This window comes from Pseudomonas sp. MYb60, from assembly GCF_002979555.1.
In the GTDB taxonomy this organism is placed as follows: domain Bacteria; phylum Pseudomonadota; class Gammaproteobacteria; order Pseudomonadales; family Pseudomonadaceae; genus Aquipseudomonas.
On record NZ_PCOZ01000013.1, the window covers coordinates 57,672 to 115,342 of the forward strand.

At 59.2% G+C, this 57,671-nt stretch carries 51 protein-coding genes and 1 tRNA gene (2 of these 52 cut by a window edge); 11 read left to right on the forward strand and 41 right to left on the reverse strand.

The features are described from left to right. Positions 1-1,525, reverse strand: partial view of an ABC transporter ATP-binding protein gene (locus CQ041_RS20000; RefSeq protein WP_105524183.1) — the 5' portion only. 284 nt of this gene lie to the left of the window's left edge; the window shows 1,525 of its 1,809 coding nt (coding positions 1-1,525); it begins with the start codon at positions 1,523-1,525; the stop codon falls past the left edge of the window. A gap of 163 nt (positions 1,526-1,688) precedes the next feature. Between CQ041_RS20000 and CQ041_RS20005 the strand changes: the two genes are divergently transcribed. Next, a complete protein-coding gene (locus CQ041_RS20005; protein ID WP_105524184.1) occupies positions 1,689-3,281 on the forward strand; it encodes a GGDEF domain-containing protein in 1,593 nt (530 codons plus the stop codon). Here CQ041_RS20005 and CQ041_RS20010 read toward each other — a convergent pair. Next, positions 3,275-4,183 (reverse strand): tetratricopeptide repeat protein, encoded by a 909-nt coding sequence (locus tag CQ041_RS20010; protein WP_105524185.1) that lies wholly within the window; start codon positions 4,181-4,183, stop codon positions 3,275-3,277. The two genes, CQ041_RS20005 and CQ041_RS20010, sit on opposite strands and share 7 nt — an antisense overlap. A 140-nt stretch (positions 4,184-4,323) precedes the next feature. Between CQ041_RS20010 and CQ041_RS20015 the strand changes: the two genes are divergently transcribed. The 4 genes from CQ041_RS20015 (at position 4,324) to CQ041_RS20030 (ending at position 6,706) form a co-directional block, all read left to right on the forward strand. Further along, complete coding sequence (locus CQ041_RS20015; RefSeq protein WP_105524186.1) at positions 4,324-4,728, forward strand: antitoxin Xre-like helix-turn-helix domain-containing protein; 405 nt, start codon at positions 4,324-4,326, stop codon at positions 4,726-4,728. After that, positions 4,722-5,414, forward strand: a complete 693-nt coding sequence (locus tag CQ041_RS20020) for an RES family NAD+ phosphorylase (protein WP_105524187.1) — start codon at positions 4,722-4,724, stop codon at positions 5,412-5,414. The genes CQ041_RS20015 and CQ041_RS20020 overlap by 7 nt, the downstream gene beginning before the upstream one ends. A gap of 422 nt (positions 5,415-5,836) precedes the next feature. Then, positions 5,837-6,220 carry a nuclear transport factor 2 family protein gene (locus CQ041_RS20025; protein ID WP_105524188.1) on the forward strand — a complete coding sequence of 128 codons (384 nt, stop codon included), beginning with the start codon at positions 5,837-5,839 and terminating at the stop codon, positions 6,218-6,220. A 36-nt stretch (positions 6,221-6,256) separates the two neighbouring features. Continuing rightward, positions 6,257-6,706 carry an SRPBCC family protein gene (locus CQ041_RS20030; RefSeq protein WP_105524189.1) on the forward strand — a complete coding sequence of 150 codons (450 nt, stop codon included), beginning with the start codon at positions 6,257-6,259 and terminating at the stop codon, positions 6,704-6,706. A 143-nt stretch (positions 6,707-6,849) separates the two neighbouring features. Here CQ041_RS20030 and CQ041_RS20035 read toward each other — a convergent pair whose 3' ends face one another. The 3 genes from CQ041_RS20035 to CQ041_RS20045 all read right to left on the reverse strand — a co-directional run bounded on the left by CQ041_RS20035 (position 6,850) and on the right by CQ041_RS20045 (position 9,401). After that, positions 6,850-7,593 (reverse strand): SDR family oxidoreductase, encoded by a 744-nt coding sequence (locus CQ041_RS20035; RefSeq protein WP_105524190.1) that lies wholly within the window; start codon positions 7,591-7,593, stop codon positions 6,850-6,852. A gap of 70 nt (positions 7,594-7,663) precedes the next feature. After that, entirely contained in the window at positions 7,664-8,767 is a 1,104-nt protein-coding gene (locus CQ041_RS20040; RefSeq protein WP_105524191.1) for an alkene reductase, read from the reverse strand. A 52-nt stretch (positions 8,768-8,819) separates the two neighbouring features. Next, positions 8,820-9,401 carry a TetR/AcrR family transcriptional regulator gene (locus tag CQ041_RS20045; RefSeq protein ID WP_105524192.1) on the reverse strand — a complete coding sequence of 194 codons (582 nt, stop codon included), beginning with the start codon at positions 9,399-9,401 and terminating at the stop codon, positions 8,820-8,822. 216 nt (positions 9,402-9,617) lie between these two features. Here CQ041_RS20045 and CQ041_RS20050 point away from each other — a divergent pair, with 216 nt between their 5' ends. Next, the gene (locus tag CQ041_RS20050; protein WP_105524193.1) at positions 9,618-10,250 is read left to right on the forward strand and encodes a TetR/AcrR family transcriptional regulator; all 633 of its coding nucleotides are present in this window, start codon (positions 9,618-9,620) and stop codon (positions 10,248-10,250) included. A gap of 149 nt (positions 10,251-10,399) precedes the next feature. Further along, positions 10,400-11,059 carry an NAD(P)-binding oxidoreductase gene (locus tag CQ041_RS20055; protein WP_105524194.1) on the forward strand — a complete coding sequence of 220 codons (660 nt, stop codon included), beginning with the start codon at positions 10,400-10,402 and terminating at the stop codon, positions 11,057-11,059. Between the two features lie 8 nt (positions 11,060-11,067). On the opposite strand, the gene CQ041_RS20060 is transcribed toward CQ041_RS20055, so the two are convergent. After that, on the reverse strand, positions 11,068-11,649 hold the full coding sequence (locus CQ041_RS20060) for a TetR/AcrR family transcriptional regulator (protein WP_163001928.1): 582 nt from the start codon (positions 11,647-11,649) through the stop codon (positions 11,068-11,070). Between the two features lie 155 nt (positions 11,650-11,804). On the opposite strand from CQ041_RS20060, the gene CQ041_RS20065 reads away from it, so the two are divergent. Next, positions 11,805-12,680, forward strand: coding sequence for a LysR family transcriptional regulator (locus CQ041_RS20065; RefSeq protein ID WP_105524195.1), 876 nt, complete (start codon positions 11,805-11,807; stop codon positions 12,678-12,680). A gap of 86 nt (positions 12,681-12,766) precedes the next feature. Here the strand turns inward: CQ041_RS20065 and CQ041_RS20070 are convergent, their stop codons facing one another. Continuing rightward, positions 12,767-13,777, reverse strand: a complete 1,011-nt coding sequence (locus CQ041_RS20070; protein WP_105524196.1) for an NAD(P)-dependent alcohol dehydrogenase — start codon at positions 13,775-13,777, stop codon at positions 12,767-12,769. 180 nt (positions 13,778-13,957) lie between these two features. Here CQ041_RS20070 and CQ041_RS20075 point away from each other — a divergent pair, with 180 nt between their 5' ends. Then, a complete protein-coding gene (locus tag CQ041_RS20075) occupies positions 13,958-14,857 on the forward strand; it encodes a LysR family transcriptional regulator (protein ID WP_105524215.1) in 900 nt (299 codons plus the stop codon). 118 nt (positions 14,858-14,975) lie between these two features. Here the strand turns inward: CQ041_RS20075 and CQ041_RS20080 are convergent, their stop codons facing one another. The 30 genes from CQ041_RS20080 to CQ041_RS20215 form a co-directional block, all read right to left on the reverse strand. Next, on the reverse strand, positions 14,976-16,235 hold the full coding sequence (locus tag CQ041_RS20080) for a cation:dicarboxylate symporter family transporter (protein ID WP_105524197.1): 1,260 nt from the start codon (positions 16,233-16,235) through the stop codon (positions 14,976-14,978). 112 nt (positions 16,236-16,347) lie between these two features. After that, entirely contained in the window at positions 16,348-16,773 is a 426-nt protein-coding gene (locus CQ041_RS20085) for a VOC family protein (protein WP_034105497.1), read from the reverse strand. Between the two features lie 461 nt (positions 16,774-17,234). Then, a complete protein-coding gene (locus tag CQ041_RS20090; RefSeq protein WP_371923028.1) occupies positions 17,235-18,161 on the reverse strand; it encodes an OmpA family protein in 927 nt (308 codons plus the stop codon). Further along, positions 18,095-18,358: a type VI secretion system ImpA family N-terminal domain-containing protein gene (locus CQ041_RS26895; RefSeq protein ID WP_308701340.1), complete on the reverse strand. Its 264-nt coding sequence runs from the start codon at positions 18,356-18,358 to the stop codon at positions 18,095-18,097. Before CQ041_RS26895 ends, CQ041_RS20090 begins: the two co-directional genes overlap by 67 nt. A 23-nt stretch (positions 18,359-18,381) precedes the next feature. Then, positions 18,382-18,822 (reverse strand): type VI secretion system baseplate subunit TssE, encoded by a 441-nt coding sequence (gene tssE / locus CQ041_RS20095; RefSeq protein ID WP_105524198.1) that lies wholly within the window; start codon positions 18,820-18,822, stop codon positions 18,382-18,384. Between the two features lie 3 nt (positions 18,823-18,825). Beyond that, on the reverse strand, positions 18,826-19,350 hold the full coding sequence (tssJ, locus tag CQ041_RS20100) for a type VI secretion system lipoprotein TssJ (protein ID WP_105524199.1): 525 nt from the start codon (positions 19,348-19,350) through the stop codon (positions 18,826-18,828). Further along, positions 19,331-20,428, reverse strand: coding sequence for a type VI secretion system baseplate subunit TssG (gene tssG, locus CQ041_RS20105; RefSeq protein WP_105524200.1), 1,098 nt, complete (start codon positions 20,426-20,428; stop codon positions 19,331-19,333). The genes tssJ and tssG overlap by 20 nt, the downstream gene beginning before the upstream one ends. Further along, positions 20,392-22,161 (reverse strand): type VI secretion system baseplate subunit TssF, encoded by a 1,770-nt coding sequence (tssF, locus tag CQ041_RS20110; protein WP_105524201.1) that lies wholly within the window; start codon positions 22,159-22,161, stop codon positions 20,392-20,394. Before tssF ends, tssG begins: the two co-directional genes overlap by 37 nt. A gap of 24 nt (positions 22,162-22,185) precedes the next feature. Then, positions 22,186-23,763 (reverse strand): type VI secretion system protein TssA, encoded by a 1,578-nt coding sequence (gene tssA, locus CQ041_RS20115; RefSeq protein WP_105524202.1) that lies wholly within the window; start codon positions 23,761-23,763, stop codon positions 22,186-22,188. Next, the gene (locus CQ041_RS20120) at positions 23,760-27,122 is read right to left on the reverse strand and encodes an ImcF-related family protein (RefSeq protein ID WP_371923029.1); all 3,363 of its coding nucleotides are present in this window, start codon (positions 27,120-27,122) and stop codon (positions 23,760-23,762) included. The genes tssA and CQ041_RS20120 overlap by 4 nt, the downstream gene beginning before the upstream one ends. Positions 27,123-27,131: 9 nt before the next feature. Beyond that, positions 27,132-28,364: a hypothetical protein gene (locus CQ041_RS20125; protein WP_231501141.1), complete on the reverse strand. Its 1,233-nt coding sequence runs from the start codon at positions 28,362-28,364 to the stop codon at positions 27,132-27,134. Between the two features lie 3 nt (positions 28,365-28,367). After that, a complete protein-coding gene (locus CQ041_RS20130) occupies positions 28,368-28,631 on the reverse strand; it encodes a PAAR domain-containing protein (RefSeq protein ID WP_105524204.1) in 264 nt (87 codons plus the stop codon). After that, positions 28,628-29,671, reverse strand: a complete 1,044-nt coding sequence (locus CQ041_RS20135; RefSeq protein ID WP_177429406.1) for a type VI secretion protein ImpA — start codon at positions 29,669-29,671, stop codon at positions 28,628-28,630. Before CQ041_RS20135 ends, CQ041_RS20130 begins: the two co-directional genes overlap by 4 nt. Before the next feature lies 1 nt (position 29,672). Then, positions 29,673-31,130, reverse strand: coding sequence for a hypothetical protein (locus tag CQ041_RS20140; protein WP_105524205.1), 1,458 nt, complete (start codon positions 31,128-31,130; stop codon positions 29,673-29,675). Positions 31,131-31,205: 75 nt separating this feature from the next. Next, positions 31,206-31,610 carry a hypothetical protein gene (locus CQ041_RS26245; RefSeq protein WP_146116086.1) on the reverse strand — a complete coding sequence of 135 codons (405 nt, stop codon included), beginning with the start codon at positions 31,608-31,610 and terminating at the stop codon, positions 31,206-31,208. After that, positions 31,607-34,549: a type VI secretion system Vgr family protein gene (locus CQ041_RS20145; protein ID WP_105524206.1), complete on the reverse strand. Its 2,943-nt coding sequence runs from the start codon at positions 34,547-34,549 to the stop codon at positions 31,607-31,609. Before CQ041_RS20145 ends, CQ041_RS26245 begins: the two co-directional genes overlap by 4 nt. Before the next feature lie 2 nt (positions 34,550-34,551). Then, on the reverse strand, positions 34,552-37,221 hold the full coding sequence (gene tssH, locus CQ041_RS20150) for a type VI secretion system ATPase TssH (protein WP_105524207.1): 2,670 nt from the start codon (positions 37,219-37,221) through the stop codon (positions 34,552-34,554). Positions 37,222-37,376: 155 nt separating this feature from the next. Then, positions 37,377-37,868, reverse strand: coding sequence for an Hcp family type VI secretion system effector (locus CQ041_RS20155; RefSeq protein WP_065952232.1), 492 nt, complete (start codon positions 37,866-37,868; stop codon positions 37,377-37,379). 23 nt (positions 37,869-37,891) lie between these two features. Beyond that, positions 37,892-39,610 (reverse strand): OmpA family protein, encoded by a 1,719-nt coding sequence (locus tag CQ041_RS20160; protein WP_105524208.1) that lies wholly within the window; start codon positions 39,608-39,610, stop codon positions 37,892-37,894. Positions 39,611-39,617: 7 nt separating this feature from the next. Continuing rightward, the gene (gene tssL, locus CQ041_RS20165; RefSeq protein WP_105524209.1) at positions 39,618-40,301 is read right to left on the reverse strand and encodes a type VI secretion system protein TssL, short form; all 684 of its coding nucleotides are present in this window, start codon (positions 40,299-40,301) and stop codon (positions 39,618-39,620) included. Continuing rightward, positions 40,298-41,653 (reverse strand): type VI secretion system baseplate subunit TssK, encoded by a 1,356-nt coding sequence (gene tssK / locus CQ041_RS20170; RefSeq protein ID WP_105524210.1) that lies wholly within the window; start codon positions 41,651-41,653, stop codon positions 40,298-40,300. The genes tssL and tssK overlap by 4 nt, the downstream gene beginning before the upstream one ends. A 23-nt stretch (positions 41,654-41,676) precedes the next feature. Continuing rightward, positions 41,677-43,215 (reverse strand): type VI secretion system contractile sheath large subunit, encoded by a 1,539-nt coding sequence (tssC, locus tag CQ041_RS20175; RefSeq protein WP_105524211.1) that lies wholly within the window; start codon positions 43,213-43,215, stop codon positions 41,677-41,679. A 33-nt stretch (positions 43,216-43,248) separates the two neighbouring features. Then, positions 43,249-43,752, reverse strand: a complete 504-nt coding sequence (gene tssB / locus CQ041_RS20180; RefSeq protein ID WP_105524212.1) for a type VI secretion system contractile sheath small subunit — start codon at positions 43,750-43,752, stop codon at positions 43,249-43,251. 367 nt (positions 43,753-44,119) lie between these two features. Next, a complete protein-coding gene (locus CQ041_RS20185) occupies positions 44,120-45,208 on the reverse strand; it encodes an integrase arm-type DNA-binding domain-containing protein (protein ID WP_105524213.1) in 1,089 nt (362 codons plus the stop codon). Positions 45,209-45,438: 230 nt separating this feature from the next. Next, positions 45,439-45,514, reverse strand: a tRNA-Gly gene (locus CQ041_RS20190). A gap of 60 nt (positions 45,515-45,574) precedes the next feature. Then, on the reverse strand, positions 45,575-46,135 hold the full coding sequence (gene pgsA, locus CQ041_RS20195; protein WP_105525209.1) for a CDP-diacylglycerol--glycerol-3-phosphate 3-phosphatidyltransferase: 561 nt from the start codon (positions 46,133-46,135) through the stop codon (positions 45,575-45,577). 32 nt (positions 46,136-46,167) lie between these two features. Beyond that, positions 46,168-47,991, reverse strand: coding sequence for an excinuclease ABC subunit UvrC (gene uvrC / locus CQ041_RS20200; RefSeq protein ID WP_105525208.1), 1,824 nt, complete (start codon positions 47,989-47,991; stop codon positions 46,168-46,170). 1 nt (position 47,992) lies between these two features. Beyond that, positions 47,993-48,634 (reverse strand): UvrY/SirA/GacA family response regulator transcription factor, encoded by a 642-nt coding sequence (uvrY, locus tag CQ041_RS20205; RefSeq protein ID WP_105525207.1) that lies wholly within the window; start codon positions 48,632-48,634, stop codon positions 47,993-47,995. 148 nt (positions 48,635-48,782) lie between these two features. Then, positions 48,783-49,148, reverse strand: coding sequence for a helix-turn-helix domain-containing protein (locus CQ041_RS20210; protein ID WP_105525206.1), 366 nt, complete (start codon positions 49,146-49,148; stop codon positions 48,783-48,785). A 95-nt stretch (positions 49,149-49,243) separates the two neighbouring features. Next, complete coding sequence (locus tag CQ041_RS20215) at positions 49,244-49,684, reverse strand: GNAT family N-acetyltransferase (RefSeq protein WP_105525205.1); 441 nt, start codon at positions 49,682-49,684, stop codon at positions 49,244-49,246. Positions 49,685-50,377: 693 nt separating this feature from the next. Here CQ041_RS20215 and CQ041_RS20220 point away from each other — a divergent pair. Together CQ041_RS20220 and dkgB are read left to right on the forward strand one after the other, a co-directional pair. Then, positions 50,378-51,469 carry a 3-deoxy-7-phosphoheptulonate synthase gene (locus CQ041_RS20220; RefSeq protein WP_105525204.1) on the forward strand — a complete coding sequence of 364 codons (1,092 nt, stop codon included), beginning with the start codon at positions 50,378-50,380 and terminating at the stop codon, positions 51,467-51,469. 157 nt (positions 51,470-51,626) lie between these two features. Then, entirely contained in the window at positions 51,627-52,445 is an 819-nt protein-coding gene (dkgB, locus tag CQ041_RS20225; RefSeq protein ID WP_105525203.1) for a 2,5-didehydrogluconate reductase DkgB, read from the forward strand. Here the strand turns inward: dkgB and CQ041_RS20230 are convergent. The 4 genes from CQ041_RS20230 to mgtA form a co-directional block, all read right to left on the reverse strand. Further along, entirely contained in the window at positions 52,442-52,864 is a 423-nt protein-coding gene (locus CQ041_RS20230) for a chemotaxis protein CheY (protein ID WP_105525202.1), read from the reverse strand. The two genes, dkgB and CQ041_RS20230, sit on opposite strands and share 4 nt — an antisense overlap. A 133-nt stretch (positions 52,865-52,997) precedes the next feature. After that, complete coding sequence (locus CQ041_RS20235) at positions 52,998-56,615, reverse strand: transporter substrate-binding domain-containing protein (RefSeq protein ID WP_105525201.1); 3,618 nt, start codon at positions 56,613-56,615, stop codon at positions 52,998-53,000. 1 nt (position 56,616) lies between these two features. Then, a complete protein-coding gene (locus CQ041_RS20240; RefSeq protein WP_105525200.1) occupies positions 56,617-57,246 on the reverse strand; it encodes a response regulator transcription factor in 630 nt (209 codons plus the stop codon). 361 nt (positions 57,247-57,607) lie between these two features. Beyond that, positions 57,608-57,671 carry the final stretch of a magnesium-translocating P-type ATPase gene (gene mgtA, locus CQ041_RS20245; RefSeq protein WP_105525199.1) on the reverse strand. Its footprint extends 2,642 nt past the window's final position, so the window shows 64 of its 2,706 coding nt (coding positions 2,643-2,706); its start codon lies beyond the right edge, outside the window — the gene reads right to left on this strand; the stop codon is at positions 57,608-57,610.

Below are 57,671 nucleotides of genomic sequence, written 5' to 3' on the forward strand. Positions count from 1 at the left end.
ACAAGGCGACTTTCTGCCACTGCCCGCCGGACAGTTCCTGGCCACCAAACCAGCGTCCCAACTGCGTTGCATACGTGTCGCTCAGCCGCTCGATAAACTCGGCGGCCACCCCTTGCGTCGCGGCGCTGCGCCAGCGGTCCTGGTCGTTCAAGGCGTTGACGTCCCCCACGCCCAGGTTTTCGCCGACGGTCATCTGATAGCGGATGTAATCCTGGAATATCACGCCCACGCGTTGGCGCAAGGCCTGTTCGTCCCAGTCCTGGAGATCGCTGCCATCAAGCAGGATACACCCGGTGTCCGGGGCATACAGGCGGGTCAGCAGCTTGATCAGGCTGGTCTTGCCCGAGCCGTTTTCCCCCACCAGCGCGAGGCTTTGCCCTGGGGCCAGGTGCAGGCTGATGTCGCGCAGTGCGGGCGTGTCAGCGCCGGGATAGGTAAAGCTGACGTGTTCACAGCGCACACCGTCCCCCGGTCGCGCGCCTTGGGTCAGTCGGCCTTGCGCAACCACCACGGGCGTTTCGAGGTACTCATACAAGTCCGAGAGGAACAAGCTGTCGTCATAGAGGCCGGCGATGGCGCTGAGGCTCGCGCTGATTGCGCTTTGGCCTTGCTTGAAGAGCACGATGTACATGGTCATCTGGCCCAGGCTGGTCTGGCCGCGCACCGTGTCGAGCACCACCCAGGCATAGGCCAGGTAAAACGCCGCGGTGCCCAGCAGGCCCAGTGCGAAGCCCCAGGCGTCGCGGCGCACGGTCAGTTGGCGGTCCTCTGCGTACAAGCGTTCGGCATTGTCGCGGTAGCGCTTGAGGAACAACGGCGCCAGTCCAAACAGTTTGACCTCCTTGGCGTGCGCTTCGTGGGACAGCAACGACTCGAGGTAATTCTGCTGGCGGGTCTCCGGCGCGCGCCGGTGGAACAGGCGGAACGCATTCCCGGAAAAATGCGTCTCGGCAAAGAACACCGGCAACGCCCCCACCACCAGGATCAACAGCGCCCACGGCGAAAAATGCACCAGCAACACGGCGAAGCTGACCAGCGAAATAAGGTTCTGCACCAACCCCAGGCCCTTGGTCACCAGGCTCAGGGGGCGGGTCGAGGCGCCCTGGCGCACACGCACCAGCTTGTCGTAGAACTCGGCGTCTTCAAATTGCAGCAGTGAAAGGGTCTGGGCTTTCTCCAGCACCATCAGGTTGACCTTGACCCCCAGCCTCACCCGCAACAGCGACTGCTGCATCGACAGCGCCCGTTGTGCCGCCGCCAGCAGGGCCAGCACGCCAGCCTCGGCGAGCACATAGCGCATCACCGGCCACACCGGTGCCTGGCTGCCGGCGGCATGAACCTGCATGGCATCGACCACACCGTCGACGATGCGCTGGCCGATCCAGGCCGCCAGTGCCGGCAACAGCCCGGCAATGATCGTCGCCAGCAACAGGCCCAGGAACAGTGGCCGCGAGGTTTCCCACACCAGCCCCAGGGCCCTGCGCGCCTGGAGGGAAAACACGCTGACTCGGTTGAACAACATCATGAATGGCGGGGTCTCCAAGGGCGAGGATGAGATCCGCCGCGACGGCACCCGAGGCGACGGGGGCCAATAGCATGCGGTAAACGGACTATCCTCAATCATCGACGACGTTATTCAAAGCGTATTTCATCGACGCGGCTCGACCAGCAGTAACAAGGACATTGAAATGCCTGGACGCAAACAGCTAAACGACGTGAGCAGCCCACCGGAGACGATCCCGATCATCACGGTCAGCGCTCGCGCCGCATTCCGCCTGACAGTCGCGTTCATGCTGGCCGTGATCCTGGCGTTCCTGGCGGTGGAAGGCTGGCGCACCTGGCGCGACTATCACGCGGCCTTCGCGTCCGCCCGCGACTCCGTCACCAACCTGGCACGCGCCACCGCCCAGCACGCCGAAGACGCCATCCGCCAAGTGGACGTGTTGACGGCCGCGCTGGGGGAACGGGTGGAAGGCGACGGCTTGCAGAGCATCAACGTACCGCGCATTCACAATCTGTTGGTGCAGCAGGCCAGGCTCATGCCGCAATTGCATGGGCTGTTCATCTACGGCCCGGATGGGCACTGGATCGTGACGGACAAAGAGGTGATCCCCGACCCGGTCAACAATGCCGACCGCGATTACTTCCAATATCACCGCACCCACACCGACAGAGAGGTGCGCATCGGCGAGGTGGTCAAGAGCAAGTCCACCGACGACCTGATCATCCCTATTTCACGGCGCTTGAATAACCCCGACGGTTCCTTCGCGGGGGTGCTGCTGGGCACCATCAAGGTCAGTTATTTCGTCGATTACTACGGTGACTTCAAGATCGATGACAAAGGCGCGCTGGTGCTCGCCCTGCGCAGCGGCACCATCCTGGTACGGCGCCCCTTCATTGCCTCCGTGGTCGGCCAGAGCCTGTCGGACAGTGCGATTTTCAAGCGTTTCCTGCCGGTCTCCAGCGAGGGCATCGCCGAGGTCAAGGCCGTGGTGGATGACACCGAGCGTCTGTATGGCTACAGGGCTTTGACCACCTACCCGCTGGTCGTTGAGGCCGGGTTGTCGCGCGAATCGATCATCGCCCCATGGCGCTGGGACCTGTTCAAGACCGGGTTTGTGTTGTTCTTCCTGATCAGTGCGTTCACGGTGTTCGGGCTGATTGTGTTGAATCAACTGCGCCAGCGCATGCGCATGGAAAAAGCCCTGCGCGTGGCGCATCAATCCATGCGCGACATGGCCTTGACCGACAGCCTTACCGGCCTGGGCAACCGCCGACGCCTGGACAGCGCACTGGAGGACGAGATTCGCCTGGCAACGCGCCAGCGCTCGACGCTGGCGTTGATCATGCTGGATGTCGACTACTTCAAACCCTACAACGACACCTACGGGCACGCGGCCGGTGATGACTGCCTGAGTGCCGTGGGCGCGGCGATTTCACGTGCGGTGAAACGCCCCGGGGACCTCGCGGTGCGGTACGGCGGCGAAGAATTCGCGGTGTTGCTGCCCAACACCGACAGCGAGGGCGCCGCCATCGTCGCCCACGATATCCTCGAGGCCATTCGCTCACAGCGCATCGAACACAGTGCCCACCCGCTGGGGCACGTGACGGCCAGCGCCGGCATCGCCAGTGGCACGCCGGCCGAGCGACCGCTGACGCCCGGCAGCCTGATCAACGCGGCGGACAAAATGCTCTACAGGGCCAAACAGAGTGGCAGGGACCGCTACTGCGTGGCTGCTGCGCTGGCTGAGTCAAGCGTGCACCCGGGGTGTACTCATTGAGTGCAGGGCTTTCTGCCACAGATCGACTGCATGCGTGCGGTGTCTTGCGGCGAGAACATCAGCGGTGCCACCACCTCCTGCACGCCCGACGCATCAGTCTGCGGCGGCGAATCACCCATGGAGATCCGTGCTGCGGCCTTCATGACCCAGCTGTCCACATTGCCGTCGCCGGAGCTTGTGACAAGCGTTACCTGCGGCGTGCCGCTGTCCGCCTTGAAGCGATAGGACAACCTCACGCCCCTGGCGGCGCCTGAGGCATTGACTGCATCGAACACTTCGCGCACCGCCATGCGACGGTTCTGTTCGCGGACAAACCCTGCCAGCCACAGTTGCTGGTAGCGCTTGGCTTGCGCTTCATCGAACGCCAGCCCCTGGTTGTGCAAGCGGATCATCGCCTCCCAGGGGTTGTCGTGATATCGCTCGCTCGACGCCAGGTACAGCGCCATGGCGCCCTTCGGGTCCTTGGGCCCGCCTTTGCCCTCCTCCATCAAGCGGCCCAGGGGCAACACCGCATTCGAGCCCGAGAGCCGATAGAACTCGCGGGCCTTGGCGTAATCCACCGGTTCGCCTTCACCGCGTTCGGCCATCTGGCCCAACAGGATGTTGGAGGACGGATTGACGCGCGCCGACTCGACGAACAGCGCGCGCGCCTGGTTGAAGTCCTGGTCCACGCCGTGTCCGCCCTCCTGATAGAGCTTGCCCAGCCACGCCTTGCACGAGGCATTGCCGTAGTCGGCAAAACGTTCGATGTAACGCAGGTTGTCAGGGTCAAATGGCTTTTTACCGGCGAACAGCATGCAGCGCACGCTCACCAGCGAGGAGTCGTAGTCCGCGGGACGGGTGATGCTCTGGCAGCCAGCGAGCGCAGCCACCAGCAGCAGGAGGGAAAGAGGTCTGAACATAGCGTCCGTGCGTCCGTAAAAAATAAGCGGGCGATTATGCCATTGATCAGACAAAGGCGCTTTGAGGCGCGAAATGCTTGATCCACAGAGCCATAAAGCCTATTTTTGTATCTGTAGAACACAAATGGAGAACCCGCGTCATGACAGTTGTGGCTCAAGCACACGCCTTTTCCAAAGACCAGTGCGTGGCCGGCCTTCGCGCCGCAGTAGGCATCCTGGAAAAATGGCAGGCCACGAGTGAACAGGCCTGCCGTATCCTGCGCATCTCCCGCAGCACCTACACCCGCGCCAGGCAGGGCGATACGGCCTGGTCGGTGAGCCTGGACGCCGACCAGATGCAACGCATCAGCTTCGTCCTCAATATCCACGCGGCCTTGCGCCTGGTTTTCGACAATCCCGACAACGTCTACGGGTTCGCGAGAATGCCCAACGACAATGACTTCTTCAACGGTCGCACGCCGTTGGACGTCATGTCACAAGGCGACATGATCTCGCTGTACGAAACCTACCGTCGAATCGATGTGCTGCGTGGAGCGCAATGGTGATGCTCGCGCACCTGGCGCAACTGCCCGGCAACACCGTGCAGGCTTATCGCGTGGTCAACTCCAAGTTCCCGCCAATCGCGCTGTTCGACGATGTCGCCGATGCCGACGAGTTTGAAATCCTCTATCAGATCCAGGCACTGACCAACCCCAGGCTGCAAAATGAAATCGGTCGACTCGAGCTGATCCCGCGCCAGGAGATTCCGTTCGGCATCACCGGTTGCGCCTATGCCACGGCGCCCTTCACCCACGTCAACCCGCAAGGCTCACGTTTCAGCGATGGCAGCTTCGGCGTGCTGTACCTGGCCGCTACGCTGGAGACCGCACTCGCGGAGGTGCATCATCACCAAGCGGCCTATTGGTCGAAGGTGCGCGGGCTCAACTATGAGCGCTTCGTGTTTCGAGGCCTGTCCTGCACCTTCTCCGACCATCGGATGAAGGACGCAACGTCGCTGCCGATGACCGACCCCGTCTATGCCCCCGACGATTACACCCACGCTCGCGCACTTGGAAAAGCCGTGAAGCACGCCGGGCATACCGGTCTTCGCTACAACTCGGTGCGTTTGCACGGCAACCACTGCTGGGCTCTGATGACCCCACGGCCTGTCACTTCGATCATCCAGACGGCGCATTACGAGATGATCTGGAACGGTCATTTATCCAGTGTGAACAGTATTCGTGAAGCGTGATTTCAACGCTTGAGGGTCAGCGCTGGGAGCTATGGCCCGACGCTGCCTCCCAGCCATGATTTGAGGGTTTCACGTCAGAACTGTTAACAGCGCAGTCACGTGTCACGCCTGAGATTCTTCTCAAAACACTCTGAATCATCTCGCTCGTTCTCCCCCTGCACCGCCCCTGCTCGTGTGACTGCCGCTGGCTTCAAGCCCTGCGAGCGCTGCCGTGTGCGCACATTTCTTGACACTTACTATAGTGATCGCTATAGAATGTCGATAAATATGTAGCGCTCGCTATAGAACGATCCTCACATGACCTGTGGGACGGCCATTCCCCCCAAGACCGGCCGAAATGAATGCTGGTGACCGCGGCAAATGAGCGGCGCACAGCAATCAACCAAACCCATCTTCACCCTCTTCAAACCAGGAGTAACACCATGAGCAACCCCACTTACGTCGACGATTACAACGCCATCGTCACGGTGCTGAACCACTACAACGAAGGTGGCAAGCACGCCAACAGCAGCCTGATGAAGCCTGCCTTCAGCGAGCAGGCAACCATCTTTGGCGTGGACGGCGACGGTCAACTGACCGGAGGCCCGATCCAGGGTCTGTTCGACATCATCGACAGTGCCTTCCGCCCGTCACCGGAAGCCAAAGGTGCCATCGTCAACGTCGACATCGTGGGCACCGCTGCCAGCGCACGTATCGATACCAATGACATCTCCGGCTTCTGCTTCACCGACTTCTTCAACCTGCTCAAGGTTGATGGAAAGTGGACCGTCATCAGCAAGATCTATCACACCCACGTTGCTCCTTGAGCAGCCCGCTGATGATGGTGTTGAGGGTGATGAAACATGGCAAAAGTTGAATACAACGCCGTTGTAGACGGCGGCGCCGAGCGCGTTTGGGAGGTACTCAAGCGCTTCGGGAACATCCGCCAGTGGCACCCGGCAATCCCCCAGAGCGTCATCGAAGACGGTCAGCCAGACGGTCTGGTTGGCTGCATCCGTCGGCTGACGTTGCAGGACGGCGCCATTTTGCGCGAGCAGTTGTTGTCGGTGGACGCGGTCAATATGCAGTTCTCCTACCGCTTCGTTGAAGCGCCACTGCCCGTCGACAACTACGTGTTGACTGTGCGCTTGATCCCGCTGACCGGCGAGCAAAAAACCGTGATTGTGTGGTCTGCGACCTTCGACACGCGCGAGCCTGATCCCGAGGGGCAATGGACCTCGACCATCGAGTCGCTGATTGTCGGTGGTCATGAAAGCCTCCAGGCTTACCTGAACCCAACCGCCGCAGCGTGAATGTGCACTGCCCCGCTCCAGCCATGGAGACGGGGTTTGATTTTTTCTGGCAGCGTTCGGCGTGCGTCGTAAATGCCGAAGCGCCAGCGCCCAGGCACGGCGTTGCGCCGGTACCTGGGCTGGGTGATTTCAACGCTTAAGACTTACCAATCCTGACGGGTCGGCGAAATGATCAGGTCGTTGACGGTGACGTTTTCAGGCTGATTCAGTGCATACACCACTGCGCGACCAATGTCGTCCGGCGAGATAGCGATTTTATTCAGCTCTTGAGCCGCTTTACGGCCTGCAGGATCGGTCACTTTATCGGCCCAACCGGTGTTGATCACACCCGGGCTGACCGTGTTGACACGGATGCCGTGCTGCACGCCCAGCTCTTTGCGCATCGACTCAGTCATGGCCTGCACGAAGAATTTGGTGGCGCTGTAGATACCCGCAGCAGGCCCGACCTGGTGACCGGCGACCGAATCCATATTCAGGATCTGGCCCGACTGCTGTTTCAGCATGAACGGCAACACCGCGGCGATACCGTGCAGGTAGCCTTTGATGTTCACGTTGATCATCTTTTCCCAATCATCGGTGGCCAGGTCGACCCAGTTGGAAAACAGCATCAAGCCGGCGTTGTTGATCAGGATATCCACCGAACCGAAAGCGTCCTGGGCGAATTGCGCGAGCGCTTTCATATCCTCAGGGTTGGTCACGTCGCAGACGCGACCTACCGCTTCACCGCCCTTGCCTTTCAACTCGCTGACGATGGCGTCCAGGCCTTGCTGGTCCAGGGCTGCTGCGACAATTCGAACGCCTTGCTCGGACAAGGCACGTGCCGATGCAGCACCCAGGCCGGACGATGCGCCAGTGATGATCGCGGTTTTATTCTGCAGATAGTTCATGGGCGTTCCTCTCGTGGGTGACTGCCCGTCTGTGCGGGCAGTTTTTGGGGTTATCGCGGATATAAGGGGATCAGTAGTTGCCGACAGGCCAGTCGGTGTAGCCCTTCGCGCCGCCGCCGTAATACGACTCGCGCGGTGCGATGGTCAGTTCGGCCCCACGACGCAAGCGCTCGACCAGGTCCGGGTTGGAGATAAACAGGCGGCCAAACGCTACGGCGTCGATCTTGCCTTGGGCGCGGCGCTCGATAGCCATGTCCAGGTCGTAGTTGTTGTTGCCGATGAAGGGCCCATTGAACTGCGCGCTCAATGCGTCCATGTCCACGCCTTCCGGCACTTCTCGCGAGGTGGCGGTCGCGCCTTCAACGAAGTGCAGGTACGCCAGGTCGAAGGCGTTCAACTGCTGGATCAGGTAGCCGTACATCGCCATCACGTTGCTGTCGGGCGGCGTGTTGCCGGCGTCAGGCGTCACCGGCGACAGGCGGATGCCGACCCGGTCGTTGCCCCAGATCTTGACGATTGCCTCGGTCACTTCCAGGGTCAGGCGCGCCCGGTTCTCGATGGAGCCGCCGTACTGGTCGGTGCGATGGTTGGTCGAGTCCCGCAGGAACTGGTCCAGCAGGTAGCTGTTGGCCGAGTGAACCTCTACCCCGTCAAAACCAGCACGCTTGGCATTCTCGGCAGCACGTTTGTACTGCTCGATGATCCCGGGGATCTCATCGGTTTCCAGCGCCCGTGGCATCGACACCGGGACGAAGCCTTTAGTGGTGTAGGTATCGCCTTCGGCCTTGATCGCGGAAGGCGCGACCGGTGCGGCACCGTCAGGTTGCAACTCGACACTGGAGAACCGCCCCACATGCCACAGCTGGCTGACGATCTTGCCGCCGGCGGCATGCACGGCGTCCGTGACCTTCTTCCAGCCCGCAACCTGCTCCTCGCTCCAGATGCCGGGGGTGGCCGCGTAACCGCGACCCTGCGCGGAAATATTGGTGGCCTCGGCGACGATCAAGCCCGCCGTGGCGCGTTGAGCGTAATACTCGGCGTGCAGCTCGTTGGGGATGCCATCTTCGGCATAGCGGCTACGGGTTACCGGCGCCATCAAAATACGGTTGGCGAGTTGCATCGCGCCCAGATTGATGGGCGTGAATAAGTCTGTACGAGTGGCGTTGTCTGTCATGATAGACCTCATTTAAATAGACCGGTCGTCTAGTGAGTTGGTAAAAAAATAGCTACGACAAAAGTCGCTTTGCCAGCGTCAGGGATGTTTCAAAGGCGTCATCGCGCTTGCCGATCTTCATCATCAGCGAAGCGCCGAGCCACACCTGGTAGAGCGATTGCGCAAGCGTCGCGCTGGGCGCTGTGGACGTGATCGAACCATCGGCAAGCCCCTGCTCAATACAGCGCTCAAGCTTTGCGTGGACGGCCTGCGTGCCTCGGTCGAGCACCAGGCGCATGCCCTCCGAGAGGTCACAGACCTCGGCGCCCAATTTGACCACCAGGCACTTGTCGGTAGGCAAATCAGAGCACTGGGTGTGCGCCCAATACTGGAAGTAACCCAGCAACCTTTGCGCGGCGGGTGCAGAGCCCATCAACAGCGTGTCGACTGTTGCGAGGTAGTCGGAAAAATACTGCTCAAGCAATGCCTGACCAAATTCTTCCTTGGATTTGAAGTAGTGGTAGAACGAACCTTTGGGCACGCTCGCAGCCGCTACCACCTCAGCCAGGCCTACGCTGGTATAGCCTTTGTGCGTCATCAACACCCTGGCGACATCAAGGATATGTTGGCGTGTTTCAGAATGCTGCTTTTTCATAATGCAGCCACTCTAATTAAAACTAGACCGGTCGTCTAGTCGATTTTAGAATAGCACCATGCTCAACGACCAACGGCGAAGGACTACAGATGACAGGGTCAAACTGAAAACTCGACATGACGCTGCGCAACCGAAAAGTTCGTTTTGTGTATCATTGGGGCAGAATTTGCTGCCAGGCATGCTCGTCTGGCGATAGGCCCCAAGGTGCTGCACTCAATGACCGACGCCACTTCAATCCCTGCCCCACGCGCAAAAGGCCGCCCGCGCGCGTTCGATCGCGATCAGGCGCTGCTGCAGGCACTGGCAGTGTTTTGGAAGCGTGGTTACGAGCCGGCGTCTGTGGCGGAATTGTGTTCCGCCATGAGCATCAGCCCTCCCAGCCTGTATGCGGCGTTTGGCAACAAAGCCAAGTTGTTCCTGGAAGCCGTTGCCTATTACGAAGCGACGTTCTGGGATGCCACGTGGGAGCGCATGGACACCGAGCCGGACATCGTGCGCGCCATCAGCGACTTCTTCCACACCTCGGCGTCGATCCTGACCAAACCCGAGGCGCCCTGTGGCTGCATGGTCGTCCTCGCGGCAGTCAACGTCTCCGACGATGCAGGTGAAGTCACCGCCACCCTCAAGGCCCTGCGACAAGAGGGCCGCGACTACTTGCAGCAGCGTCTGGACCGCGCAGTGGAACAAGGCCAGCTCAAACCGAATACCAACACCCGCCTGCTCGCCGCAGCCCTGAATACATTGCTCGAAGGCATGTCCCTGCAGGCACACGACGCTGCCAGCCGGGATGACCTGCAAGGCATCGGTGCAACAGCGGTGGCGATGCTGAGCCCTTCGCTCTCAGCTTGACGGGAACTGACCCCGGGCATATCCCCTCGGTTGCTTGACAATTTCTGTAGCGACCAATATAGAATAGTCCTCAGCGTGCACTCGCCATGAGCGTTTGCAGGTTCGCTTGCGCGGGCCATTTTTGAAACATCGCCTGATCTGGAGGCGCTATGCACTCAGTTTTTATCGTCGGTGGTTCGGGTAAGGTTGCCCGAAGCCTTGCTCGCCAACTGGCAGAACGCGGTCATCAACCCCGTTCGTTATACCGCCACGCGGAACAGGCCGAGGGGCTCAAAGCACTGGGCGCCACGCCCGTTGCCGGTAACTTGCTTGACCTCGACACAGCGGCACTGGCCCAGCTGATGGCGGGCAGTGATAGCGTGGTGTTCGCGGCCGGCGCTGGCGGCAAAGGCGGCGCGCAGATGACGGATGCCATCGACGGTCAGGGCCTGGAGTTGTCTGTGGCCGCAGCGAAGTTGGCAGGGATTCGACGCTTCATACTGGTGTCGGCGTTTCCCGAAGCATCGCGTGGCAAATCGGTTTCCGAGACATTCGAAAACTACATGGCCGTGAAAAAACGCGCTGACGTACACCTGGCCGCAACTGATCTCGACTGGGTCATCCTGCGTCCGGGCACGCTGCTGGACTCGCCAGGCACTGGCAACGTCCACGCCGGCCTGGCGATCCCCTACGGCGACGTGCCGCGCGAGGATGTCGCCGGCGCCCTGGTGCAGGTCATCGAGCAGCCCGGCGTGCGTCGCGTCATCATTGAGCTGACCCAAGGCAGCACGCCGGTCAACGAGGCCATCCGGCATTTTGCGCGCGATTGACCTCGGGCCTAAGCCAACAAACGTCGGCTCATCTCAAGCGCCGCGTCAAAAGGCTCGCGCGTTCTGTTGACCTTGACCAGCAACGAGGCGCCCAACCACATCTGGTAAAGCGCCTCAGCCAAGATTGCAGAGTCAACGGCCACACTGATGGAACCGTCCGCTTTACCTTGCTCAACACACCGAACCATACGCTCGATGATCAGGGCAGTCCCCTTCTCTAGCACACCGCGCATGTTTTCGGAGAGGTCACATACCTCTGCACCCAATTTGACCACCAGGCACTTTTGATCGGTGTGATCAAACGCCTGCGTCTCGGCCCAGTAGCGTAGATAGCTCAGCAGACGTTCAGCGCCGCAGCCCTCACTGGCCAATTGCACATCGACCCTGGTGAGGTACTGCTCAAAGTACTCTTCGAGCAGCGCTTGGCCAAACTCATCCTTGGAGCGGAAGTAGTGGTAGAACGACCCTTTCGGCACACCCGCGGCCCCGAGCAACTCGGTAAGGCCGACGGCGGTGTAGCCTTTCTGGGTCATCAGCGACCTGGCGACATCAATGATGTGCTGGCGCATGTCATGGGCGGGTTTCTTCATAATGCGGCGCATGCTATCAAAAAAAACGCTCAAGCGGCAGGCGCCGGGTGGGGGGCCTGGTGCTTGTCTACATAGGCCGGAAGCCCGTTTTACACAGGGCTTTCGCGACAAAAATATAAGTACATCTCCCAGATAAACATCATTATTATTTGAGCATGATCAAAGAACTGAAAACACTCATCGCTGTGGCGAGAGAAGGCACGTTTGCGGCCGCCGGCAGCAAAATCGGTCTCACCCAAGCCGCCGTCAGCGCCCAGATGCAACGCCTTGAGGCAGAGCTAGGGGTGGAACTGTTCGACCGTAAGGGACGCTCTGCCCAGCTCAACCCAATGGGTCGACAAGTTCTGTTGCAGGGCCAGGAACTGGTGCGCCAGTTCAAGGACCTGGGCACGACATCAGCGGGTCTTCCGGCCAATGTCTTGATGACCATTGGTGCGATTGCCTCGGTTCAGCGCTCGTTCTTGCCAGACGCCCTGGCGGAGTTTCACCAACGGTCCCCGCAGTGCAGGACGCGAGTCTTGCCTGGGTTGTCGATGGAATTGGTAAACCAGGTCGATTCGGGTGAAATCGATATGGCAGCGATCATCCGTCCACCCTTCTCTCTTCACAGCGATCTACGCTGGACGACCTTGGCCCGCGAACCGTATCGACTGATTGTTCCGGCTGATATGCCAGGCGAGGATTGGGCTGATCTGGTATCGAGCCAACCCTTTATCCGCTATGACCGCTCATCGTTTGGCGGGCGCCAGGTTGACCGGTTCTTGCGTCAAACCCATTTTTCGTTGCATGAAGTCTGCGAGCTCGACGAACTGGACGCGATCATCAAACTGGTTGGAAATGGGGTCGGTGTGGCGCTGATACCGGAAACGGCCACTCATCAAAAATGGCCGGCCGAAGTGCGTGCGATCGACCTGAAACAACGCACATTCCATCGAGACATCGGCCTGATCCATCGTGCACGCCGCAGCCTTACCGAGCCAGTTAAATTACTGGCTCAGCTGATTATCGAGCACGCCGTGAAGAGGTATTAGACGCCAAACATCGGTGAAATATCAGAGCCCCCACCCACGAAGCGAACAGCACGAGGGGGCGAATGGCGTCTGGGCCGGGGTGGCGCTCAACCCACCTTGATGACGACCTTACCGAACGCGCCCCTGGCCAGATGCTCGTAAGCCTCACGAGCCTGATCAAATGAATAAACGTGTTCGATCACCGGGCGAATCCTGTGCTCATTCAAGAACGTGTTCATGCGGTCGAATGAGGACCGGGGCGCAACGGCAATGCCCCGAATGGTGGTTTGCCGGAAGATCATTGGCATCAGGTTCAGCGACGACGTCTGGCCCGTCAGGAAGCCAATCTGTGCAATGCGCCCGCCTACCTTCGTTGCAGCAACCGATTGGTTGATCCCGTCACCCCCCGCGACGTCCAACAGCAGGTCCACCCCCTTGCCGTCGGTAAGCTTCAGTACTTCCTCAGCCCAATCAGGATGGGTGAGATAATTCACACCGGCCACTGCCCCCCTATCTTTCAACGCTGCCACATTAGCGTCCTGGCTGGAGGTGACGATTACTGTGGCGCCAAGGGCCGTCGCAATTTGTGCAGCGAAGACAGAAACACCGCCTGTGCCCTGGACCAGGACGGTTTGCCCTGCTTCGATACGGCCAAAGTCAACCAGTGCATACCAGGCGGTCAGCGCCGCAATGGGAAGCGTCGCCGCCTCTTCATCGGACATATTGTCGGGGGCAGCTACCGCGCTGTCTTCATGAATAATCATGTACTCCGCCAGGCCGCCGGGTAGTGGCGAGCCGAAGCAGAAGTCGGGCTCATCCGGCCCTGGCAGGCCGTCCAACCAGCGGGAGTAAAGGTGTGAGTTAACGCGATCCCCGACGGCAAAACGGCTGACACCCTCACCCACAGCAACGACAGTGCCTGCTGCATCACTCACCGGGATCAGCGGCTTGGGTACCCTGTGGGGCTCATAAATTCCGTCAACGATTGCCTTGTCGCGAAAGTTGAGTGATACAGCCCCGACTTTCACCAACAGTTCTCCGGGCTTGGGCACCGGCGTATCCACCTCTCCGAGCACCAGGTTGTCCAAACCGAAATCGTTCAAAAGCCATGCTTTCATTAACTGTCTCCGCCTACGTTGACTGTGAAGGGAGGGCACTCCTCCTTTGCATCGAAGACATTGTTTAGGCTTTGAGGCATGAGATAAATGCGCAGAAACCAACAGGATTGTTATCCTTGTAAGCAACAATTGCTGACTAATGCGCTATTCGGAGCGAGACTCATGGAGCTACTCCAATCAATGCAGGTCTTCGCCAAGCTGGCAGAGTTGGGGAGCTTCACTAAGGTCGCCGAGGTGATGCAGGCAGGACGTCCGCGGATCACACGGACCATTCAGGAACTGGAAGCATCGCTGGGGGTACGTCTGTTCCAGCGCACCACGCGCAGCGTAAAACTGACGGCTGAAGGCGAGCGGTTCTATGAGCGCGTCAAAGAGATTCTGGCCACCGTCGCAGACACCACTTCAATGTTCGACCGCAGCGGAGCGTCGCTGCGAGGGCGCCTTCGGATCGACATCCCAACCGCCTTTTCCCAGCACAGTTTCATGAGAAGCCTGAGGCTGTTTACAGAGGCATTTCGGGAGGTCGAGCTTGTCGTCGGGGTAACTGATCGAACGGTCGATCTTGTGGCAGAGGGCGTCGACTGCGTATTGCGCATAGGTGACCTTCCGGACTCGAGCATGGTGGCGAGAGAAATCGGCACCGCGACAATGGTCACCTGCGCGTCTGCACATTACCTCAACGTCCACGGGATACCCCTTGCCCCGCATGACCTGCCAGGCCATCAGTGCGTCAGCTTTCTCTCTGGCCAGACAAACAGGACGCTGCCGTGGCATTTTTCGCAGAATGGCCAGGATCGTCTGCATATGCCCAAGGGCGGTATCACGGTCAACGACTCCAACGCCTACGTTCAATGCGCCGTTGCAGACTTCGGCATTGTTCAAGCACCAGGAATTTCCGTTGAGACGTTCCTCGCCAGCGGACAACTGGTGCAAGTGCTGGAGGCCTATCGCCCAAAACCGCGCCTGGTGTCCGTGCTGTACCCCAGCAGAACGCATCTGGCCCCGTTGGTCGATGCGTTCGTGGATTGGCTGAAGCAACACTTTCCAGTGCTGCATCCAGAATGGTTCAACGCTCGCTAAGCTGGCGAGCGGATTGACTCGCTACCTGGCAGAAAATACGCAACAACGTCTTATTGGTTTGTGAGCCAAAAAAGAGCCCTCGACGCGGTTAACGTGGAGGGCTCTTGTGTCTCGCTGATCAAGCGTTCTGCTCACCCCCTACTGAGCGCTTTCGCTCAAGGGGCGCTTTCTCCCACTTGGCGATGACCAGGGGTGCAATTGCATTACCCAGCACATTCAAGGTGGTGGTGCCGCTGTCGATGATCCGGAAAATCCCGGCAATCAACGCGACACCTTCCAGCGGCAGCCCGGCAGATGCCAAGGTCGCCGACAGAATGATGATGGCAAACCCAGGTACACCCGCCGCGCCCTTGGACGTCAGCACCATCGTGACCACCAGCAAAATCTGCTGAGTCAGTGACAGGTCGATGCCATAGAGTTGGGCAATGAAGATCGTCGCCACACCGAGGAAGATCGAAGCACCGTCCAGGTTGAACGCATAACCCACCGGCACCACGAAGCTGACGATGCGCCGAGGCACGCCATAGGCTTCCAACTTGGTCATCAACTGCGGCATGACGGCCGCAGAGGCTGCACTGGAGAACGCCAGAATCAGCTCATCACGGAAGTACTTGATCAACTTGAAGACGTTTTCGCCGATCAGGTAGCAGATACCGCCGAGCATCACCAGAGCAAAGGTAATCAGCGCCAGGTACACCACGCCGATCAACTTGAGCAACGGCAGCAGCGAGGCAAACCCGAAGGTTGCCACCGTGGCGCCGATCATGCCGAATACACCGATCGGTGCGTAGGCCATGACAAACGAAACGACTTTGAACATGGCATCGGAGAAGCCCTGCACCACCGCAATAACCGGTGCGCTTTTTTCCCTGGGCAAGGTGTTCAACGCCATTCCCAGCAGCACGGCAAAGAACAGCACCGACAGCAACTTCGCTTCCGACATCGCGACAATCACGTTATCGGGCACGATGTTCTGCAGGATGATCAGCGCACCTTTCGACGGTTCCATATGCACGGCTGCCGCGTTGTGGGCGATACCGGTGATTTCAGTGCCTTTACCCGGCTCGAACAGGTTGGCGAAGCACAAGCCAAGCACGATGGCGAGGCTGGTGATTGCAAAGAAGTAGATCAACGACTTTGCGCCCATGCGCCCAAACGATTTGTTGTCACCGCCCCCGGCAATGCCGAGGATCATGCAGCAGAAAACAATCGGCACGACGACCATCTTCATCATCTTGATGAAGATATCTCCGAGCGGTTTAAGGATTTCGGTACTGACCCAGACTTGATTTTCCGGATGGGTATTGAAATACCAACCCACGAGCACGCCAAGCAACAGCCCGGCAACGATTTGCCAAACTAAGGGGATACGTTTCATGTCTAGCCTTTTTGTTGGACTGAAAGGGCTGCTTTAAGCAGTAGCTAGATTCATGAGCTTCCAGCTCATTGATGTGCACCTGGCGCACGCTCTGGCGTGCGCCAGGTGTTTATTATTTAGCGAAGAGCTGGCTCATATCCTTGAACGCCTTGAACTCCAGCGCGTTGCCGCACGGGTCGAACAAGAACATGGTGGCCTGTTCGCCAACCTGGCCCTGGAAGCGGATGTAGGGTTCGATCACAAACTGGGTCTCACGCGCTTTCAAACGTTCGGCCAAGGCCTCCCATTGCGCCCACTCCAGGATGATGCCGAAGTGCGGAACCGGCACGTCGTGGCCGTCCACGGGGTTACTGTGCACGCTTTCCTGCGAAGCAGTCTTGGGGTGCTCATGGATGACCAACTGATGGCCGTAGAAATCGAAGTCGACCCACTGGTTGCTGGAGCGACCTTCGGAAAGACCGAACACCTCACCGTAGAAGTGACGTGTGGCGGCCAGGTCATACACAGGGATTGCGAGGTGGAAAGGAGAAAGACTCATCAGGACTCCGATAACAATTTTTATTGGTTTGGGATGCCGGACACCGCACTCGTTGCCCGGCGATTTTTTGAACGTGGAGTCATGCTAAAGCCGCCCCACCTTAAAAAAAATCAATATAAATTTTTCACAAACACAATTTTATTTTGTTAATCGGCGATCTCTGTTTACTGCTCCCAACCCACCCTGATTGCAGCGGTAAAATGGCTGAGGTTGAGGTAAACCGAGAAGCGCCCTGACCTGTGACGCATTGCGGTTATTGCAACTCGCGACCCTTGATAGGGGCAAGCGCTGCACGAACATCGAATTCCACGAAGCACATATCACGCTGTCACTGAGATAAAATTTCAATTCCCACAGTTAAATACTTGACCTCGCGTCTCCAGCCAATTTCGTCCCCTTCCACTCCTAGCGTAGATTCAGGGCTTAAGCCCCTGGGACGGGCTCGTAAGCTGGCCGGGTCTCTATGATTGCCCACTCTCCCCCGCCAAGGCGGTCTGCTCACAGGCTCCAACCTGCGGCACCAGCTGGATATCCACACGCCGATTAGCGGTACGCCCAGCCTCGGTCCCATTGCTGGCGATGGGCTGATTGGCCGCCAAGCCCTGCACCGCAAAACAACTGTCGGCGATGTCGCCCATCTGCTGCATCCAGTCGCGCACGGCTGAGGCACGGGCGTGGGAGAGGGCCAAGTTTTGCTCCATAACTCCGGTCGCATCGGTGTGCCCGGCAATCACGATCAGCCAGCCCGGTTGGGCTTTGATGCCGACCAGGGCATTGATCAGTACTTTGGTCGAGCCTGGCTTCAGGATTGCGCTGCCGGCATCGAACAGCGACAGGCTGTCCAATCGCACGGGTTCGGGCATGAGGGGTGGAGGGGCTTGATTTGTCAGCCATGTCCGCCAACCGAGTCCCGCGAGCAAGGCGATAGTCAGCGTCCCAGCAAATAGCCACAAGACCAGACGCCGCCTGCGTGGCTCCACGTCAGGGGGCGGCAGAATAACCACGGGAGTGACAAATGTCGGCGTTATCACCCTAGCGGGCGCCAGCAGCCTTTCGCCCGATGCGTAGCTCTGTTCAAGGCGTTGGATCAGGCTGCCCACCTGGTGGCACAGAGCCTGCAATGTCAGCAGAGGATTAGCGCCCTGAGGGAGTAAACGCGCATGCAAACGCGCCAGTTCGGTGTCCAGTTGAACCAGTGCGGGCACACTGTGGACGGTCATCGCCATGCTGCGCATCAGCAGTTGCAGTTGATCGAACAACCACCCCAACAGGTCCAGGCGCACCGACGCCATCGGTGGCCACAGGCGTGCCCACTCGCGGCTCAGGGCTTCCAGCAACACCACGCCTTGGGTGATGCCCTCCAGCCCATGACGCTGACCGCGCGCCAAGGTGAAAAACAGGCGGTTTGAAGGTCGGCGCCATTGTGTTGGAACAGCACCAGGCAGCTTTGCTCCACCTTGGCCCAGTCAACATCCGGGCAGGCAGGATGGCTGAGCTTGGCCAGCTCATCGCGCAATACTGTAAATTCACTGAAGCCGCGGGGATCACCGCCGACCCGAATACGCATCTCAAACAACGCCGTCATCGGGCTTCCCTTCCGTTATAGGTTCAAGGCTTGGTCAGGTACTGCTGTCGCTTCAAGTGGCGTACCAGCACTTTTCCTTCGGGCGCCAGCGTGGTGCCAAAGCTCACGTGCTGCCCATCTTTGAGTTGCGCATCCAACGCATACTCCAGGTGCCCCGGCAGCGTCTGCGGCTGCAGTTCGATGGCGACCGCTGCCAGACGCGGTTCGTACTTGAGCAAGGTGGCGCTCATGGTGCCGATCAAGCCGTGGGCTGTGGCGGGCAGCCCCTGCAGGATCAGGCCCATGTCCGGCAGCCCGTAATCGGGCAGATGGCTGAGCGCACCGGCGCGGCTATTGAGGATGCGCTGCAGGTTGTCCAGCACCGACAGGGCATGCTGGTCCTCCTCGCTGACGCGATGCAGGTCCAACTCACCGTCAAAATTTTGCAGCAGCATTTCGTACAGTGAGGGGTTGTACTCGGTCATGGTTCAGTCCTTGGCCAAGGGCCGCAGGGTCAAGCGGTTATCCCCCAGCTCGATGACCCGCGCCCGGTCCGGGTCCAGATCATCACGGGTCAACGTCAAGCGCCAGGTGTTCAATTGGGTATCGGGGCTGCGAAACAACGCCACCACCGTGACGAACTGCGCGTCCTTGTCCATCGGTACGTTCAACTGTGCGCCCTCTTCGGGTTTCACCACCACCGAGCGTTTGTCCAACAACGCGCTCGCCAGCAGTTGATTGTCATCGCCCAGCAGCCCGTCGTAGGTTGCCTGCTCCACAGCCTTGCTGTCGCGCAATTGGTACACCCGCACCAGGGTCGGCACCGACAAGGCGCTCATGTCCGTGGCGGCGGTGTTGAGCGCCGTGCGTGCACTGAAATCCAGGTGCAGGGTTTTCACCTGCTTGTAGAAGATCGCCTTGGCGGTGGATGCCGTGCCATCCGCGACGGTCTGGGCCAGACCACACCCGCCGAGGGCCGCGAACATCACCAGACTAAAAAGGGTACGCAACATGCTGTGTTTCCCTGTTGTGGGGATTAATCGAAAGGCCTTGGTAGCGGCCTAGGTTGATCGTGAGAGTGTCGTTTTCCGCCACCTGCCAAGCATCGCTGCCCAAACCCAGCACCCCGGTCATGCCGAGCCGAATGGGTGCTTGCCCCAACACCGGTGCGGGCAGGCTGTGCAATGGCAATGACAACTGCAGTTTCGCCGTGCAGCGCCACCCGAGGTACACGCGTAGCAGCACCAGCAGATCGCTGTACAACTCGCCACCAGGCAACCATCCGCCGGCTTCCTGCGTGTCTTCGGTGTAGAGCGTCAGCCGCAGTTGGCTGTTGGCATCAAAGCCGACGCTGCCCAACGGCGTCCCCTGGGACAAACTCACTGGACGTTGGCGGGAAAGGCTGGCCGGCTGTTCCAGCGCAATTCTCAGCGGCCAATGCGGGGTCACCTGCGCCTGGGTGTTGGGGGCCAGCAAATTGACCAGCGCGGTGATGCCTTCAGCATTGCGCGTGGGCAGGCGCATCACACTGAGCAGGGCCAAAAAGCGCGAGACCGGCGTGGCGATCTGCTGGGCGGTGCCCGGAATGCCCAGGCCGATCAGGCCCAACAGGCATTGCGAGGTGGCATCGGTGCCGCCGGCTTCGAACGTCGCCGGGTAGGAGTACTTGCGCCAGATACGGTAGAACTGGGTGAATATCCGGTGGTTGAAAATATCCAGGAAGGCTTCCAACGCTTCATGCCCTTCCCGGCGCTGCGCGATGTCATCCAGAAACACCGTCGGCATCGGCGAGTCGACCCCGTACAACCCGAGCAGACGCGTGCGTATCGTCGCCGGTCGTTCCGGATGAGCGCCATCGGTTTCAATCGACTTCAACTCGCTGGCCGGAAAGCCCATGCCCGGATCGGGCCGAAAGCGCACCGCGTCATCGGCCGGGTGCGCGGTGCTGCCCAAGGGCGGGTGACCGGGCAAAGCCTGTTCCAGCAACTGGCAAAAGCGGTACAGGTTGGCCTCGGCCACTTGGTCCTGCAGAGCGTCGAGCAGACCGCCGGCTTTCAGCCGGGAATTCGCTGACTGTGGTTCTCGTTCCATCGCAGGCACTTTCCAGTAGGTTGCAGGATCAGCGTGAGCTGGGTGTACAAATGAATGTCGGCATACAAAGAGAAGAAGCGATTGAGCATCTCGCCGAACAGGCTGATGTCGCCCTCCCCTGAGAAGCCATTGGCATCCAGGGTGATTTCGATATCCACCCCGCGCAGCAGAAAGCCTTTCTCGAAACGCTGCACCAAATGATGTTTGACCTCGACAATCGCCGCCAGGCGACGGCGATTGAGTTCACTGCCGGTCCAGTCGTACAGCGCCAAGGTGCCTCGCAGCACCTCGGCATTGTCGAGCATCGGCAGGAAGTTCGAGCCGAGGTGACTGAGCACCCGCCAGTGAAAGCGGTCGCGGTTCGGCGGGTAGCACGGCAAGGTCGGCGCACACAGGTTGCGCACGCGCAAACCGGACTGGGTGGACTGCACCACCGTATCGAGCAAGGTGCTTTGCAGCGCCTTGCGCGGCAACTGGCCGTGAGTGCCGGTCAAGCGCAACGACAGGCTTTCACGCTCGCGCAGGCGGTCCTTGTCGAAGCCCTCGCCGCCCAGAATCAGCCAGGTGTCATGCAGGCCATTCGCTGCACGCTTCAGGCGTGTATGAAAGTAGCGTTCCGGGGCCTCGTCGCGCAGCATGCCGCCCTTGTGGCGAAAGCTGGTGAACGGCACATAGTCCTGGCGTTCGGCGTTCCTCGACGCAGTGACCCGGTCCACCGAATAGATCTCGGTATGGCCGTCCTGCAGGCGCATGGGACGCAGGAGATAGTCGGTTTGCAAGGGAGCCAGGGTCAGCGGGTCGGCCTCCAGCGCAAACAAATTGATTACCGGTACGGCGTGCAGGCGGATGTGTTCGCTGTTCAAGTCGAAGTTGGCCGGCCAAGGTTCACGCAACACCACTTCAAGCTCGAACCAGGCGGTACCGGGTGCAATTTTCAACTGCTCCAAGCCACACAAGGTCACGAACATGAATTTTTCACGAAAACTGAAATACTCCAACAACAGCTGGTAACCGCTGAAGGCGCTATCCCCCTTGGGCCACAGCCGGTCTTCATCGGCAAACCCCTTGGGCGCAAAATGCGCGGTCAGTGGCTGGCGTTCGGTCTGGCCGGGCCAGCGCACATACATCGCTTGCGCATTCAGGGTCAGCGCCTGATGCAACGCACTGGCCAGCGGCGCATCGGCATTCAGGTACAGCGGCAAACGGCTGAGGTCGATCAGGCTCCAGTCCGTCAACGCCCCACTGGCAAAGCGCAGGCGCAACACCGAGCGACCATCTATTTCATGACCGCGCCCCACCGATTCCAACGCCAACGGTCGCAGGGTCACGTCCTGGGTGGTGGTGTAACGGCAACGGGTGCGTTGCGGCCCAATGGGTTGCGACAGCACCTCAAAGCCCTGGGCGATCAGCTCGCTGCGCTTCATCTGCGCCAGTTCAGGCGCCAATTCGACCACCGACAGGGATGGAATGGTGCGCAAGTAATGCGGCCACAACAGGCTGACCAGCCCCTCGGTCAACTCCGGCAGGTCATCGTCGAGCTTCTCCCGCAGGCGGCCCATCAGGAATGCGAAGCCCTCGAACAGGCGCTCCACATAGGGATCCTGTGCGCCCGGTTTGTCCAGGTTGAGCTGCGCGGCCCGATCCGGGAACGCGTCCGCGAACTCCTTGCCGGCCTCGCGCAGGTAGCGCATCTCGGCATCGAAATAGCGCAGTGTCAGATTGTCCATGCTCACAGAAAGAATCCTGATGTAGGAGGGTTAGCCGCAAAGCACTGCGGCGCGTACCGGATCAATGGCTACCAGCGCCGCCAGCAAGGTTTCCATGCGCCGCGCCAGGGTGGGTTTGTCAGCATCATTGCGCTGGGCTTTCGCCCGCAGCAGTTTGAGCAGGCGCGCCTTGACCTCGAAGTTCAGCTCGGGCTCCCACTCGGCCAAGGCCTGGCGTTGCGCCGTGGCGTCCAGTTCGGCCAACAGGTGGATGGCCAGATCGCTTTTGGCATACTGCTCGGCAACGCGCGCCATCAACAGGCGCAGCAACCAGCGTTGGCGCCCGGTGTGGATACCGGGGCGTGCGGCCAGCCAGGCCAGTGCCTGATCCACGCCGTCGCTGTCAGCCTGGGCCACGGCCTCGCCTTCCAGGGACAGGATGTCGGTATCGCCAGTGGCCGGTGCCGCCGAGGGTACAGGTAACCATTGCTGGGGCTGGTTGCCGCTGACGTGCTGGGCAATCCACTCGCGGGTGGTCTCATCGGCGAAGGGGCTGCCGTCGCTCCAGCACAGCACGTCCAGACCCGGCAGGCGCTCAAGGAACATGCCCAGGTCACGCTTGGCGATATCGGCCCAGCGATCCTGCGGCGCGGGTTGTTTGCTCAGCGCCTGATACAAATACCACTGCAAGTCTAGCCAGAAATGATTCACGCCCTCGGCATAGATCCGCTCGACCTGCTCGATCAACTCCGTCCAGCTCTGTTGCAGGTACAAACGTTTGAGCTGTGCCCGGTAGTCACTGCGCGGTGGCGTCAGGCGCGTATTGTTGTTCGTATCTTGCGGTGGGGCCTGATGCACCGTGTCCCAACGCAAGCTCTTCATCAGACGATGAGCCGCCAGCCAGCCCAAAGGTTGGTCACGCAGGTACCCCGCCAAGGCCCGGCCGCTGTCCAACAGGTCGCGCCCGGACTTGATCTGCGGCGCTGGCGCCTGTGCAGTCGCTTCATGGCTGGCAGTATTTTGCGGCACCAAGGCGTCCATGCCACCGGACTGCGCCAATCTCGCGGACAGGGCGGCATACAGGGGTTCCAAATTTGGACGCTGATCCTGCGGCCACGCACCCAGCCCGCGCTCCAGCCAGGCGAGTGCTGCGGCAGTGCGCTCGGCCTCGGCCTTGACCACTTCCGGGTACAGCGACAGCGTGTCCAGCACCTTGCCGCCGGCCAACCATTCCAGGGCCATCTTGCGGCTGTTGGGGCGGATAGGCAGCACCGCGTCGGCGAAGCGTTCCACCAGCGCGGCCAGCAGGCTGAGGCCATCGGCCAAGCCGACTTCACCGTCCTTGTGTAAGCGTGCCCACAGGTAATAGGTGGCAACGCGCAGGTCCTTGCAGTTATGAATCAGCAGCTTTTCCGCCAGTTGGGCAACCTGCTCAGCATCGGCACCGGAGAGCTTGTTGACCTCTTCACGCATGCGCTGGAAGTCATCATCGTAGCCAGGGTCTTCGCCGACGGGAGAGTCGGTGCTGATGGGGTGCATCCAGGGTTGCCAGTGGGCGGCTTGCTCGCGGGCGACGGACAGCGCGTCGCGTTCTCCCAGGCAGCGGGCGATCACGGTGCGCAGGCTCATGGGAAACTCCCCTTCTGCGCATAAGGCGTTTCGGCGGCGTTCTCGCTAAGAAATATCTGCGGGGGCAACTTGAAGTCCCTCAGTTTGAGCAACGCCAATGGCCCGGCATTCAACTCGGTCCGCAGGTACCAAATCAGGTTCAAGCCGTCGGGGGCCTTGAGCACCATGCGATAGCGGCTGTCCCCGTCGTCCAATGGCGTGACCTTGGCTTTTTCCAGCAAACGGATCAGACCCCAGGTGCCGGGGTAATCGCCGAACAACCGCTCGCCGGCCAGCAGGCTGGTCCAACTCAGGCTGACGCCGGGATAGTCACTACGCCCCGGCCAGTTGAACCGCTGCCAGCTCTCCTTTTGGTTGAAGTACTGGTGCTTGTCGCCGTTGAGGATGAAGGTGGTTTGCACCACATCGCGCACGGGCTTGCCTTGCAGCTCAAAGCTCAGCCCCATACCCCCATCGGTGTAGAGCACATCGGCCAGGTCGCTGAGTTGATTGATGGCAGTGAGAAATTGCGGGTTGAAGCGCAAGCCTTGGCTGTGGCGGGGATCGGCCACCCAACGGTTACCTTCCTTGCGCAACACGCCACTCAACTGCCGCTGCAAAAACTGCTCGATGCGGCCGGAGTCTGCGCGGATCATCTGGCCCAGCATCGGTAAGGACGCATCGCTGGCAGTGGCTGTAAACGGGTAGCGGCTGGCGAAAGCATCGTCCCAATGGCTGACGATCGAGCGTTGCCACTGGCTGTTGATCCCAGCGGCAGACGGTTGCAAGACGCGTTGCCAGGCATGTTCCAGCGGCTGCACGAACAGCGTTTGCGCCGCCCCGCCCCACTCTGCCCCCAGGCTGGCGGCCATCAGGCTGCCGTAGGATTGGGTGTCGGTCAGGTCGATGCTCTTGCCTTGAAACACGGTCTGCGCCAGTGCCTGGGTCATTTCCAGCGGATCGGCCGCCGTGCTGACTTGCTGCAACTTGAGGCGTACCCGTGTTACCCGTGTGAGGAATGCCTGGAGGCTCAAGCCTTCAGGGCTGTTCTTGCCCTCCGGGCCTTTGCCCAGCAGCGCCAGCAACGGGCCGAAGGTCGCGTCCAAGGGGCTGTTGGGTAGGTGGGCCAGTTGGTCGATCAGCGGGGCCTTGTCCTGCCCGATCAGCTTTTGTGCGGACTTCATGAGCGAGTCGGCCAGCGCCTGGGTTCGAGTGCCCGCCTTACCGTGATAGGCCACGGTATTCATCAGCGCAATCAGTGGGGATTGGCGCACATCACTCATCAGCGTCAACTGGTCAATCACTTCGGCGAGGCTCCCGGCCTCCTGCCAGCGCAGGCTGTTGAGCAGATCCAGCCAGACAATGGCGTAGTCCTGAAAGTACCGTTCGGTAAGACGCTCGCGGAGCTGGTCCGGGCTCAAGCGGGTGTCGATGTCGGTGGGCTTATCGCTGAGTACCCAGTCGATTTCCTCGCGGCGGGCCTCGGCGATCTCGTCGATGGCTTGGCGCACCTGGCCCTCCCAGGCCTGGCGGGTGAATACACCCGGCACGCTGGCATCGGTGGAGAACAGGGCCAAGGCATCGGTGTCACCCACCAGTTGGTGAAGGCCCAACTCCGGGTAGTGATTGGCGACCTCATTGAGCACTTGTTGGTACAGGCTGGCCTCAGCATTGCGTTGGCCCAACTGGCCGAGCAGTACCTGCCGAACTTGCGCGACCAACCTGGGGTCGGCCTGGATGCGCCAGGCCGGGTTTGCGGTCAGGTGTTCGCCATAGAACCGCCACAGGTTGGGCGCCAGGCTTTGCCAAAGCCCTGGTGATACGCCTGTGGGTGTAGGCTCAACGTCGCTCAGGGTTGTGACCAAGAGGCTGGCATCGGCTTTTTCCGGGCGCGCCATCATCAAATAGGCTTTGAGCTGGGCGTAGGCATCACGGGCACGTTCAGCACGCTCGGGGCTGTCCGGGGCCAGCCTGACCAGCGCGTTGAGCTGTTGGCTCAGTGTTGCGGCGGCCGGGTCGCGGATCAGGCGGTTGTTGGCCTCGACATAACGTGGCCACAGCGTTTCAAGCAGTGCTTGATTTTGGTTCAAGCCGAAGCGTTGGTACCACGGAGCGCCGCCTTGGACGCGATCATCCAGGCGCGCCAGCTCGCGAACCAATTCATTGAGGGCCTGGAGTTGTTCGTCAACTTGCGAGGAATGTTGCAGGGCAGCAAGTGAGGTATGTATCTGGGCGATCTGCGCGCGATTGCTGACGAAAGACAGCAGCAGTCCGGCGCCCCACAGCACGGCCAATCCCAAGGCCAGCGCATAGGTGATTCGGTGTGCGCCCCAGCCCAATCGACGGCCACTGGCCGCTTTATCGTTGAGAACGCCTTGCCAGGCCGTATTCACCGGCCAAAAGTGTTCAAGCGTGCTCTCGATACGCGGCACCGGGAGACTGAACCATAGGCCGCGCAACGGTACACCGCTGGAAAACTCGCCCAATAGCGGCATCAGTACCTGGCGCCAACGGGCAATGCCCTCAGCCTGCAAATCGCGGGACAGCCGCAGGAGGAAGTCATGGGTCACGGCAACGTGCATTTGCGCCAGGCCCGCGCAGCGCAAGGGGTCGAGCAAGCTATCCAGACTGTTTTCTAGAATCAGGGGGGTGACACGTGACGGCAGCAGGCAGCCCACGGGTTGGCTATCGCGCTCATCCTGAGACCATGCACTGTCGCCCACCTGCCACAGGTGCAACCGCAACTGCCAACGCAACGCACGGGCCAGGTTTTGCAGGCGACGGGCACCGGCGCTCATGGCCGCGGCATCGGTGCATTGGTCTTTGCTCAATGCCCAGACCACCCCATTAAGTGCACGCCTGCGGCACAGGCCACGCCACTGCAAAAGCAACGCGTCTTGGGGTTCACCTTGGACGCTGCCGGCCCACAGCAGCACGGTGTTTTGCCCTTCCAGCCAACGCTGCTCGCTCAACCCTGGGGCAATCGCCTCGATCTGCTCTGGTTCACCGACCACCAACAAGAGTCGAACTTTGCGCCGCCAGAAGAAGCCATGGTGTTCGCTCAGATCTATGAGCAGCTTTTCCCATGGAAGGACATTTCCTTTTGAAGGCGTTAAAGCTGGAGTGTTCAGATCGTCGCCAATGGCTTGCTGATACGACGAGCCGACAACCCTGCGTACCATCAATTGAAAACCACCCAGCATTGCCAGTACTAAAAGAGTCACCCCTACGGTTACTGACCACCAAGTAGTTTGCTCATCTCGCCCAAGACGCATACCTAACAGTTCGGGCGACCACCACACTAGCAAGCATACTGATATAGCTACCACCAACACCAAACCAACAAAACCCCACCACCATCTCGAACGACGACTGTTCATCAGATTTCCCTAGCTCATAGAGGGTGGCATGACCACCGAGCACCAAAGCCGCGATCCGGCGGTGCTATCTCCACTGAAGATGAAGTGCGGCTTGTCTTCTCCGCGAATTAATTCCACCGCAACAGCTATCGCTACCCAGGGCGCCGCGCACTGCGGATTACCCAAACAGGCATCCAGGTCATGTAAGCCTTGTTTGTGTTCTGCGAGCAAAGGCGCTGCAGCAATTGCCATCGTGATCGCCGCCCTGCGAGCAGGATCGGCTCCCACAACCCAGGCATGCCCAATCGACAATGCCTGAACCGGAACCCAACCAAGAGCTTGGCTGGTTGCGTAGAGCAAACTCTCAGAGGTTGGTTCACGCTCCTGTTCAGGACGATGCAGATAAGCCTTCGGCTCCAGCAGGGTTTGAGTTCTACGATTGCCAAGTAACAACCCCACCACTGCTTCAGCAGTGTCTTGTGCTACAGCAGGAGCAACCTGAAACGCCACCACTAGCAATAACGCCTGATCGTTAACGCGTGCATCCAGCCAAGCATCGACTACTGACAAACCGGTGCCTTCAATTCGTGTGACTGCCTGTCGAATGCCAGACTCAGACCAGGCCTCCTGCCACAGCTCGCTCAAGTTTCTTTCGGGAATGCTGCTGCTCATATCCAACAACAACGCCAGCGGCTTATCCTCTGGTAGTTGCTTCAGCACCTTGGCGATATCAATCAGCACCTGCCGCAAGACTCGGCGCAGTAATATTTCAGGTGACTCACCTTGCTCAGGTGGCAAGCGACTGTGGCGAATCCTCTCTTTACTGACCAGCCAATCAGGCTGGACATTCAACACTTTCGTGCCCTTGTGCAACCCATCCCGCTGCACCTCGCGGCTTTCTGCCCCCTGCTCACGCAATGCGGTATACAGGCTAACCGCCAACACTTGTTGGGATCGGCGTCCCCTACGCACTTTTTGCATATGATCCGTTTCGCGCTCGTCATTCCAAGCATCAACCACAGAACACTTACCGAGATATAGCGCAGCACGTACTACGCTCAACGCACACCAAATTCCAAACGGCACACCCAATGCTATCAACCAAAATCTATTTGGCTGATGAGTAAAAATGTCACCTGCCAACCACACTGTCAGCGCCAGTCCCAATAGCAACAATAGGCCCAGCAAAAGCAGCCAACGCCACACACGCGGCGCTGCGGGTGCGATCATAAGAGGAGGGATTTTGTCCAGTTTGACCGGCACGATTCAGCTCGCTGCCGCATTGGGCAAAGACGACATCAAGGCGCAGCCACAGACGCATAAATGCCCGTGAAAAGCTACCGAGACACCGTTGTCCCGAAAAGTCGGATGCCCCTCGGCAATCACTGTGCGACCGTGGCCAGGTACTGGACAACTGACCGGATCACCTACCCGTGCGGCACCGATACCGCCAAATCGCATCCCTGAGGAACCGGATAGCACCGTACCACCGCCGGTGTTTGTATCGCCGATCCTGATAACTCCCTTCATTGGTGAAACTCCATGCACGACCCACCATCGGCCCGTGAAATCAGCGTCCACGTCACTAACTGTTCGTGCTTGTGTGGCAGATGTTGACCTTGTTGCAGATCGATATATTCAAACCCTTGGCGGCCGAACATTGACCATTTACCCGTGTATGGCGCAGGTTCACCTGACAGCCTGGTGATAAAAGCGCCATCCCGGCAAATAAACTGCGCTTCGCGCTCGGGCCAGGAATACAACTCCTCCGGTTCCCCGCGAGGAAAGAAGCCTCGCTCTGGCACTTCGATAAATTCACCTTCCACACGGCGGATAAGCGTCCAGCCGGTTTCGACCCAACGAGTTTCCTTCCAGTCATAGGCACGTTTGCCTGTATCACTCACAAAATCGCTGCGCCTAAGGCCTTGCCTCGCTTCAATACCGCCTTCGAAACTGTTTGGGTACAACAGACAAGCTGCCGCAAACTCCACATCGGGCAAATAAATACCTATTTGCGCTGCAGGTTGATCTATTTCTAAGCGAACGCGTGGGTCAAGTTCATAACGAGGAATGCGGCGGGGTAACTCCTCAACCTGATACAGGCAACCTTGACCGTTATACGTCAATGCACCTTCACTCCAATCTCCTCTGGCAGTGGACCCAAGTCGCTCATCAAGTTTGGTCGCCCTCTTTTCCGTCAGTGAAATGATTCTTTCCTCCTCCTCGGTCATCCAGTCGGACCAGCATTCACGAATACCTCGAGTGTTGGACCTCATTGCACGCCCGGCATTGAAGGCCAAGGGGTCGTTATGGGTGCGCTGGATATAGGCATTGATGTAAAAGTCACGATCAGGACGGATATTGGGCAGCACACGGCTACCCCAGACCACATCACCTTGTTGCCATTGCGGCTTGCTACGCTGGCGGGGGTCGAGATTGCTTTGTAAACGAGCGTAGGCGGCTTCGTGCGCATCAATCCATTCGATGATTGCGTCACGGGTAGCTGCGAAGTGTTCGGCAGAGCTGAAGGTTTCCAGCAGGTAGCATTCGAGGGGGTGTAGAACGGCCATTTCAGTGCTCCTTATTGGGTTCAGGCATACGCCACTTATGGGTCAGATCGGGCAAACCCAAGAAGGGTTTTATGGGGTCAAGATCGGGGCTGGCAGTACCATCGTCGTAGCTCCAGCCGGTCCTTTTCCGGGCACTGACGAATTTTGGATCAAGCTCATACGGATTCAGAACGATCTGCTGACGACCGCCCTCCAATTTGTAGCGGGGGTCAGCTTTCAGTTCTTGGGTTCCTGCTCGCCCCTCCCAAACCTTGAGGGATTTGCCGGGCGGCACGGTATAAAGGACGTATTCACCATTCTCGTTCCAGTGCTTCCAAACTGCATATTCTCGCCGCCACTGGCTTTTGGTCTTCAACGCCTGAAACTCAGCTTCGCGCATCCAGCAAATACTGTTGTCGCCGGAACTGGGGTCTACCACACGATATAGACGGGCTCCTGGTAAGATCTCAGATGCTTCCAATGATGCGTCGAAAGTTCTAAAGGCGTTTTCCAACCCTTTATGCTTGGATGTTTCGCTAATATCCGGCCAGCCAGCGTTAATCCTATTCACGGCATCCGGCGGCAATACTTCAAGGGCAGGGTATTTCGCCTTCGTAACTTTATCCACCCAATCCGGCTGTTCCCGCCTCATCAGTTCAAGCTCAGCATCCGCACGACTCCCTAACACATGCGCATTGTTTCCCGGTCGGGCGCGATAGGCGTTATCGCCTTCTACGCGTAAGCGGTTGATGATCTGATCTACATAATTCTGCGCTGGCTCTAACGCCTTTGTTATACCATCAGAGGCCTTCCCCCGAACGTCAACGAGCATTGCCCACATTCGTTCTACTGGCGCCTTTAATGAGTCCGGCCCCCACTTCACAACCGAATCAAACATTTCGCGTGTGACGCGCATGATCTCATCCAATCCCGCCAGCAGCTCTTTCACTGTCAGGCTGGATTTAACTTCATCCAATTTTCCAGCCAGATAGTGATAGGGATTATTAATCTTCATCCATGCTAAGGTTTTCCGAACTGCTGGATTATCCAAATGCTGCCTCAGCAACACCATCACCTGATCGAGTACAGAAACATCCAGGCGCCGTACCGGTTTTAGTGTTTTAAAAAGATACTTGCGCAGGTACAAAAATAGAACCTTAAAACACCCTTTTAGCAAAGAGCCCAATGACGGAATCAAGCCAATCAGCGTAAGTATCAAGGCCACCCATGCCCAAGTGTCGTCACTTTCCTTGCTTACCTTTCGACAATTCGCAATCAAATCACGCACGTCACCTATTTGATCCACGAGTGGAATCATAAAAATCAAAGTGCCAGTGACCACCTGTGCAGTACTTGGATTCTCGTGAAAATCTCCTTGCAAAGTCTCCCAAAACCAGAGCCACATCGCCTTGAGACCTGAAGGCGCATCCTGCGGAGGAGCCTGATAGAACGCTAAGGCATTTTGCAATTCCTGATTCATGCGTTTACCACTATCACAGTAGACATAGAACACATTGACGCCGTCATTCACTTGAGGACGTCAAATTAATGTACATCAGGCTCGCTTCCACAAACTCCAGGCTTTAAGCGCTTCAGACCCAACCACAAAAGCAGCTACCAACAGACCGGGCAAATAGCCCGCCACCACTAACAACAGCCAAACTGATGGATAGAGAAAGAGAACGCGAAACGGGATTTGTGCAAATGCGAGATACCGTGCAGACCTATAGCCGCAAACAAATAACACCCCACTTAGTACAATTGATATTTGCAGTCCCCAAGAAAGAAGCCCCATCCCCATCAGTAATCCACCAAGTTGATCGCCCAATCCAATCACATGAGATAGATCTGTCAGGTATGGGAGACGCCCCTCTTTCCAACTACTCAAGCTGTACCAGAGCACATAGAAAATGTCCAAACCACCCCATACCCGCAATACATTTGCTCGCGAGATACTCACAATTGCGCTCCATTTTGCTCGTAGACCGTATCAGCTGTAGGTGGCTGCCAATACCAAGACTTACCTGACGCCTGCCAACTGTCATTACCTTCCAGATATGTTTGTTCGATGCGACGCTGCTCCCCGTACTGGCGTATAGCAGACGTCTCGGCAAGGTGCTGCTCTTCTTCTCCCAGTGGCTGCCACACTTGAATCATAGTGCGCTTAGTGCGCTCATAGTCCTTACCGTCCGAACCAAATACTCGGCCTGTATCTCCCATAGAGGTCAAGCGATTAAGGAACATCTGTCCGACATTACGCCCACCGTGGTAATCGACTTCTTGAGTCACCCATTTGCCTGCCCCACGTGGGCTTACATTTGTGCCTTCCGGCACTAGTGCCGCCTGAAGCAACGTATAGGAAGGCCAAGGCTGATCGAGCTCGGGCTCAGGAAGCTGGTATTGCACGCTCGCTGGACTATCCGGTACAGGACTGTGTATCGCATGACCTTGCTCATCCAACTTTCCTTGCAAGACCTGGCCGTTCTCGAAAGTCACAACGTAAGGCACGCCTGCTATCGGTTTTGCCACTCTATCGTACAAGTTTAAAATCAGCGTGTTCGGCTCATCACCTAAAGGTCCAGCCAGAAAAGGGAGCGTCTCATCCAACTGCCCTACTGCTTGAATGTAATCAAAGTTAGGAGACTTGATCTCAACTTCACCAGGCGAGCCTATTTCAATACGATACGGGTCGATGGTGATGTAGTTACCACCCGAGCTAATAGTTATTTTCTTTTTAGCAGTAATTCTTATTTCGTCTTGGGTGCTGCTGATATCCAGCCCTTGGCGAGACAACAGCTCCATTCGATCATTCTGCGCCTGGATTGAAACAGCCCCCTGATTAGCAACGAAATTCAGCCCCAGCTTTTTGGCGAATAATCCAATAGCTTGGCCTGCTGTTATCGTAAAACGCTTAACCACACTAAAGTCGGTGTTGTTGTTCACTGCACTAAAGGTCTGTCCCGCAGCCAACTGTAAATTTTCCGGAGTTACCAAGGCTATGCCCGCAGGAGCGGAGACGAGAAGGCCGGACTCCTTCAGTTGCCCTAATACATCCTTGAGTTGCTCCGGCACCATAACGTCAGCCTCGAGAGCTCCGGCAGCTGCGGCATTGCTCGCCAATCCCCGCACGCGCTGGAGTGCCTCCTCCAATTGCGCCAAGGCCTCACGCATACTGAGCATTTCCCCTTGCGCTTTCGACTGTTTATCAGCACTGATGAAAATCCCTCTCCCGGCACGAATGGCCGCATGCCCATCGGTGCGCAGTTCCGCGCCCTCCCCGCGGGGTTGGCGCTCGGCATCGACCAGATGGCCGAGGTTGAGCTGGCTCTTGCCGCTGTGTTCGGTGCTGAGCTTGAGGTGCTCCTGCCCGCGGGTGTCGTCCATGCGCAGTTTGTTGTTAGCCGGGGTGCGCAGCACGTTGCGCTTGTCGTTGCGCAGGGTAACGTGGTCCACATGCTGGCTGTCGTGCAGGGCATGGGCGATGTAGGGCCGGTCCGGGTCGCCCTGCTCGAAGGCCACCGCCACTTCGGTGCCTGCAATCAGCGGTAAATGCAGGCCATGGGTGTCGCCGGCGTAGGGCCGGGCCAGGCGTAGCCACATGCTTTCTTCACCGGCCTTCCAGCTGTCGCGATCGAACAGGAAATTCACCCGGTAGCGCCCTTCCAGGTCGATATGGGCGTAGGGGTCGTTGGCCTGTGGGCTGGTGACGCGCGCTGGGACGGTGCCGGCGATTTGTGGTTTGGCGGGCACGGCCGGACGAAAGCAAACGGTTTCTGAATAGGGCATGGCCTGAAAAGTGGCCTCGAAACTTTGGTCGCGGGCAGCTTTGGTGGTCAGGCCGGTGATCACCGCGCCGGGCGTGAAGGCCTGGGGCGCGCCGCCGGAGACCTTGAGCACTTGGCCCGGCGCCAGGGTGGCGCTGCTGCTGATGCCGCTGAGTTGGGTCTGCCCGTTCAGGTAGCGTTCGTGGCGCAGGCGCGCATAGAAGTAGCCACTTTCGCCTTCCAGGTCTTCGTCCTGGGACTGCGCATCGCCGAGTACGCGGTAGGGTTCGGCATAGTGATAAGCCTCGCCGTAGGTGGTGGTCGCGCCCCGGCTCTGGTCGATTTCACCACTCAGGTGGGCGCTGGCATCGCGGTGCTGGTAGGCGCGAAAATGCACCTGCTGTTCGACCACGGCGTGGCTCGATTGCAGTTGCCAAACCGCATCCTGGCCGCTGCTGCCCAGCCCGGATTGCGGGCGAAGGGGCAGCTCGATGTCGAACTGATAGAGGCGTTGATCGTCGCAGAACTCCACCACATCAATGCCCAGGCGTTCGTCGCTGGTAAAGCGGTACCAGATGCCAACCTCGGCCAGCAGGCGGGCAATAAAGGCCAGGTCGCTTTCGCCGTATTGCATGACCTGTTCGCGCTTGGGGTATTCACGCTTTAGGCTGAACAGAAAGTCCTGGCCTTCCAAACCGTGGCGGTTACGCAGAATGCTCTCGACTATCTCCGGCACTGATTGGTGCTGGTAGATACGGAACTGCCGGCCGCGACCGAGCAGGGCCAGGCGTGGCTGCAGGGTGATCGCATAGGTGGCCTGGTCGTTGGAGCCAGACTGGCGTTTGAAACCGGTGACCACACCCTGCAGGGTGCGCAGCGGTTTGACCTCCGGTGCGCTGAGCCCGGCGACCGGCAGCTTTTGCGGTGCGGCGTGCAGGCTGAAACTGGCGCCCTGGCCGAGCATACTTTCCGCAGCCAGCTCACGCTCGGTGCTGGTGAATTCCACGCGATAGCTGAAGGGTTGGCTCAGGTGTTCTTGACCCTCAAAGGCCAGAACATCGAGCCTTGCCTGGACATTGCGCACACTTAGGGTGTGCCGGCTATGGTCGAAGAAGTTTTGCAATCCGCTGGACATGCTCACACCTCCAGGGCGACGGGCTGAGCCGTGTCTTGAACATCGGTGAAATGCAGGCTGATACCGTCATCGTCGCTGTAGCCGAGCCTCACGCCGTGGGTGCGTTGCTGCGCCGCGCGGCGTTCCAGCAGCTGTTGACTGAGTACGGGCAGGATTTGCTCGTTGAGCAGGCTGTCGATGTTGCGGGCACCGGAATCGGGCAGCAGGCAGGCGGCAACCAGTGCGTCATTCAGGGCGTCGTCAATCTGGCACGCCAGGCCGTAATGGCGTTGCAGGCGCTTGGCGACCTGGGCCAGTTTGATCGCCACGATGCACTTGAGTGCATCGGCTTGCAGCGGGCGGTAGATCAGGGTTTGAAAGCGTGCCAGCAACGCGGGTTGGAAATGCTCGCGCAGGATGGGGCGCAGCAGTTCATGCAGCACGCTGTCCGGTGCATCCGGTTGTTCATGCACACAGGTTTGCAGCAGGTCGCTGCCGAGGTTGGAAGTCATGAGAATGATGGTGTTGCGAAAGTCGATCTCGCGCCCTTCACCATCGCGCATGAAGCCGCGATCGAAGACCTGGTAGAACACATTCAGCACGTCACGATGGGCCTTTTCCACTTCGTCGAGCAGCACGACGCTGTAGGGCCGTTGACGCACGGCTTCGGTGAGCACACCACCCTGGCCGTAACCGACATAGCCGGGCGGTGAGCCTTTGAGTTGGCTGACGGTATGGGCTTCCTGGTACTCGGAAAAGTTGAGGGTGATCAGCGATTTTTCGCCACCGAACAGGCTGTCCGCCAGGGCCAGGGCGGTTTCGGTCTTGCCCACGCCGCTGGTGCCGACCAGCAGGAACACGCCCAGCGGCGCCTTGTCATCGGTGAGGCCGGTTTTGGCCGCCCGCAGGCGCTGGGCCATGGCGCTCAGGGCCGACGCCTGCCCGATGACACGCTCGCCTAACTGCTGCTCCAGCATCAGCAGATTGGCCTGTTCATCCTTGAGCAAGCTGCCCAGTGGCACCCCGGTCCAATCGGCAATGACTTCGGCCACGCTACGCGCGTCGACATCCAGCGACAGGAGCGGCTGGTTGCCTTGGACATCGCTCAACTGTCGTTGCAGTTCCTCGCAGGTCTCCCGCTGCAGCGGCTGCGTTTGACGCGCATCGATCAGTTGCTGGGTCAGGTCAAGTTCTTGCCGATACTGCTGCTCCAGACCGATGTATTGGCGTTGCAGCTCGGCATGTTGGGCGGCGATCACCGCCAGACGCTCATCGGCGCCATGCCCGCCAAGGCGCTGATCCTGTTCCAGGGCTTGGCCCTCCAGTTCCAGGGCCACTTGCCGGGCACTCAGGCGGATCAACGCCTGCGGTTCGCAGTCCAGGCTCATACGCACTCGGGCGCTGGCGGTATCCAGCAGGTCGACGGCTTTGTCCGGCAGTTGGCGACCGGTGAGGTAGCGCCGCGACAGGCTGACCGCAGCCTGCACGGCCGCATCCTGAATGTGCACGCCATGGTGGGTGGCGTAGCGCCCTTTGAGGCCGCGCAACATCAGGCTGGCGCTGGCATCGTCCGGCTCATCGACCTTGACCATCTGGAAGCGCCTTTCCAAGGCCGCGTCGCGCTCGAAATACTGCTTGTACTCGCTCCAGGTGGTCGCAGCGATGGTGCGCAATTCACCACGGGCCAAGGCGGGCTTGAGCAGGTTGGCTGCGTCGGCGCCGCCAGCCTGGTTGCCGGCGCCGATCAGGGTGTGGGCTTCGTCAATGAACAACAGCACCGGTTGTTCGGACTGTTGCACGGCGTCGATCACGTTTTTCAGCCGTTGTTCAAACTCGCCTTTGACGCCTGCGCCAGCTTGCAACAACCCCAGGTCAAGGGTGCGTACACTGACCGATTTGAGACTGTCCGGCACCATGCCGTGGGCGATGCTCAACGCCAAGCCTTCGACCAGTGCTGTTTTGCCGACACCGGGCTCGCCCACCAGAATCGGGTTGTTTTTACGACGGCGGCTGAGGATGTCGATGACCTGGCGGACTTCGTCGTCACGGCCAAACACCGGGTCGATCTGCCCTTGCGCTGCCTTGGCTGTGAGGTCATGGGTGAACCTGTCCAATACCGCCTGCAACGCCTCCACTTTTTTCGTTGCGCTGGGTGGGAGTATGGCGAGCTCACCTGAAGACGTTTCGGGACTGCCCGACGCAGCTGAAGCTTGCACCTCGGGGCGTTCCTCGGACGATTGATCCAACAGCACCAAGAGGCGCTGCAACTGAGCCTCACTGAGGCTGAGCAAAGGCCAAGCGGCTTCACACACCAGCAAGCTGGGCGTTTCCATCAACGCGCTCAGCAAGTGTACGGAACGCAGGCTGTCGTTGTTGTCGTCCAGCGAGGCCCGCAACCAGGCGTTTTTGATCAGTTGCTGCAATGGCTTCGACAGCTGCGGCTTGCTCTGTACGCTTCGTGGCAGACGGTCGATATGCTCCAGCAGCCCGTACCACAGCGTCTCCATATTCCATTCGTAACGACGCGCGATCACGGTCAGGTCACCGTCCCCCTGTCCCAGCAACTTGAGCAGCCAGGGTTCAATGGTGATCTGCGCGTGCGCCCGGTTTTGGCACAGCGAGGCCGCTGCACTCAATGCCTGGGCGCAGTAGGGGTTGAGGCGGCGAAGCAAGCGAGTGGAATTGGGTGCCATACGGTTACATCCTTGTTCGGGGATCTGGGTGTGTCGTCGATAAAACCAGCCGGGGTTCTGCAACTCGATGTGTTTGGCTGAACGCCCGCGAACGGACGCTCAACCCAGCACACCGGCAGCCAGCAGGCGAAAGCACGCCTGCGGCCCCATGCGTATCACGCGCTTTGGCGTTCGTTCCACGAATCGGAGTGGATGATGTTGCCGTCCTTGTAGGTCCAGGTGACCTTCTCGTAACGCAACTCGACCTGCTCCAGGTGGTTGTGCTTCTCTTTGGCTGGGTCTTTGACGTCGTGCATTTTCGGTGCGACTTTCACCACCTTGACGTTTTCCAGTTTGGTGATGAAATACTCGACTTCTTCCCCGGCGTCGTCGATGCGATACCACTTGAACTCAGCACTCTTGAGGGTTTGCCCGGTGGTCACCGCCTTGTAAAGGTAAGGGCTGGACGAATCGATTTCCTTGGAAAACAGAAACGGGGTGTGTACGCGCGTGCCGGTCAACTTGCCGGTGTTGTTGTCGGTGGGGATGTACAGGCTGTGGTCCTGGGCAACCACTTCGATGCTGCCTTCTCGCTTTTGCACGTCCACCGAACCTTTGATGCTTGCGCCGCCGTCGTCTTGCAGCCAGAGGTAAACGGGAATTGCCATGTGAAGCTCCTTTTCCTGGAAATTTAACTGTCGCGGGATGCGACAGGGGGTTGCCTGTCCGGCTCCGCGGTAGAGAGCACACACGCCCCTGCCTCCGGTACCAGACGGATATCTACGCGGCGATTGGCTGCACGCCCCGCTTCGGTGTCGTTACTGGCGATCGGCTGGCTGGCGCCGAAGCCCTGCACCGCAAAACAGCTGTCGGGCATGCCGCCCATCTGCTGCATCCAGGCATGCACGGCGGCGGCGCGGGCGTGAGATAGTCGAAGGTTGTTATGCGAGTCGCCGGTAGCGTCGGTATGCCCGGCGATCACGATCAGCCAGCCTGGCTGCGCCTTAATGCCGACCAGAGCATTGATCAGGACTTTGGTCGAATCCGGCATGAGCTGGGCACTGCCGGTAGCGAACAGCGACAGGCTGTCCAGCCGTACGGGGTTGGCAATTCGCGTGGGCGGTGTGGTCGACGGTGGCTCAACATGCGCGGCCAGCACTGCCAGCAGCGGCGCGCGCAGGCGTTCGCCGCGGTACAGGCCCAGGCCGAATGCCAAGGGCACGCCGTGCCGGTAGTAAGCGTCCAGGCGCTGGGCGTCCTGGCGAAGGACGGTCACGGCGTCTTCACGCCAAAGAAACTCGCGCTGCTCACGCTGGGTCGGCTGTGGAATGGCCGCATAGCGCCGTACATCGTCACTGACCTGACGCACCAACAAGGTGTTCTGCCACGCCGAGCTTGCGAGTGCGACTACACCTGCGACGGTGAACAACCACAGGGCAGCGATGCTTGCGCGGTGCACCGGGGAGCGCAGCGGGCCGAGGGGGAGCAGGCTGAGCAAAGCGTCCGGGAACGGTAAGACCGCATCCGTCACGGGATGCCTGTGGTCAGTGAGCGCCACTCTACTGCGCAACCATTGCTGCCACAGGCTCCCTTTTACGGCATGAGGCAATGCCGGTACCAACTTGACGGCGCAGGCCGTAGTCAAACCTGGAGAGCTGCGAGTGCCGAGGTGTGGCAGCACGGCGTCATGCAGCCAGGCCACAACGCTGTTCAGCTGTATGCTCGCGTGCATCCGGGCCGCCTGTATGAACGAGCCAGTGGTTTGCTGCTGCCACTCATCCAAGCTGACGCAAGCACCCGCATCACGCACACGGACGTCGGCCTGGCCGTTGTTCCAACCGAACCAAGGCTCCTCGCCCTGCAAGGTTTGCAGGTAGCTCACCAACAACAGCGGCAGCGCAATACCGCGCTTGCGTGCCAAGGCCAACTGGTGATTGAAGGCGCGCAGTTGACCGGCGAGGACGGCGCCATCGCTATGGGCGCCGGGGTTGACGGTGAACATCACGCCAAGTTGCCCACCCCAGCCTGGGCGCAAGGCCAGGACGCTATCGGTGACGGTCGGCAGCTGCTTCAGGCTGGGCACGCGCACATAGCAACCTTGCTCGGTGACACGCAGGGCCAAATGCTCGGCTGGAACAGTGCCAAATAGGCCCTCCAGGCCATCACCGCAGACCAGCACTACAGGGTGACGGAACGACGCCGCAGGCAAGGCCATGTTATCGGCCAGCCGCACCGACCCGCGCTGGCGTTCGACACGGCGACGCAGCGATAGCCAGGCCCACGCTACACAACACACCGCGATGAACACGCCGAGGGTACGTAGCCATATCGCGAGCGGAATGATGACCAGCAAAGCAAGGACCAGTGCCCCTGCCCACAGGTAAAGTATTCGATACAGGTTGAAGGTCATCTGGCCCTCACACCTGATCAGGCAAGAGCGAGGCAATTGCGCCGCTCAATAGGTAATCCAATCCCCACCATGTGGCCGCAAGCAACATCCCTACGGCCACTACATGGACCAGAGGTGATCGCAGCCAAGCCAGGCCTGCGATCAGCTCACGGCCGTTCGCCTGCGTTATCAGGCTTTGACTGACCTGAAGTGGGGTGATCCGTGCACTGAGGTCAACCAATAACTGCTCACGCTCGGGATCACTCAGATCACGATAGCGCCCACGAAACCCCAACATCAGTACCCGTTGAAAGGCCGTCAGCACCTGCCGATCGGGCGCAGGCTCGCGCAAGACGTCGCGCATGTCCTCGTACAGAAACTCGCCCGCCTGATGGCGATTGAAGAACTTGGTCTGCAATGGTTCACTGGCCCAGGAGGCGTGCGCGTCACCGTCGGCGCAAGTGAGTACGGTTTCATCCAACAACGCGCACTGAGCATGACTGATGTGGTCTATGCTGCGTTGGCTCAGGCCCGCCAGTTTCAACTGCTGCCGAACGTGTTCAACCTGCTCAACACAAAGTTGCGACAGGTCCTGGCTGCGCGGCACGGAGGCGCCCTGGCGCAATTCGACCACCAACAGGTAGGTGTCCTGCAACAGCGCATCAATATCCACAGCCTTTGCTGTGTGTTCTTTGGAAGCCGTCAGGTTCATGAGCGCAGCACCGCAAACAGTTCAAGCTTCACGTCGGCCAAGGTACTTGGCACATAGAAAGCGCATACCCCTTCGTCCAGCACCGCCCGCCCCTTGGAGTGATCAAGGTCCAGCGCGAAATACTGGTTTTCCAGACGCAATGGAATCGCCGCCGGTACATGGCTTAGGGATTGCAGCGGAACACCGTCAAGCGCCGCGTTGACCAGGTAATTGACCTCGTCCGGCGTACCGATTTTGCACAGACGTGGGAATTGATCCTGCAACTGCGCCGCCGGTAGTCGGCAGCGCACAGATAGGTAAAAGTCAGCGCCGTCACGCTCGCGCAGACGAGGATCATTCAACGTGACCTGCCAACGATTGGCGCCATGCTCCTCCAGCTCCAAAGCAATGACCCGCGACGGCAGGCTGGCTTCCAGCAGCAAGGAAATGGTGTGCATCAATGGCGGGAACACCGCCCCCAAAGACTCGTGCCGGTAGGCTGGAATCTTGTCGATATCGTGCTCCAGTGAGAACGTCAGCAGACTGCCTGCCAGCTTTATCAACTGCTGATAGACCTGCTCGGGGTGCCGTGCGGGAAACGCCTGAAGATCCTCCAATACCGGCTGATAGGTATTCAAGGCATTAAGCAACCAGAACAGCGATACATCAGCCACAGCAAAGTCGGCCATGCGCTGGTTGCTTTCGCGGCGCATGCCCATAAGCCGTTGCCGCTTGGCCGATAGCTGTGTCAACAGGTTGTCCAACTGGCTCAACAACCCCGCATGAGCAGCGAAACTCAGCAGCGGTGGAACATAGGCCGGATCGAGGCTCCAAGCGCCCTGCCCATCACGCACCAGGCGCGCGATTGGGCAGGTCAGGTAATCGGCATTGTCATCGCGATGCAGGCGCAGGCTCAGTGCGTGCTCCATCACACCAATGGACTGAACCTCATCTGCATAGACGTCTTGTACCTCGCGCCACGACTGGCGATAGCGCATCGGCCGATCAACTCTGCCACCCTCAAATAGGCAGTTGTTGCCGTTGGCCTGCTCCAGCGGCAAGGCCAAAAGCAACAAAGCCTCCTGATCGTCGTCAGCCAGCAACTGCGCCAACTCCAAGGCAGGAGGCAGACGGTCCACCTGCTCAGTGTCAATCCACGTGCCATCTGGCATTCGCATGCGCAGTTGAGTCGCCTTGAGTTTGCCCAGTCGCAACGCCTCCGGGTCAAACTCAACGGCCTGGACACCCCAAGGGTGCGACAGGGTCAGTTGAGCGAGTCGCTCGTTAGTCCAAGCCTCCCAGCGCGCCTGCTGCTGGAATTGCTGCGGACACAGCAACGCCCCGGCGGCCCATAGAGGGCGATCGATCTTCATGGCATCGTTTCCCTACGACTGAATCAGGCTTTGGCCTTGGGCATCTGCGAAACCAGCGACAGGTTCACATCCATGCCCTCGACCTGGAAGTGCGGCACGGCATACAACTTGACGCGGAAGAAGCCGGGGTTGTCCTCGATATCTTCAACCGTGACCTTCGCATCTCGCAGTGGGTGCGAAGCTTGCAGGTCATCGCCCGGATCAGTCATTTCGGTCACCAACCCGCCGATCCATTTGTTCAGCTCAAGTTCCAGCAGACGACGGTCCTTGGTGGTCCCGATGTTTTCGCGCTGGATCAGCTTCAGGTAGTGGGCTATGCGGGACAGCAGGAAGATGTAAGGCAGGCGCGCGTTGATGCGGCTGTTGGCGGTGGCGTCGGCCGTGTCATACAACGCAGGCTTTTGCGCAGAATTGGCTGAGAAGAAGCATGCATAGTCGCGGTTCTTGTAGTACGAAAGCGGAATGAAACCGAGGTTGGCAAATTCGAACTCGCGCGTTTCCGGGATCATCACTTCGGAAGGGATCTTGACCTGATTGCCGGTGCCCAAGTCGTACAGATGGATCGGCAACTCCGTGACGGCACCACCCGATTGCGGCCCACGAATCTGCACGCACCAGCCGTTGGTGACGAAGCTCTTGACCATGTTGGCGGCAAAGGCAAAGGACGCATTGGTCCACAGGTACTTGTCGTGATCCGGCCCTTTTACGCTTTCGATGTAATTGAAGCTGCGTACGGGAACGGTGTCAGGCCCATAAGGCAGCCGACCCAGAACGCGTGGCATGACCAGGCCGATGTAGCGTGCATCATCACTGTCACGGAATGCCTTCCACTTGATGTATTCGGCACGGTCAAAGTAGTTGCCGATGTCTTTGATCGCGGCTACATCTTCCATGGAGTCTTTGCCAAAGAAAGCCGGACCTACGGAACCCACAAACGGCATATGCGCAGCGGCGGCTACTTTTGAAATATTGCGCAGCAAGGCAATGTCCTGAGGACTCCGGTCAAATTCGTAGTTGGAGATGGCCGAGGCAATCGGCTCACCCCCTGGGGTATCGTATTCCTGGGTATAGGTATGCAGATACAAGCCACTCTGGGCGATTTCCGGAGCATCCTCGAAATCCTGCACCAAGTGGTCCTTGCTGATATCCAATAGCTCTATACGAACGTTCTGACGGAAGTCTGTCTGGTCGATCAGCGATTTCACGCCACGCCACGTTGACTCGACGCGTTGAAAGTCAGGATGGTGCATGACCACGTCAAGTTGGCGACTGATCTGCATATCCAACAAAGCGATATGCTCGTCCAGCAGAATCTTGTCCAACCGCTCGACTTTTTGCGGAGATTGCTTAAGCAACTTTAAAAAGACACTCACGGCGGCCGTTACCCGCTCATCGGCCGAGACCTCAGACAGCGCCTCAGAGTTCTGGAAAACCTCGATACCTCCCAACTCAGCAACTGGACTTAAGTTGATCTTGTTAAACAGAGTGGCATACACACCATTGTTTTCTTCAGGCAACACTGTAGCACCGCGCGATTGCACGTTGGAATTTTCTGCAGGCATGATGGAACTTCCTTTTAAAACTACCGATATGAATTAACGTTCTTCTTTGGGCGCCAAAGCAGCCAACTCGGCGCGAAGCTCATCACTAAGTGCGTCATCCTTAAGGATGCGCTCCAGCTCATGACGAAAGGTCACGTTATCCAACAGGTTCGATTTGAGGTCACGCAACAGGTTGCGCATGGCCAATAAGGCCCGCAGTTGCGGAATCTGCCGCGCTACCTGCTCGGGCTCGAAGTCCTTCATGCTCTGGAAATTCAACTCGACGGAGGTGTCAGATGCATCGCCGGCCAATGTGTTATCGACTGCGAGTTTCAGGCTAGGCGAAAACTCGCCCAGAACACTGTCGAAGTTGTTTTTATTGATGTCGACCTTGCCTCGCTCAGAGAGCGGGCGTTGCTCCTTGCCATTGCTGTAATCACCCATGACCATCAACTTGAGCGGCAACTCGACTTTCTTCTGAGCACCACCAGTATGCAAATCAAGCTTGATATTGACTCGCGCCTTGGGCACTTCATTCTGAAAACTATTTGAAGCCATGACCCCTCCCCTCCAGACACTTTTTCAACAGCAGTTGCTGCCGTAAATAAAGCAAGACTGGAACCTATACCTCTAGCCGACTCGCCAGCATACTCACCGACCACAGTACATAAATTCCATTTCATGAGGTCAAAGTGCTACATACCGTGCACTTATTTCCTTCCTCATTACAATGAAGTATCTCAATCAACCTTGACCAGCCCCCAAAGCACGAGAGGGAACTTTCGATAACGAATTGGCGAGATTTCCCACAGACACCCCATTTTCGCCTACTGCCTGGAATGAACCGCCCTTGACGCCAGCCCCCTTGGCCAAATTCCTCTCTCCACCCTGATGAAGCTTGGATTGACGGGATCGCACCCCTCAATCACGTGTCTTTTTTACCGCCATCGAAAGACTGCTTGAACACCTCTGCCAGCCACTTCCGATAGTGCGTTCCGAAAAACCTCGCAATCGCGAAAAATAACGAGCCCATTTCCACGATAAACGTTATGTATTTGGATATTCTGGGCAAGAAGGCCACGTCTCCATTCATCTCATGAAGGGCCAAAATCATGCCAAATACCTCGTTCATTGCCTCACTGCGTACCGCCCTCGGCACATCTCCGCGGCCCCGCCCCGTCAGTTGCGCCTCGTACCCCATGCGCTTGAGCGTATTGTTGAGCGTGTTCTCGCTGATGCTTTCCCGCGGCTTGCTACGATGGGGCAGCAAGAAGGATTGTGCCGGCAACTTGGCCGCCAACAAGCCTTTGATGATTTCAACGGCTGGCCGGGACAGCGGCACAATGTAAGGCGGGATCTCCTCGCTTTCCTGACGCTCACGCACCTGCAATTGCTTGACCCCCTCGGCCGGGATGATCCACAACCCTCGCTCCAGATCGAACTGCTCAGGCTTGGCCGCGCGCAACTCGCCCGTGCGCACTCCGGTCAGCAACGGGAAGCGGATACCCGGCACCGTATTGGGGTGGCCACCGCAGCTGCGCAGCTTGTGCAGGAATAAGGGGAGTTCGTCCATCCGCAGATGAGGATTGTGGCGGACTTTGGGTTTGGGCAGGATGTCTTTGTCGAAGTGACGATCTATCTGCGACAAGGCGCTTTGGCGTCCCGCGTTCAGGCTCAATGCCCTGAACGCGCGCCAGTCTTTGAAAACGCTACGAATCGAGTTCTCGGTCGAAGCACTGGCGGCCAGCCGCGCTTCACGGCGGTTGGCGCGCGGATCGATGCCCTGGGCGACCAGCGCGCGCGCCTCGTCACGGGCCGTGCGCGCCTCTTTGAGGCTGACTGCCGGGTAAACACCGAAAGAAATGCGCGCCTGCTTGCCCAACCAGTAGAAGCGGAAGTGCCATTGCTTGGCACCCCTGGGGCCTACGAATGTCGCAAGCCCACCCGAGTCTTTGAGGGCGTAGTTCTTACCGTAAGGTTTCGCCTGGCGAACGGCAGTATCGGTCAAGGCCATGAGTACATCTCCCGTCTCGTAGGGTCGAGGAGATGTATATCGATGCCGCACCGGGGCGCTCTACTCAAAAACCGCTGTGCCCGCCACCCGGACTCTATGTACATTAAAAATGTACTTAAAATTCACGGCTGAGGGTGGTTTTCGGCAGATCGAACTGGAACGAAAAAAGACGCCTAAGCGTCTATTTTCAATGACTTACAGAACTCAATGAAACTCTGTAGATCTATAATTGGAGCGGGAAACGAGACTCGAACTCGCGACCCCGACCTTGGCAAGGTCGTGCTCTACCAACTGAGCTATTCCCGCTTGGTGATGCGCATTCTATCGGAATCTCAGAACCCGTCAACCCCTTGATTCAAAAAAGTTTTATTTCTTTTCCACGGTGGTGCGCAGATGAGGCCAGGCTGCGCGCAGATACTGAAGCATGGACCACAGCGTCAGGCCGGCTGCGATCAGCAGTAAGGCGTAGCCGGTGAGGACCCAGAAGGAAAAGTCCGACGGGTTGGCCAGTAGGATCACCAGCGCGAGCATTTGCGCAGCGGTTTTCCATTTGCCCAGGTTGGACACGGCCACGTGGGCACGGGCGCCGATCTCGGCCATCCACTCGCGCAGCGCCGAGACGACGATTTCGCGGCCGATGATGACCGCCGCCGGCAGGGTCAGCCACAAGTTGCCGTGTTCCTGAACCAGCAGGACCAGCGCAACGGCCACCATCAGCTTGTCGGCCACCGGGTCCAGGAACGCACCGAAGGGCGTGCTCTGCTCCAGGCGGCGGGCCAGGTAGCCGTCCAGCCAGTCAGTGGCGGCGGCGAAGGCAAACACCGAGCTGGAGGCGGCATAGCTCCATTCGTACGGCAAATAGAACAACAGAATGAAAATCGGAATGAGCAGGACGCGTAGAACGGTGATCAGATTAGGGATATTCATCGGCACAACTGGCTACGAGGTGGAAAGGCATTCTATTCGCTGTGCAGGTTTGCATAAATCAACTCAGCGAGCTTTTTACTGATACCGGGTGCTTTGGCGATCTCGTCAATGCTGGCACGGGACAGCTCCTGCAAGCCACCAAAATGTTTAAGCAAGTCGCGACGCCGTGTCGGCCCGACCCCCGCCACCCCTTCCAGGGTTGAGGTTCGCCGGGTTTTGCCACGCCGTGCGCGGTGGCCGGTAATGGCGAAACGGTGAGCTTCGTCGCGGATCTGTTGAATCAAATGCAGGGCGGGTGAGTCGCCTTTCAAGGTGAACTCATGGGCCGCATCATTCAAGTACAACGTCTCGAAACCGGCTTTACGCGTGGCACCTTTGGCCACGCCGAGCAGAATCAAGTCCGGTACCGCCAGTTCGTTGAGTACGTCGCGGGCCATGGACAACTGGCCCTTGCCGCCGTCCACCAGGAGGATATCGGGTAACTTGCCCTCCCCGTCCTTCAGCTTGCTGAAGCGGCGCGTGAGCGCCTGATGCATCGCGGCGTAGTCATCGCCGGCGGTCACGCCTTCAATGTTGTAGCGCCGGTAGTCGGCTTTGATCGGGCCTTCCGGGCCGAACACCACGCAGGACGCCACCGTGGCCTCGCCGCTGGAGTGACTGATGTCGTAGCACTCCAGACGCTGCGGTGGCTCGTCCAGGTTGAGCACCTCGGCCAAGGCGTCGAAGCGTGCGGCGACGTGCTGTCGATTGGCCAGGCGTGCACTCAAGGCCTGCTCGGCGTTGGTCACGGCCAGTTGCTGCCAGCGCGCGCGGGTGCCTCGTACCCGATGACTGATATCGAGTTCGCGGCCGCGCAGCCCGTGGATCGCCTCGATCAACGTGGGGAAATCTTCGTGGACGACGTTGACGATCAATTCCGAAGGCAGGTCGCGCTCCGGGCTGCTGACGTAGTATTGGCCAAGGAACGCGGCCATGACTTCCGACACATCTTCGTCGATACCGGTTTGCGGGAAGAAGTTCTTGCTGCCCAGCACACGCCCTCCCCGCACGCTGATCAAATGCACGCAGGCGCCACCCGGGTTGACGAACGCGGCGATTACGTCGACGTCGCCAGTGCCGCCTTCCATGCTCTGCTGGTCCTGCACGCGGCGCAGCAAGGAAATCTGGTCACGCAGTTCGGCGGCGCGTTCGAAGTCCAGGGTGCTGGCCGCCTGCTCCATGGCGCTGGACAGCTCGTCGGTGAGCGCATTGCTGCGCCCCTCGAGGAACATCACCGAATGCCGTACATCTTCGGCATACTCGGCCGCATCGACCAGGCCAACACAGGGGGCTTTGCAGCGTTTGATCTGGTACTGCAGGCACGGCCGGGTGCGGTTCTTGTAGAAGCTGTCTTCGCACTGGCGCACAAAAAAGGTTTTTTGCAACAGGCTCAGGCTTTCCCGGATGGCGCCCGCACTGGGATAAGGCCCGAAATACTTGCCCTTCTGCTTCTTTGCGCCACGGTGGATGCTAAGGCGTGGGAAATGGCCGTCGGACAAGAATACGTAAGGGTAGGATTTATCATCACGCAGCAGGATGTTATAGGGCGGGCGCCATTCCTTGATCAGCGTCTGCTCAAGCAGCAGTGCCTCGGTCTCGTTCGCGGTGATGGTGGTTTCAACCTGGGCGATCCGCGCAACGAGTGCGGCCGTCTTGGGCGCAAGGCCGCTCTTGCGAAAATAGCTCGCCAGACGGTTCTTCAGGTTCTTGGCTTTACCCACATAAAGCAGGCGCGCCTCGTTGTCGAACATGCGGTACACGCCGGGGCGTCCACTGCAGGTCGAGAGAAAGGCGCTTGGATCAAACGATGTGGTCATGTCAGGCGCTGGCGTCCACCATGCCATGGCGCACCGCGAGCAGGGTCAATTCAACATCACTGCTGATGGCGAGCTTCTCGAAAATGCGATAGCGGTAAGTGTTGACGGTCTTGGGCGACAGGCACAGCTTGTCGGAAATCGTCTGGACCTTCTGGCAACCGACAATCATCAGCGCAATCTGGATTTCCCGCTCCGACAACACATCAAACGGCGACTCGCTGGTGGGCTGGAAGGATTTGATCGCCAACTGCTGGGCAATCTGCGGGCTGATATACCGCTGACCCGCAAACACCAGGCGAATGGCCTGGACCATTTCGGCCAAGCCGGCGCCCTTGGTCAGGTAACCCGCCGCGCCAGCCTGCAGAAGACGGGTCGGAAACGGGTCTTCCTCGCACACGGTGACCGCCACGACCTTGATGTCCGGGTGACTGCGCAGCAACTTGGTGGTGGCGCCCAGGCCGCCGATGCCGGGCATCTTGACGTCCATCAGCACCACATCGGGTTTCAGTTCCCGCGCCTTGACCAGGGATTCTTCCCCGGACTCAGCCTGGCCGACCACTTGCAGGCCATCGATGTCAGCCAGCATTCGTGTAATGCCTGTACGAACGAGATCATGATCATCGACTACTAGCACCCTAATCAAGCAGACACCTCGCGAAATGGTCTTATAGGTTGCCGGACACCTTAGCAAAAAACAGCGGCGCAGACCTAGTTGCAAGCGTCATATAGATAGACACTTCGCGCCCCCAAAACCTGCCAGACGACCGGCTCAAGCATGGGCAAGGGTCGGTTCAGGCCTTTGGAAGGATCGACTTGGGCTTGCCGTTCTGCGACGTGGCGCACTCGGCCAGCGTAGCGGTCAACCGACGGATAGCGTCCTGATCTTCCTTGAACAGGGCCCGAAAGTGCTCAAGGAGCTTTTCTTCCAGCCGGTTCAGGTTTTCCAGTTGGAGTGGCGTGCGATTACCCGTCAGCACGTACAATACATCCACGCCTCGCCCGGCGACGCGTGACAAGTAATCGGCCTTGGGCGCTCGCGCCCCACCCTCATACTTGCCTTGGGCATTGGCTTCAACACCGCCGATTTCACCAAACATTTTCTGTGACAGGCCAAGACGTTCTCTTTCCTGCCTTAAACGCGCGCCGATTCCACTCATTTGGATCCATGATCCTTTTTGGCACACCCCAAGAGGGGGCGCGCTGATCCCATTTGCACACAGCAGCATACGCTTGTGCGCTCGATGTGCTTGCGCTACTCCCCCAGCGCTGCCGGACACTCGCGCTCCATGCGCCAGAAACAGTCCTCCTCCCCGACGATGCTCAGCCCCGAACGCTGATACAGCCGGCGTGCCGGGTTGGTCTTGAACACGGTCAAGCGCAACAACCCCAGCGCCCGCGCCTTGACGGCCATGCTTTCAAGCACCCAACTGCCCGCACCCTGCTTGCGATAGCGCTCCAGCAGATGCAGCTCGCGGATATACAACGCCCGGCTGTCGCGGCTCAGGCTGATGAACCCCATCACATGGTCGTCGTCGCAGATCAGCCAGTTTTCACGGCCCGCCCAGGCTATGTCGAAGCCGTCGCCGGACCACCACAAGCCGTACTCCTTGTAATAGGGGGTCATGGCGTCATGGGTCAGGTTCCGGGCGAATGGCAGGTCTTGGTCCGTCGCTGCGCGCAGGTGAAACGTCATTTAGATGAGCACCCGTGCGCAAGACCGAATACCGACACCCGCGGTGATGAAAAGGGGTTGCGCAACAACAAGGGGCAAGGCAGTCATGATCGCGTCCTGGCAAATCAGTATCAAAGTATGTTCAGCATATCTCGGCAATAGCCATCAGTGCCTGCACGCCATAGAAATTACTGATTGAATCCAGCCGCATGCCTCTAGTAAGCTCCCTCCATCATTTGGAGACACGCCATGTTGCAACTCACCCACACTCAGGTCTGCCCTGCTGCCAGCGCCCCGCGCTCGGTGTCGGCTACCCGTGTGAACGGTTCGAGCGCACAGGCATGCTTTTATTTTGGGTATTGGTTTAGCCACTGGCGCGCCTGATACCTGAAATCGGCGCCCACTACTCAAGGGGTCGCCTGCCAGAGAAATCTAACCCCCGGTCGGCTCCCCGACCGGGGGTTTTGTTTTTCAGGCCCTTGAATTTTTCGAAGACTACTTAAAGGACACACGACATGAACTACGCCACCTATTACCGCTACGACACTTGCACTGCATGGCGATTTAGCAAGCTCCGCTCGGGACAGCCTGCCGCCTCCGATCGGTCACCTCTTGGTGGCAAGCCAACACACGTAGCCGATACGGCCAATTGTCGAACACCCCAGTAGGGCCGCGCGCGGGAACAACCCGCCGCCTGCCCAGGAAGCCCAGAACATGAACTCTGCCACCGCCGTTTTGCCCCGCTCCGCCCTGAACAGCGCCCTCACCTGCGCCAACGAAGCACTCTCCCAGCGCCTGCCCAGCGCCCTTGAGCTCAAGCAGCAATTGCCTCTCAGCCCGTTCCTCAACGAACAAGTGCATGCCCATCGCCAAGCCGTGCGCGCTATCCTCAACGGTGACGACTCCCGCTTGCTGGTGATTGTCGGCCCGTGCTCGATCCATGACCCCGAATCGGCCATGGAATACGCACGCAACCTGAAGAAGCTGGCGCTGGAAGTCAGCGACCAGATGTTGCTGGTGATCCGTGCCTACGTCGAAAAACCACGCACCACCATCGGCTGGAAAGGCCTGGCCTACGACCCGCACTTGGATGGCAGTGATGACATGGCCGCCGGCCTCACCCTGTCCCGTGAACTGATGCGCGAGATGCTGCGCCTGGGTCTGCCAGTCGCCACGGAACTGCTGCAGCCGATGGCCGCCGGGTACTTTGATGACGTGCTCAGCTGGGTTGCGATTGGCGCACGCACCACCGAGTCGCAGATCCACCGCGAAATGGCCAGTGGCCTGGGCATGCCCGTGGGCTTCAAGAATGGCACCGACGGTGGCGTCGCGATCGCCTGTGACGCCATGCGCTCGGCGTCCCATCCGCACCGCCACTTCGGCGTCGACAGCCAGGGTCATCCGGCGATCATCCAGACCCCGGGCAACCCCGATACCCACATGGTATTGCGCGGCGGTCACCGTGGACCGAACTACGATGCGCAGAGTGTCGCCCAGGTGAAGCACGATCTGGCCAAGTCCAAGGTCGCGGCGCGCATCATGGTCGATTGCAGCCATGCCAACAGTGGCAAGGACCCGCTGCGTCAACCGGCGGTGTTCAACGAGGTGTTGGAGCAGCGCCTGCAAGGCGACACGTCGCTGATCGGCATGATGCTGGAAAGCCATCTGTTCGAAGGCTGCCAGCCGTTGAGCGCCTCGATGAAATACGGTGTGTCGGTGACCGATGGTTGCCTGGGTTGGGAAAGTACCGAGCACTTGTTGCGCAGTGCGGCCGAGCGGTTGCGCGCGAGCAACGCCCCCATCTGATCGATGAAGACCAGACTGTGGGAGGCTCCCTCCTACAGTTTGTCGTCGACGATTCGTGACGCGGGGTAAAAAGACCTTTCTCGAATCGGCGGTTTTTCCGAAGGAACGCCACGGGGATACTCGACTCCACTGTTCACACGCCCTTTCGGAGTTACTGATGTCTACCCCTACGCACACCATTCCGGCCTTTGGCCTCGGCACGTTCCGCTTGCAGGGCAAGGTGGTGATCGATTCGGTCAGCAATGGCCTGGAATTGGGCTACCGCGTCATCGACACCGCGCAGGTCTACGAGAACGAAACAGAGGTAGGTCAGGCGATTGCCGACAGCGGCATTCCACGTGATGAGCTGTTCATTACCAGCAAGATCTGGATCGCCCATTTTGCCGAAGGCCAGTTGATCCCCAGCCTCAAGGAAAGCCTGCGCAAACTGAAGACCGATTACCTGGACCTCACCTTGATTCACTGGCCATCCCCGGAAGACAAGGTGCCCGTTGCCGAATTCATGGAGCAATTGCTGGAAGCCAAGCGCCAAGGCCTGACACGCCAGATCGGCATTTCCAACTTCACCATCGACCTGATGAAGCAAGCCATCGCCGCGGTTGGCGCCGAGCATATCGCCACCAACCAGGTCGAATTGCACCCGTACCTGCAGAACCGCAAGGTCGTGGAGTTCGCCAGCGCCCACGGTATCCAGACCACCTCGTACATGACCCTGGCCTACGGCGAAGTGCTCAAGGATCCCGTGATCCAGCAGATCGCCGAGAGTCACCAGGCCACAGCGGCGCAGGTCACCCTGGCCTGGGCCCTGCAGCAAGGTTTCGCCGTGATCCCCTCTTCAACCAAACGCGCCAACCTGGAGAGCAACCTCAAGGCCCTGCAACTGACCTTGAGTGCCGAGGACATGGCCCGGATCGCCGGCCTGGAACGCGGCCTTCGCTTGACCAGCCCAAAAGGCATTGCGCCGCAGTGGGACTAGACCCCTGCCACCGGTGTGCGGGATAACTCCCGCAACCAGGGCAATACCCGCAGGCCAGCTGCGGCCTCGGGCGGGTCGATGATGTCCATGAAATGTTCCAGGTTGACGTTGTCCGGAACGCCCGGCAGCCGCACCAATACCGCCGGCGACGTGCCGCTGGCTGCGCCCAGGTCCAGATGGTCATAGACCAGCACATGGCGCGCCTGGGCTTGTGGCTCGCAGGCTTGCACCGCGAGCCCGGCATTGATGATCAGTACGTCAAAGGGTGTTGCCGGGCGGGCCGTGAGCCGCTGGACTTCATCGAAGGTCTGGACCGGGACGATACGGTAGTACCCCAGCTGGTTGAGCATTTTCTCGATGTACAACCGTTGCAGGTGCAGTTCATCGGCAATCAGGATGGTCAGTGCTTTGTTCGGCATGGCAAACCCCTGGACAGTCAACGCTCGTCAGTGAGCGCTGCCCATTTTCCAGACATATCCGGCGGACAAAATCAGCCTTGTTCCCCTTCAGCGTAGGAGTTATCCCAAATTGACCCAACGGCCGTCACGTCAGTCAACGCCTATTGCCGTAATGGCTCAAGGCATGATGCAAGCCGTTGATGGCAGCGCCGACGGTTTCAACCGCATCGCCCAATGCAAGGCTGTCTCGACGTTCACACACGCCTTCCAACGCTTCGCACCCGTCGATCAGCACAGAGGCCCTGACCATCCTCGCCCCCCCTTTGACGCGATGGGCCAGGTCGTGCAGCTGTGCAAAATCGCCCTGACGTTGCAGCTCGGGTAACAACACACGATCTTCTTCAAGGCTACCGAGCAAGGGCTTGAGCAGCTCATCCAGCGCGCAGGCATCGTCTCCGGTCAAGGCGACCAGCGCGCTCAGGTCGAAGACCGGTCCAGGCTCATCCACAACCGCCAGTGCCGTGTGAGGCGCCAGCGCCAGGCGCAAATCTTCAAGCCCCGTGGGTTTGAACAGGCAGGCGTCCATGCCTGCTTGCCGGCAGCGCTCGGCTTCTTCCGGTTGCGCGTTGGCGGTAAATCCAAGCAACAGGCAGCGCTCCAACCCGCGCTGCTGTTCGTGGGCACGGATCGCCCGCGCCAGTTCATAACCGTTTTTGCCGGGCATATTACAGTCAGTGATCACCCCATCGAAATGCCCGGCCTGCCACAACGCAAGGCCCTGGAGGCCGTCTTCGGCCGTGACAATGCTATGCCCGAGGAAGCCCAATTGCCGCGACAACAGCAGGCGGTTGGCCGGGTAATCGTCCACCACCAGAATGTTCAGCGCGCGCACGGCAGGAAGCGGCGCAGCGATTGAGGCCACCGGTACCGCCGCGCTCACCGCCAGCGCCAACGTCACATCCACCCGCGTCCCCTTGCCCAGTACACTGCTCAAGTGCAACTGACCGCCCATCATCTCGCACAGGTTCCGGCTGATCACCAATCCCAGGCCTGACCCGCTGCGGGCAGATTGCTCATGGTTGCTACCCTGGATAAACGGATTGAACAATCGACGTTGATCCTCGGCACTGATGCCAATACCGGTATCTTCCACCCACAACCGCAGGTCCAACTCATTACCACCGGACGCGGGTGCACAGTGCGCCCCCAGGCACACCTGCCCGGCGTGAGTAAACTTGATGGCGTTGCCGAGTAAATTGGAGACCACTTGCTTGAAACGCAGCGGGTCGATCAGGACCGTATTGTCTGTGCCGGCGTCGAGTACCACGCGCAAGGCCAACCCCTTGTCCCGCGCCAATCCCTCGAACACCCGCGCCACGGACACCAGCAACTCATGCAGGTTGGCCGGCTCAAGGGTCAGGGACAGGTGCCCGGACTCAATGCGCGCGATATCGAGAATATCGCCGATCAACTCCAGCATGCCCCGGGACGCTACCGACGCCACTTCCAGCGCATCCCGATCGGCACGCCCCTGCTCTGCGTTCTTCAGGGCCAGTTCGATCATGCCGATCACTGCGTTCATCGGCGTTCGGATTTCATGGCTCATTGTCGCAAGAAAGGTGGTCTTGGCCCGGTTGGCGGCATCGGCCTCCTCCTTGGCCTCCTGCAGCTGGCCAAGCAAACGCTGGCGCTCGCTGACATCGACCCAGCCAGCGATCATGCCGACGACTTTTTCGTCGCCATCGCGGTAAGGCAGCATCCATTGGTAAATGGTCCGGACATCGCCATTGGGGACCTTGAGGACGCGATCATGAATCTGCGGCTCACCGCGCGCCATCAAGTGCAAGTAATCGGCGTGGAACGACTGGGCCTGCGGGGGGTTGCCCGTGTCGGTTTCCACCACGGTCTTGCCGATCACATCCTCAAGCTTGAAGCCGAATACGTTGAGGTAGGCATTGTTGCACGCCATCAACCGGCCCTGACGGTCACGCACGTAGATCGGGTGAGGTGTACCGTCGATCAACACGCTCATGAAACGCATCTGATCACTCAAGGCTCGCTCCGCCTGCGCGCGCTTGCGGATCAGGTTACGCAAATAGAGTACCCACCCCAGGGTGATGAGCAGCAACAGCGCAGCCACGCCAAAGCCCTGGATGATCGCGTTGCGATGGCGGATCCAGTAGCTGTCTTCGAGGATGATTTCGCTGCGCCAATGATTGGTCAGCTCATCCATTTCCTCAGGCGAAATGCTCAACAGAGCCTTATCGAGGATCGAATACAGCTCCAGTTGGCTGCGATTGACGCCAAACGTGATCCGTGCCGGCTCCGTACCGATCGTACTGGTGATGCGCAGGCGCTCCCGAAAATTGCGCGTGATCATGTAACGCGCGCTAATCAGTGAAACGACTGTCGCATCCACACGGCCACTGGCAACCAGCTCCATGGCGTGCTCGGGGTTCTCCACGTCCACAAACTCGATGCCGGGATAATCAAGGGCCATTTGCGCGGCCAGGCTGTTGCCGCGGATGAACGCGACGCGCTTGCCAGGCAGATCTTCGGCCGTGAGCAAGCGCTTATCATCGGAGGCCACCACCAGCACATAAGGGTTGGACAAGTAGGGCCGGGTGAAGCGCAGCTTCTCGGAGCGCTCGACACTGGGCGTGATGACCGCCAGCATGTCCACCCGACCAGCCTCGGCATCCTCGATGTGCCGGGGCAGCGAACTGCCCCGCTCCACCTCGAACTTCAGCCCGGTGCGCAGACTGATCCGCGACAGCACTTCGGCGCTCAAGCCCTCGAATTGATTTTGCTCGTTGAAGTAGGACAGCGGCACGAATTTGTCGAGCACCGCCACTTTCACCCTGGGGTGCTTCTCCAGCCAGCGCTGCTCGCTGTCACTCAAGCGCAGCCGCTCGGCTTCCAGAAAACCGCTGCCGCCGGCACTCCAGCGACGCAGGATCTCCATCTGACGGTCGGCCGGAATCGCAGCCAATGTGGCGTCGAAGATCGTGCGCAGGCGGGTATTGTCCCGCGTGAATGCGAAGCCGAACGGGTTGACCTCCAGCGCCGAAAAGTCCGCCATGCGGACATTATTAAGGTGGTTCTTATTGATCAGGTAAGGGGTACTGATGGCGTCACCCAGGTAGACATCCGCCAGGCCGAATGCCACGGCACCGATCGCTTCGAAGGTCGAGGCAAACAATTGCAACTGCGCCTGAGGATAGAAGGCCTGGACGACGCCAGGCTGCATGTAGTGGTAGAGCATCGCCACGCGCTTGCCGGCCAGGTCGGCGCTCAACGAATGGCTGTCGCCGGCACGGGTGACCAGCACAGGTTGATCATTGGCATAGGATCGGGACAGCACCAACTGGGGGTCCGCCGCTTCGTAACCATTCGCCGACGCGACGAAATCCAGCGCGCCCACCTTGAGCGCTTCGATCACTTCATCACGGGTGTCGAAGCGACGCACCTCGATCGTGACGTGCAATACTTGAGCGATCATCGCTGCGTAATCGGCAGAGATACCCTCAAGTTCATCATTGTTGTTGGTCAAGTCAAACGGCGCGTAATCGGGCGCCGAAACCCCCATCACCAAGGTTCGCCGCTCCCGCAGCCAGCGCCAGTCGGCCTCTTGAAGGTGTACGTTGAGGTTTTCAACGGTTGAGTGACCCAACAGCCGCAGTCGGTGCGGCTCATCCAGGGCCATCGCCGCCAGGGACGACAACCCCATCAGCAGGATGACCATGAATGCCAGCAACCGGCGCGCGGCCATGTCAGATCAGATGATTGCGCTGGGCGAATTTGGACAGGTGCACGACCGACGACATCCGCAGTTTCTCCTTTAATCGCGTCTTATACGTACTGATGGTCTTGTGACTCAGTAGCATATCTTCCGCAATTTCCTTGTTGCCCAGGCCCAGGGCCAGCTTTTGCAGCACGGTCAATTCACGGTCCGACAACTCTTCGACCATGTCCTTCTCGGTAGACTGCAGATCATCACGGCGAACCGAACTGTAGGGAAGGCTGGGGAAGCAGCTGTAGTTGGACATCACAGCCTTGATCGCCTTTTGCAACTCGTCGAGTTCGCCGGTCTTGGCCACAAACCCCTTGGCACCGGCGCGCATGCACCGCGAGGAAAAAAACACGGCAAGGTACGACGTCAGCACCAGGATCTTGCACGGCAGCCCCAAGGCCGTAATCCTGCTGATCACCTCCAGCCCGCCCAGTTTGGGCATCGCCAGGTCGAGGATGACCAGATCCGGACGCTCCTCGCGTGCAATTTGCATGGCATCGGCACCGTTGCCTGCCTCAAAAATGTCGGTGAAGCCCTCCTTTCTGAGGAGGTAAATAACGGTGGCGCGTATAAAAGGGTGATCGTCCACAACTAACGCTTTGTTGCTCATAAGGCTCCCCTGATAGGGTCAGTACGCTTACATATCACTCGGGACCTTTCTACCTGTGAAAAGTAACAGTTCCGACAAACGGTGCTGATTACCCCTTCACTCTTCAGGCAGTCAAAGCCCCTCCTCTTGAAAAACACGGTGACTACTTAACGCCGAGCCCGAAGTACCAAGCAGGCACAAGCGCGCAACCTTAACAACGCCGTGTTTTTTCAAATGAAGGGATCCTCCCGAATGGTTGTAGGACTTTTCCTCAGTTAAAGCGTAGCCAGATTTCCGCAGAATTGATCGCGGCCGCGTATTGACCGCCAGCACCCGTCAGCCTGCACCGAGGCTGAAAGGTGTGCGGTGCTGGCTAGACGGTTCACTGCCAGCCGAACGTGCGGATGTAGTAGCCCTTCACCGCCTGGGTCAGTGCCATGTAGGCG

Bases quoted from the DNA above. Each gene is read 5' to 3' on its own strand.
- CQ041_RS20005 (WP_105524184.1), top strand. From the start codon at position 1,689: ATGCCTGGACGCAAACAGCTAAACGACGTGAGCAGCCCACCGGAGACG.
- CQ041_RS20010 (WP_105524185.1), bottom strand. From the start codon at position 4,183: ATGTTCAGACCTCTTTCCCTCCTGCTGCTGGTGGCTGCGCTCGCTGGC.
- CQ041_RS20015 (WP_105524186.1), top strand. From the start codon at position 4,324: ATGACAGTTGTGGCTCAAGCACACGCCTTTTCCAAAGACCAGTGCGTG.
- CQ041_RS20020 (WP_105524187.1), top strand. From the start codon at position 4,722: ATGGTGATGCTCGCGCACCTGGCGCAACTGCCCGGCAACACCGTGCAG.
- CQ041_RS20025 (WP_105524188.1), top strand. From the start codon at position 5,837: ATGAGCAACCCCACTTACGTCGACGATTACAACGCCATCGTCACGGTG.
- CQ041_RS20030 (WP_105524189.1), top strand. From the start codon at position 6,257: ATGGCAAAAGTTGAATACAACGCCGTTGTAGACGGCGGCGCCGAGCGC.
- CQ041_RS20035 (WP_105524190.1), bottom strand. From the start codon at position 7,593: ATGAACTATCTGCAGAATAAAACCGCGATCATCACTGGCGCATCGTCC.
- CQ041_RS20040 (WP_105524191.1), bottom strand. From the start codon at position 8,767: ATGACAGACAACGCCACTCGTACAGACTTATTCACGCCCATCAATCTG.
- CQ041_RS20045 (WP_105524192.1), bottom strand. From the start codon at position 9,401: ATGAAAAAGCAGCATTCTGAAACACGCCAACATATCCTTGATGTCGCC.
- CQ041_RS20050 (WP_105524193.1), top strand. From the start codon at position 9,618: ATGACCGACGCCACTTCAATCCCTGCCCCACGCGCAAAAGGCCGCCCG.
- CQ041_RS20055 (WP_105524194.1), top strand. From the start codon at position 10,400: ATGCACTCAGTTTTTATCGTCGGTGGTTCGGGTAAGGTTGCCCGAAGC.
- CQ041_RS20060 (WP_163001928.1), bottom strand. From the start codon at position 11,649: ATGAAGAAACCCGCCCATGACATGCGCCAGCACATCATTGATGTCGCC.
- CQ041_RS20065 (WP_105524195.1), top strand. From the start codon at position 11,805: ATGATCAAAGAACTGAAAACACTCATCGCTGTGGCGAGAGAAGGCACG.
- CQ041_RS20070 (WP_105524196.1), bottom strand. From the start codon at position 13,777: ATGAAAGCATGGCTTTTGAACGATTTCGGTTTGGACAACCTGGTGCTC.
- CQ041_RS20075 (WP_105524215.1), top strand. From the start codon at position 13,958: ATGCAGGTCTTCGCCAAGCTGGCAGAGTTGGGGAGCTTCACTAAGGTC.
- CQ041_RS20080 (WP_105524197.1), bottom strand. From the start codon at position 16,235: ATGAAACGTATCCCCTTAGTTTGGCAAATCGTTGCCGGGCTGTTGCTT.
- CQ041_RS20085 (WP_034105497.1), bottom strand. From the start codon at position 16,773: ATGAGTCTTTCTCCTTTCCACCTCGCAATCCCTGTGTATGACCTGGCC.
- CQ041_RS26895 (WP_308701340.1), bottom strand. From the start codon at position 18,358: ATGACGGCGTTGTTTGAGATGCGTATTCGGGTCGGCGGTGATCCCCGC.
- tssE (WP_105524198.1), bottom strand. From the start codon at position 18,822: ATGACCGAGTACAACCCCTCACTGTACGAAATGCTGCTGCAAAATTTT.
- tssJ (WP_105524199.1), bottom strand. From the start codon at position 19,350: ATGTTGCGTACCCTTTTTAGTCTGGTGATGTTCGCGGCCCTCGGCGGG.
- tssG (WP_105524200.1), bottom strand. From the start codon at position 20,428: ATGGAACGAGAACCACAGTCAGCGAATTCCCGGCTGAAAGCCGGCGGT.
- tssA (WP_105524202.1), bottom strand. From the start codon at position 23,763: ATGAGCCTGCGCACCGTGATCGCCCGCTGCCTGGGAGAACGCGACGCG.
- CQ041_RS20120 (WP_371923029.1), bottom strand. From the start codon at position 27,122: ATGAACAGTCGTCGTTCGAGATGGTGGTGGGGTTTTGTTGGTTTGGTG.
- CQ041_RS20130 (WP_105524204.1), bottom strand. From the start codon at position 28,631: ATGAAGGGAGTTATCAGGATCGGCGATACAAACACCGGCGGTGGTACG.
- CQ041_RS20135 (WP_177429406.1), bottom strand. From the start codon at position 29,671: ATGGCCGTTCTACACCCCCTCGAATGCTACCTGCTGGAAACCTTCAGC.
- CQ041_RS20140 (WP_105524205.1), bottom strand. From the start codon at position 31,130: ATGAATCAGGAATTGCAAAATGCCTTAGCGTTCTATCAGGCTCCTCCG.
- CQ041_RS20145 (WP_105524206.1), bottom strand. From the start codon at position 34,549: ATGTCCAGCGGATTGCAAAACTTCTTCGACCATAGCCGGCACACCCTA.
- tssH (WP_105524207.1), bottom strand. From the start codon at position 37,221: ATGGCACCCAATTCCACTCGCTTGCTTCGCCGCCTCAACCCCTACTGC.
- CQ041_RS20155 (WP_065952232.1), bottom strand. From the start codon at position 37,868: ATGGCAATTCCCGTTTACCTCTGGCTGCAAGACGACGGCGGCGCAAGC.
- CQ041_RS20160 (WP_105524208.1), bottom strand. From the start codon at position 39,610: ATGACCTTCAACCTGTATCGAATACTTTACCTGTGGGCAGGGGCACTG.
- tssL (WP_105524209.1), bottom strand. From the start codon at position 40,301: ATGAACCTGACGGCTTCCAAAGAACACACAGCAAAGGCTGTGGATATT.
- tssK (WP_105524210.1), bottom strand. From the start codon at position 41,653: ATGAAGATCGATCGCCCTCTATGGGCCGCCGGGGCGTTGCTGTGTCCG.
- tssC (WP_105524211.1), bottom strand. From the start codon at position 43,215: ATGCCTGCAGAAAATTCCAACGTGCAATCGCGCGGTGCTACAGTGTTG.
- tssB (WP_105524212.1), bottom strand. From the start codon at position 43,752: ATGGCTTCAAATAGTTTTCAGAATGAAGTGCCCAAGGCGCGAGTCAAT.
- CQ041_RS20185 (WP_105524213.1), bottom strand. From the start codon at position 45,208: ATGGCCTTGACCGATACTGCCGTTCGCCAGGCGAAACCTTACGGTAAG.
- pgsA (WP_105525209.1), bottom strand. From the start codon at position 46,135: ATGAATATCCCTAATCTGATCACCGTTCTACGCGTCCTGCTCATTCCG.
- uvrC (WP_105525208.1), bottom strand. From the start codon at position 47,991: ATGACCACATCGTTTGATCCAAGCGCCTTTCTCTCGACCTGCAGTGGA.
- CQ041_RS20210 (WP_105525206.1), bottom strand. From the start codon at position 49,148: ATGAGTGGAATCGGCGCGCGTTTAAGGCAGGAAAGAGAACGTCTTGGC.
- CQ041_RS20215 (WP_105525205.1), bottom strand. From the start codon at position 49,684: ATGACGTTTCACCTGCGCGCAGCGACGGACCAAGACCTGCCATTCGCC.
- CQ041_RS20220 (WP_105525204.1), top strand. From the start codon at position 50,378: ATGAACTCTGCCACCGCCGTTTTGCCCCGCTCCGCCCTGAACAGCGCC.
- dkgB (WP_105525203.1), top strand. From the start codon at position 51,627: ATGTCTACCCCTACGCACACCATTCCGGCCTTTGGCCTCGGCACGTTC.
- CQ041_RS20230 (WP_105525202.1), bottom strand. From the start codon at position 52,864: ATGCCGAACAAAGCACTGACCATCCTGATTGCCGATGAACTGCACCTG.
- CQ041_RS20235 (WP_105525201.1), bottom strand. From the start codon at position 56,615: ATGGCCGCGCGCCGGTTGCTGGCATTCATGGTCATCCTGCTGATGGGG.
- CQ041_RS20240 (WP_105525200.1), bottom strand. From the start codon at position 57,246: ATGAGCAACAAAGCGTTAGTTGTGGACGATCACCCTTTTATACGCGCC.